A 44226-nucleotide genomic window follows, 5' to 3' on the forward strand; every position below is an offset into this window, starting at 1 on the left:
CTTCGAGCACGCCTTCGGCTACATGCAGAGCGTCGGCAATGCCTATCTGGATGCCTATGGCCCGATCGTCGAGCGTCGCCACGCGACCGAATACGGCGAGCGCGAGCGCCAGTTCCAGCTCTACCGGCGCGGGCGCTATGTCGAGTTCAACCTGGTCTACGACCGCGGTACCCTGTTCGGCCTGCAGTCGGGCGGGCGCACCGAGTCGATCCTGATGTCGCTGCCGCCGCTGGTGCGCTGGGAATACAACTACCAGCCGGAGGCCGGCACGCCCGAGGCCGAACTCTACGAGCGCTATCTGAAGCCGCGCGACTGGCTGGCCGAGTCCGCCGGCTGACCCACCAACAAGGACGACCCGCATGACCGCACCGATCGCCCCCTATCCCGCCGGCCGTCCGCGCCGCATGCGCCGCGACGCCTTCTCCCGCCGCCTGATGCGCGAGCATCACCTGTGCGCGGACGACCTGATCCTGCCAGTGTTCGTCACCGAGGGCGAGGGGGTGCGCGAGGCGGTGCCGTCGATGCCCGGCGTGGAACGCGTCACCATCGACCTGCTGCTGGAGGAGGCAGCCGCGGCCGTGCGCCTCGGCATCCCGGCGCTGGCCCTGTTCCCGGTGGTCCCGAGCGAGAAGAAGGGCCTGGATGCCGCCGAGGCCTGGAACCCCGAGGGCCTGGCCCAGCGCGCGGTTCGCGCACTGAAGCAGGCCCACCCCGAGCTGGGCGTAATCACTGACGTCGCCCTGGACCCGTTCACCACCCACGGCCAGGACGGCATCATCGACGACGACGGCTACGTGGTGAACGACATCACCGTCGAGGCCCTGGTGAAGCAGGCGCTGTCGCATGCCGCGGCCGGGGCCGACGTGGTCGCCCCCTCCGACATGATGGACGGGCGCATCGGCGCGATCCGCAGCGCACTGGAGGACGGCGGGCACGTACACACGCGCATCCTCGCCTACTCCGCCAAGTACGCCTCGGCCTTCTACGGGCCGTTCCGCGATGCGGTGGGCTCAGCCGGCAATCTGGGCAAGGGCGGCAAGGAGACCTACCAGATGGACCCGGCCAACGGCGACGAGGCCTTGCACGAGGTCGCGCTCGACCTGGCCGAGGGCGCCGACATGGTGATGGTCAAGCCGGGGATGCCGTATCTGGACGTGGTCCGCCGGATTCGCGACGAGTTCCAGCGCCCGACCTTCGTCTATCACGTCTCCGGCGAGTACGCGATGCTCAAGGCCGCCGCCGAACGCGGCTGGCTCGACGAACGCGCCTGCGTGCTGGAGGCCCTGACCGGCATGAAGCGCGCGGGGGCCGACGGCATCCTGACCTACTACGCCCGCACCGTGGCCGAATGGCTGGCGGAGGACGCGGCCCGATGAGCGAGCCGCGCCCGGATCGTTATGGCGTGGTCGGCAACCCGATCCGCCATTCGCTGTCGCCGCGCATCCATGCCCTGTTCGCCGAACAGACCGGCCAGCACCTGACCTACGAGGCCCTGCTGGGCACCCCGGGGCAGTTCGCCGAGGAGGTCTGGGCGTGGTTCTCCTCCGGGTTCCGCGGCCTGAACGTGACCGTCCCGTTCAAGGAAGAGGCCTTCGCCCTGGCCCGGGTGCTGACCGACCGTGCCCGGCGCGCCGGCGCCGTGAACACCCTCTGGCGCGACGAGGAGCGCCAGCTCCACGGCGACAACACCGACGGCATCGGCTTCTGCCGCGACCTCGACCGCCTGGGTGGCGAAGTGCCCGGCCGGCGCATCCTGATCCTCGGGGCCGGCGGCGCGACCCGCGGGCTGCTACAGCCCCTGCTGGAGCGCCACCCCGCACAGCTGGTGATCGCCAACCGCACTGCGGCGCGGGCCGAGGCGCTGGCCGAGGACTTCGCCGACCTGGCGATTGAGACCGAACTCTCCGCCTGCGGCCTCGAGGCCCTGCCCACTGGCCCGTTCGACCTGGTCGTCAACGCCACCGCCGCGGGTCTGTCCGACGAGGGCCTGAGCCTGCCCGCGACGCTGGTGCACCCGGACAGCCTGGCCTACGACCTGGTCTACGGCCCGGGTGCGGCCCGGTTCCTCGACTGGGCCCGGAATGCCGACTGTCGGCAGACGGCGGACGGCCTGGGCATGCTGGTCGAGCAGGCCGCCGAGGCCTTCGCGATCTGGCGCGGCGTCCACCCCGACACCACCCCCGTATTGCACCAACTGCGTCACGAAACCGACCCGGCCTGATCCGGCGGGCATTCCCCCAGTGCGTGTGGCACCCCCATCGGCTGATGCGGGTCCTGCTTACCGCGGCAGCAATATCCGGCCGGAGATGCCCGGCCGACCCAGCCTGCCTTCATCCGGCGCGCCGGGCTGGTAAGCTTGGCCGCCATGGACGCACGTGCACGCCTGTGGGAACTGGCCCGACTGGTCCGACTGGACCGGCCCGTCGGCATCTATCTGCTGCTGTGGCCGACCCTGTGGGCGCTGTGGGTCGCGGCCGAGGGCTGGCCGCCGGGTTCGCTGATCTTCATCTTCGCTGCCGGCGTCGTGCTGATGCGCTCGGCCGGCTGCGCGATCAACGACTACGCGGATCGCGACTTCGACGTCCATGTCGCCCGCACGCGCGACCGCCCGCTGGCGCTCGGCACGATCACCCCGAACGAGGCGCTCGTGACCTTCGCGGTTCTCGCTCTGACCGCCTTCATGCTGGTGCTGTTCACCAACCTGCTGACCATTCTCTATTCCCTGGTCGCAGTGGTGCTGGCCGCCACCTATCCCTTCGCCAAGCGCTTCCACCACTTTCCGCAGGTGCACCTGGGCGCGGCCTTCGCCTGGGCGGTGCCCATGGCCTTTACCGCGGTCACAGGGGACCACCCGCCCCCTCTCGCCTGGCTACTGTACGTGACCGTGCTGGCCTGGACCGTGGTGTATGACACCTTCTACGGCATGATCGACCGCGAGGACGACCTGAAAATCGGGGTGAAGTCCACCGCCATCGCGTTCGGCGAAATGGACCGGCTGATTACGGCGGGACTCCAGGTGCTCGTCTGGCTGGGGCTCTACCTGATTGGCCAGCATGCCGGGTTCGGCGGCTACTACACGGCGGGGCTGGTGATCGTGGCGATGCTGATGTTCTACCACCAGTTCCTGATCGCCGAACGCGAGCCGGCCGACTGCCTGCGGGCATTCAAGAACAACCACTACCTCGGCGCCGTGGTGATGCTCGCGATGATCGCAGACCATCATCTGGGGGGCTGACTCGGTTACGCGCGGGCGAGCGCCAGACCCTCAACCGACGCGGCCCCCGCCTTGAGCAGCGCACGGGCCAGCGCATCCAGGGTCGCCCCGGTCGTGACCACGTCATCCACCACCAGTACCCGTTCACCCGCAAGCGCCGCATTCACCCCGAACGCATCGCGCAGGTTCCGGCGGCGCTGCGGGCCGCTCAGCGTCTGTTGCGAAGGAGTAGCCCGTACGCGGCGTACGCATGCGGTATCCAGCGGGACCCCCAGGACCTCGGCGACGCACCGCGCCAGCGGCTCGCACTGATTGAACCCGCGCTCGCGCAGACGCGAGGGGTGAAGGGGAACCGGCACCACTCGGGTGGGTAACAACGCCGAAGCATCCCTGCGTTCGCGGGCCGTCTGTGCAGCCAGGTCCACGAGGATACGTTCGGCGCGGGCGTGGCCACTGCGTTTGTAGGCCAGCAGCACCCGGTCCAGTGGCCAGGCATAGGCCCATGGCGCCCGCAGGGCGTCTCCTGCCGGAGGGCGCCGCTGACAGACGGGGCAGGCCACTGTCGCCGGCAGGGGTGCCGCGCAACCCGGGCACGGCGCCTCCACCCGCACCAGATCCTCGCGGCAGCCGGGACAGACAGCCCCGCCCGCCGGCAACGGGGCCAGACACAATCCGCAGTGATCGGGGTACAGCGCCCGGGCCGCCCAGGCGCCCAGCGCGTACAGCGCTCCCGATCGCCGGCCAGTTCGCCGCGGAGTGGCTGAAGGGGTATGAGCCATGATGGTATGCTTCCGCTTTTGCACTCAGGGTAGTCCATGGCGACCAAGACCGTCTCCGGCCGCAAGTCCCGGCGCGCCGCCTCACTGTTCGATATCGGCAACCTGATCAGTGTCTCCATTGCCGGCATCCCGCTGTTCGTGGTCAGCAGCGACGAGGTCGGGGTCGGGTTCATCATTGCCGCGATCATGGGCATCGTGCCGCTTGTGCTGTGGTTCGGTGGCTCCATGCTGGTCTATGCCCTGAACAGGCACCACCCGGATCCGCGGGTCGGGTACCACACCCAGTGGGCCGCCTACCGCTATTACGCCCTGATGGGCGCGCTGATCGTGGTCGCCACCTTCTTCCCGCCGGATCTCGACTACTACCGTGCCTACTGGGCGATCGCCGCGGCGATCCTGCTGCCCTGGACGATCTACGCGCTGTACACCATCTACCGCGAGCCGTGGATGGACGTCGAGATTCCGGACGACTTCGACGAGGAACATCACCGATGAGCACGCCCCGCCACGACTGGAACATCGACGAGGTCGAGGCCCTGCTCGACCTGCCGCTGAACGACCTGATCTTTCGCGCGCAGACCGTGCACCGCGAGCACTTCGACCCGAACGCGGTGCAGGTGAGCACGCTGCTGTCGATCAAGACCGGGGCCTGCCCGGAGGACTGCGCCTACTGCCCGCAGAGCGCGCACCACGACGTGGAGCTGGAACGCGAACGCCTGCTGCCGCTGGAGGAAGTGCTCGAGGCCGCGCGCAACGCCCGCGCCCAGGGCGCTACCCGCTTCTGCATGGGCGCGGCCTGGCGCAATCCGACCGACAAGAACCTGGAACGCGTGATCGAGATGGTGCGCGCCGTCAAGGACGAGGGGCTGGAGACCTGCATGACCCTCGGCATGCTGAAGGCCGAGCAGGCGAAACGCCTGTCCGAGGCGGGGCTGGACTACTACAACCACAACCTCGACACCTCGCCGGAGTTCTACGGCCACATCATCTCCACGCGCACCTATGAGGACCGTCTGGAGACCCTGGAGCACGTGCGCGAGGCCGGCATGAACGTCTGCTGCGGCGGCATCCTCGGCATGGGCGAGTCGCGCCGCGACCGCGCGCGCCTGCTGCAGCAGATGGCCAACCTGCCGAAGCACCCGGAGTCGGTCCCGATCAACCAGCTGATCCAGGTCGAGGGCACCCCACTGCACGGGATCGAGGACCTCGACCCGCTGGAGTTCGTGCGCACCATCGCCGTGACCCGCATCCTGATGCCGGCCTCCTACGTGCGCCTATCCGCCGGGCGCACCGAGATGTCCGACGAGATGCAGGCCCTGTGCTTCCTGGCCGGCGCCAACTCGCTGTTCTACGGCGACACCCTGCTGACCACACCGAACCCCGGCGAGAACCACGACCTCGCGCTGTTCGAACGCCTGGGCCTGCGCCCGGAGACCGGGCCGGAAGCCCCCGCGGAATCGGACCGGCCCGCCTCCGCATCGGCCTGAGCCGACCGGGCCGGTGGCGGGCGACTTTCCCGATCATTTCTCGGCGGTGGCGGCGGCTTATGCCCGCCACCGCCCGGACTACCCCGCCGAGCTGTTTGACTGGCTGGCCGCGCACACCCCGCGCCACGCGCGCGCCTGGGACTGCGCCAGCGGCAATGGTCAGGCCGCGCAGGGCCTGAAGCCTCACTTCCAGCACGTCGTGGCGACCGATGCCGCCCCGGCCCTGCTGGCCACCCTGCCGGTGGCCACCGGGATCGACCGCGTGGCCTGCGTCGCCGAGGCCTGCGCACTGGCCGATACCTCAGTGGATCTCGCCTGCGTCGCCCAGGCCGCGCACTGGTTTCGCCACGCCGAATTCCATCACGAGGTCGCACGCGTCCTGCGCCCGGGCGGCCTGCTGGCGATCTGGGGCTACGGCATCCTGCGCGCCGAGGACCCAGCGCTGGACCGCCTGCTGGCCGACTTCCACGACACCACCCTGGCGCCCTGGTGGCCGGAAGAGCGCAACCATATCCGCAGCCACTACCGCGACCTGCCCTTCCCCTGGCCGGAGATCGAGACGCCCGAGTTTCGTATCGACCGCGAGTGGGACCGCGACACCCTGCTCGGCTATCTCGGCACCTGGTCCGCCATCCGCCGCGCGCAGGCCGCCGGGCAGGATCCGCTGGCCGCACTGGAGCCCGCCCTGCTCGCGCTGTGGCCGAACGCGGACATCACCGCCCGCGTGCACTGGCCGATCTTCCTGCGCGCCGGGCTGCGGCCGTGAGCGATCCAGCATGAGCCATTCACCGTGAGCAAGTCGCTGCAGGCCTTTCTGCAGGCCCGCCTCGACCGCGTGCGCACAGACGAACGCTGGCGCCGTCTGCGCACCCTGAACGGACCACAGCAGCCGGAGCAGGTCATCGACGGCCAGCCGGTTGTCGCCTTCTGCTCCAACGACTACCTGGGCCTGGCGGCCGATCCGGCCGTCGCCGCCGCTGCCCGCGAGGCCCTCGACCGGTACGGGGTCGGGGCCGGGGCCGCCCATCTGATCAACGGCCACACCCGCGCCCATGTGGAGCTGGAACAGGCGCTGGCGCGATTCACCGGACGCGAACGCGCGCTGCTGTTCTCCACCGGCTACATGGCCAACCTGGCGCTGGTACAGACGCTGGTCGGCCGTCACGACACGGTATTCGAGGACCGCTGGAACCATGCCTCGCTGATCGATGCGGTACGCCTGGCGGGCGCGCGCAGCCAGCGCTATCGCCATGCCGATCCCGGGCACCTGCGCGACCGCCTGGAGCAGGCGCCCGATAGCGGTCACCGCCTGATCGTGACCGACGGGGTGTTCTCCATGGATGGCGACATCGCCCCGCTGCCGGAGCTAGCCGCGCTGGCGTGCGAGTTCGACGCCTGGCTGATGGTGGATGACGCCCACGGCCTGTCGGTGCTGGGCGCGACCGGCGGCGGCAGCTGCCAGCACCACGGCCTCGGCGCGGACGAGGTGCCGATCCTGATGGGCACGCTGGGCAAGGGCTTCGGCACCGCCGGGGCCTTCGTCGCCGGCTCCGAGGCCCTGATCGAGAACCTGATCCAGACCGCGCGCCCCTACATCTACACCACCGCGATGCCGGCCGCCCTCGCCGCCGCAACACTGGCCTCCGTGCACATCGCCGAGGCCGCCACGGATCGGCGTGCACACCTGCAGGGCCTGCTGCAGCGCCTGGGGGCGGGCCTGGACCACCTCGGCCTGGAACACCCGCCCCCGTTGACCCCGATCCAGCCGGTCCACATCGGTGACGCCCGCCGCGCCAGCGCCGTGGCCGAGAGGCTGCTGGCCGCCGGCTTCCTGGTCCCGGCGATTCGCCCCCCCACGGTCCCCGAGGGCCAGGCACGGCTGCGCATCACCCTGTCCGCCGCCCACACCGATGCCCAGGTGGATGCCCTGCTCCGGGCGCTGGAGCAGGCCCTCGAACAGGCGACTCCGTGAACCCGTGCACAGCCCGGCATTGACGCCCTTCACGTTTCCAAAAACCGCCATTCCCCGTTAAAGAACCGTTCAGCGGCCCCGCGCGAGGCTGGAGCCGAACACGGTCGACAGGAGACGGAGCATGGCACGGAAACGCAACCACTCCCGACGCGGTGTACCCGCTCATCTGAAGGCACTGGCGGCCGTCGTGCTGTTCGGGTTCGCTGCCGACACCCTGGCCTCCCCGCCGCCCTGGGCACCGGCCCACGGCTGGCGCGCGCAAAACGACCCGGGGTATGCCGGCTATCACGGCTACAGTTACGACCACTGGGAACACGACTACGGCGTGATGGACGGCCGCTGCAACCGCGACGCGATCGGCGCAGCGATTGGCGGCGGTGCCGGCGCGGTCATCGGCCACCAGGTCGGCGACGGCGATCCGGTGGCCGTCCTGATCGGCGCGGCCGGTGGGGCGGCCCTGGGCGGCATGATCGGGCGCCAGATGGATCGCTCCGATCAGGCCTGCATGGGCCATGCCCTGGAACTGGCCGAGCCCGGACAGCCCGTGTACTGGGACAACGCCCAGGGCCAGCCGGTGCACATGACCCCGGGGCGCGTCCGCGACAGCGGCTGCCGCGAGTTCGAGATGATGATCGACGGCGAGCGCCACACCGGAGCGGCCTGCCCGGACGATCCCGGGCACTGGGAGATCCGCGGATAAACGACAAATGGCCCGGGGCCTTGAACGGCCCCGGGCACAATCGCCTATCCTGCAGGGCCAACCTGCCCTGACCCGGCCGGCCATGTCTTCCGTCCGGCTACCGAAGGGCCGCACAGCACGGAATGGCTCACTCCATGCCCCGGATCCTGCCCGCCAATACGTCCCCGTCCGCCCCGGAACGCGTGATCGTTCTGGATGTGCTGCGCGGGGTCGCGATCCTCGGCATCCTGGTGATGAACATCCAGTCGTTCGGACGCATCTCCAGCGAATACCTGAATCCGATGGCCCTGGGGCCCCTCCCGCTGGCGGACTGGATCGCCTGGATCGTGGTCCATGTGCTGGCCGACGAGAAGTTCATCAGCATGCTGACCCTGCTGTTCGGTGCCGGGATCGTACTGATGGCCTCGGGTTCACGTCAGCCGTCGGACACCTTCGAACAGCGCTTTCGCCGCCGCATGGGATGGTTGTTCCTGATCGGGCTGGCCCACGGGCTGATCCTGTGGCCCGGCGACATCCTCGCGGCGTACGCGGTGTGCGGGCTGGTGGCCATGCATTTTCGCGACCACCCGCCGATGACGCTGCTGGGCCTCGGGGTCGCGCTGATCGGAGGACTGACCGCGCTCTGGCTCGTGCTGAGCGCGGTCCTGATCTTCCTCGTCCCTGAACACTGGCTACAGACGCTCAACGATCGCTACTGGCAGCCCGGCGCCGATGTCGTCAGCGACGAGCTCAATCGGATGTCCCTGCACTGGTTGGCGGCGACCGGCGAGCGGGCGACCGGCGCCCTGACCGCGCAACTGTGGATGTTCTTCTCCGAGCGCCTGTGGCAGATGCTCGCGATGATGTTCATCGGCATGGCCCTGATGCGGCTCGGCTTCCTCCACGGGAGCTGGTCACTGGCCGGCTACCGGCGCGTCGTGCTGGCCGGACTGGGCATCGGCATCCCGCTGGTGCTGGCGGGGTTGTGGTTCAACACAGCCGTGGAATGGGATCTGCGCTACTCGATGTTCCTGGGCCGCATCGCGAATCTGTGGGGCAGTGTCGCGATCGCCCTGGCCTGGGTGGCCCTGGTGATCCTGCTGGCCCACCCCGACGGGCGCCGGCGGATCCTGCCGGGCGTCATCCGCGCGCTGGAGGCGGTCGGCCGCCTCGCGCTGACCAACTACATCGGCCAGTCGATCCTCGCCGCGATGATCTTCTACGGGATCGGGCTGGGCCTGTTCTCGCAATTCGGCCACCTCGAACTGCTCGGCATCGTGCTGGCGATCTGGGCCGTGCAGGTCGCCTTCTCCCTGCTGTGGCAGCGCTACGTCGGCGCGGGCCCGATCGAGACCCTGTGGCGGCGCCTGGCGCACTAATTCACCCGAGTCTCCCGAACGCTACAGGAGCCCTCGTTCGGCCATGGATATCGGACTATCGGCGATCACCACGTGATCGAGTATCCGCACATCCACCAGCCCCAGGGCCTCGCTCAAGCGCCGGGTGATCGCGATATCCGAGCGTGAGGGCTCCGCCACCCCGGACGGGTGGTTGTGGGCCAGGATCACCGCGGCCGCGTTGTGGTGCAGCACGCGGCGCACGACCTCGCGCGGGTGCACGGCGGCGCCGTCAATCGTGCCGCGGAACAATTCCTCGAAGGCGATCACCCGGTGGCGGTTGTCCAGGAACAGGACCGCGAAGACCTCGAAGGGATAGTCGCGCAGACGCGCCGCGAGGAACTGGCGGGTGGCGGTCGGCGAGGTCAGCGCATCGCCACGCTCCAGATCGGCGGCCAGATGCCGCCGCCCCATCTCCAGCACCGCCTGGAGCTGGGCGTACTTCGCATCGCCCAGCCCCGGCGCCGCGCAGAACCCCGCCTGATCGGCCTGCAGTAGCGGCCGCAGCCCGCCAAAGCGGCTGAGCAGATCGCGCGCGACATCGACCGCACTCTTGCCGGCCACGCCGGTGCGCAGAAAGATCGCCAGCAGCTCCGCATCCGAAAGCGCGGCCGCGCCCCGCTCGATCAGCTTCTCCCGCGGGCGCTCGGCCGCGGGCCAGTCGGTAATCGCCATAGCCACCTCCCTGTGGTTCGGTCGTTTGGTTCTAGCCACCTCGGTCATCCCGACTTTAGCGAAGAACCGTAGGATGCGCTGAGCAAAGCGAAACGCATCGATTCGGACACCAATGGCAAGCATGATGCGTTTCGCTGCCGCTCAACGCATCCTACGACCCTGCTGGCAGCCCTCGGTCAGTCCTCGAAGCGGGAGATGTCGCGCACCGCGCCGAACGCTGCGGAGGTCGTCATCAGGGCGTAGGCGCGCAGGGCCTGGGTGACCGGGCGGGTCCGCGACTCGGGCTTCCAGGCCTTCGCGCCGCGGGCCTCCATCGCCTCGCACCGCCCCAAAAATACGCAGCGGCGACCCCTCATGTCCCCATCAGGCCTGACACAGGCCTAAAGAACCGCTGTTTGCGACCGTTAAGGCTGGGGCAGGGACGGATCTCGCGCTCCAGACATCCAAGGGCTGGACGTGCACGACTGAGGAGAATTCCATGGACGCCCTCTTCCACCCAGCCACCTGGCTGATGAATCGCTTCCGGTATCCGATCAAGTTCGGGCTGATCTTCGTCGTCGTCTTGTTGCCACTGCTGATGCTCAGCGGCATCACCCTGGTCAACCTGAACGACAACATCCGATTCGTAAGCAACGAACGCCAGGGGTTGGCTTATATCGAGGCCGCGCGCGAACCAGTGGAATATATTCAGCAGCACCGCGGCATGATGGCGGCCCTGCTGGGCGGTGATGACGGCGCGCGTGCCCGGCTACGCGAGATCGGTCACCAGGTCGACCAGGCGCTGGAGGATCTTGCAGCCGTCGACCGGGACCTTGGCGCTACCCTGGGAACTCGGAGCCAGTTCGATCGGATTCGCCAGACCTGGGAAGGTCTCCAGGCGGACGGAGACTCGATGACACCCTCGGAGAGCCTGCAACGCCATACCGATCTGATCGCCGACCTGCTCGACCTGATCGGCAATGTCGCCGATGCCTCCGAGATCACCCTGGATCCATACCTCGACAGCTATTACCTGGGCGATGCCCTTGTGAACGGCCTGCCGAACCTGACCGAGACCATGGGACAGGCCCGGGCGGTGGGCTCCGGCGCCGCAGCGGCAGGCGAACTGGATGGGGATACCCGCGTCCGGCTTGCCGTGCTGTCCGCCAACATGGAATCCCTCACTGGAGACCTCGATTCGGGCCTGGAGGCCGCGTTCTCGGCCAACCCGGAACTTGCAGACCGACTCCGCGAGCATGTCGAGCGCAACGAAGCTGCGGTTGAAGAATTCTCCCTCATCGTGCAGGAGGAACTGCTGAACACCGACACGATCGAAATTGCCGCCAGCGAGGTGTTCGACGCCGCCACGCGCTCCATTGACACTACCTTTGCGCTTTACGACGCGACCGTCCCTGAACTGGACGCCATTTTCGCCGACCGGATTCGCAGCGACACGCTTGTGCGCAACCTGGCGATCGCCATTGTTGTGGGCGTACTCCTGCTGCTCGCGTATCTCTTCGTCGGGCTGTATCGCTCGATCAAGGACAGCGTAGAACAGTTCAATGACGCAACCCAGCGCATGGCGGGCGGGGATCTCACGACCCGGGTCGCCATCCAGACCCAGGACGAGATGCACGATGTCGGGGAACGCTTTAACAGCATGGCGACGCAGTTCGAGGGTCTGATCCAGCAGATCATCGGCGCCACCGCGCAGCTCGCCTCGGCCTCCGAAGAGCTGGCTACCGTGTCGCGGGACAGCGCCTCCAGCGTGGAACGCCAACGTCAGGAAACCGATCAGGTCGCCACCGCGATGAACGAGATGACGGCCACCGTGCAGGATGTCGCCGGCAATGCGGCCAGTGCCGCCGACACCACCCGCAACACCGACCGCGAGGCGAACAACGGCCTGGAGGTGGTCGCTGCAAACTCGAAATCCATCGCCCAACTGGCCCGCGAGCTCGAAAACGCCGCCGAGGTAATCAAGCGGGTTTCATCGGACAGCGAGACGATCGGCAGCGTGCTCGACGTGATCAAGGGCATCGCGGAGCAGACCAACCTGCTGGCCCTGAATGCCGCCATCGAGGCAGCGCGGGCTGGAGAGAGCGGGCGCGGCTTCGCGGTGGTCGCAGACGAAGTTCGCACCCTGGCCTCGCGCACCCAGGACTCGACCCAGGAGATCGAAGAGATGATCGAGCGCCTGCAAAGCGGCGCCCGCGAGGCGGTCAAGGTGATGGATCACAGTCGCGAACAGGCCCAGACCGGTGTCGACCAGGCCGACCAGGCCGCGAAGGCACTGCAGGCGATCACACAAGCGGTAGGCAACATCAGCGAGATGAACACCCAGATCGCCTCGGCCGCTGAACAACAAAGCGCCACGACCGAGGAGATGAACCGGAGCATCGTCAGCATCCGCGAAATCGCGGAGCAGACGGCCAGCGGTTCTGAACAGACGACCTCGGCCAGCGACGAACTGGCACGGCTGGCCGCAGACCTTCAGGCCCAGACCAGCTCGTTCACCATCTCGCAACGGGGATAACACCCCCGACGCTTGGGCAGGCCTGGATCGTCAGGTGGCGCCCCATGCACAGACGAGGTCCAACCCGAGTCACCGCCGGACGGGGCGCGGGATACCTCGCGCCTCGCGCCGTGCGACTACCCTTCCTCGAAGCGGGAGATGTCGCGCACCGCACCGAAGGCGGCGGAGGTCGTCATCAGGGCGTAGGCGCGCAGGGCCTGGGTGACCGGGCGTTCGCGCGACTCGGGCTTCCAGGCCTTCGCGCCGCGGGCCTCCATCGCCTCGCGACGGGCCGCCAGGGTGGCGTCGTCGACGTCGATGCGGATCTCGCGCCCGGGGATATCGATCACGATGGTGTCACCCTCCTCGATCAGACCAATCGCACCGCCCTGCGCGGCCTCCGGCGAGACATGGCCGATGGACAGCCCGGAGGTACCCCCGGAGAAGCGCCCGTCGGTGATCAGCGCGCATTCCTTGCCCAGCCCCTTGGACTTCAGATACGAGGTCGGGTAGAGCATCTCCTGCATGCCGGGGCCACCCTTCGGGCCCTCGTAGCGGATGATCACGACGTCACCCGCCTGGATCCGGTCGCCGAGGATCGCCTCGACGGCCGCGTCCTGGCTCTCGAACACCCGCGCGGGACCCGAGAACTTCAGGATGCTCTCGTCGACCCCCGCGGTCTTCACGATGCAGCCGTCCGGGGCCATGTTGCCGTAGAGCACGGCCAGGCCGCCGTCCTGCGAGTAGGCATGTTCGATGTCGCGGATGCAGCCGTTCTCGCGGTCGATGTCCAGGCTGTCCCAGGTCTTGTCCTGGCTGAACGCGACCTGGGTGGGCACGCCGCCCGGCGCGGCCTTGTACAGGGTCTCGGAGGCGGCGGCGTGGCGCATCACGTCCCACTGCTCCAGCGCCTGGCCCATGGTGTCGGCGTGGACCGTCGGGATATCACGATGGATCAGCCCACCACGGTCCAGCTCGGCGAGGATGCCGACCACGCCACCGGCGCGGTGCACGTCTTCCATGTGATAGAGCTGGGTGGCCGGGGCCACCTTGCACAGGTTCGGGACCTTGCGCGACAGACGGTCGATGTCCGCCATGGTGAAGTCCACCTCGCCCTCGCGCGCGGCCGCCAGCAGATGCAGCACGGTGTTGGTGGAGCCGCCCATCGCGATATCCAGACTCATCGCGTTCTCGAAGGCCTCGAAGGTAGCGATCGAACGCGGCAGCACGGATTCGTCGTCCTGCTCGTAGTAGCGCTTCGCGAGCTCGACCACGCGCCGACCGGCCTGTTCGAACAGCGACTTGCGCCCGGCATGGGTGGCCAGCAGCGAGCCGTTGCCCGGCAGCGACAGGCCCAGGGCCTCGGTCAGGCAGTTCATCGAATTGGCGGTGAACATGCCGGAGCAGGAGCCGCAGGTCGGGCAGGCGGAGCGCTCAATGGCCTCCACTTCCTCGTCGCTGGCGCTCGAGTCCGCGGCCTTGACCATCGCGTCCACCAGATCCAGGTGGATCACGTTGTCGCTGCCCGGCGCCTGCACCTTGCCGGCCTCCATCGGGCCGCCAGAGACGAACACCACCGGGATGTTCAAGCGCATCGCGGCCATCAGCATCCCCGGGGTGATCTTGTCGCAGTTGGAGATACACACCAGCGCATCCGCACAGTGGGCATTGACCATGTACTCGACGGAGTCAGCGATGATCTCGCGCGAGGGCAGCGAATAGAGCATCCCGCCGTGGCCCATCGCGATACCGTCGTCCACCGCGATGGTGTTGAACTCCTTGGCGACACCACCGGCTTTCTCCACCTCGCCGGCGACCAGCTGGCCCAGATCCTTCAGGTGCACGTGCCCGGGCACGAACTGGGTGAAGGAGTTGGCAATGGCGATGATCGGCTTGCCGAAGTCGCCATCCTTCATGCCGGTGGCGCGCCACAGGGCGCGGGCGCCGGCCATGTTGCGGCCGTGGGTGGTGGTGCGGGAACGATAGGCGGGCATGGTCGGATCTCGTGAACGTTTATGCAGATGCGGAATCGTACATAATGAGTCGTGCAAACCCCAGTTTCCGGAGGAACCGTTAATGAAAATCGAGGTCGAGAACATCAAGTGCGGTGGCTGCGCCAGCTCCATCCGCAAGGGCCTGATGCAGGTCGAAGGCGTCACTGAAGCCGAGGTCGACGTGGAAGGCGGCGCCGTGGAGGTCCAGGCCCCGGATAGCGCCCGTGAAGCGGTCGCCGCGAAGCTGGCCAGCATGGGCTACCCCGAGGTGGGCTCGGTCTCCGGTCTGCGTTCCGCCAGCGCCAAGGCCAAGTCCTTCGCCAGCTGCGCCGTGGGGCGCATGAGCGGCGACTAGCCGGCAACGGACGGCATGCGTGCAGTCTCGCGTATCGCGCCCGCCCTCGTGGCGGGCGCGGCTTTGCTGGGAGTCCTGCTGCTGTGGGGCGCGACCCAGGCCGAGTCCGGCCTGCCCGTCACCGAGCTCCAGGTGGGCGAACGCACGCTTAGCGTGGAGATCGCCGCCGACGAGCCCGCCCGCCGGAAGGGCCTGATGCACCGCGAGGAACTGGCCGACGACCAGGGGATGCTGTTCGTCTGGGAGCATCCGGCGCGCTACGCGATGTGGATGCGCAACACCTACATCCCGCTGGACGTCGCGTTTATCGACACCGATTACCGAATCACCAACATCGAGACCATGGAGCCACAGACCACCACCCTGCACGAAGCCAAACGCGACGTGCTCTATGCGCTGGAGGTCAACGCAGGCTGGTTCGAGGAAAACGACATCAGCGCCGGCGACCGGATCGACGACCTCCCGCACGCGCTGGGCAAGAAATAGCCCAGATCTCGCACTGATGCGCCCACCGCGTGCTTTCCCTACACTGTCCGACAAGCCCATCCGCGCGCGGACACGCCCGTGAACCCTCCCGCCACCGCCAATGCCACGCCCGGCGCGCCCAGCGAAACCCGGGCCGCCCCGCACCCCTCGGAACTCGACTGGTTCCGCGGGGCGGTGCCGTATATCGCCGCGCACCGGGGCCGGACGATGGTCATCGCGCTGGCCGGCGAGGCCGCGCTGGCACCGGAATTCCCGGAGCTGATGCGCGATATCGCCAAACTGCACGCGCTCGGTGTGCGGGTGGTGCTGGTCTATGGCGTGCGCCCCCAGATCGAGGCCCGACTGGCCGAGCGCGGCCTGACTCCGCAGTACGCGGAGGGCCTGCGGGTCACCGACGCTCCGGCGCTGGAGGCCGTGCTCGATGCGGTCGGCCGGCTGCGTCTGCAGATCGAGGGCCTGCTCTCGCGCAGTCTTGGCCAGCCGGGCACCGGCAATGCACGGCTACGCGTGGCCAGCGGCAATTTCGTCACCGCGCGCCCCCTCGGCGTGCGCGGCGGCGTGGACTTCCACTACACCGGCGAGGTGCGCGGGGTCGACACCGAGGCCCTCCGCCACCTGCTGGACCGGGAACAGGTGGCGCTGGTCTCGCCGCTGGGGTACTCGCCCACCGGCGAGGTGTTCAACCTCTCGGGCGAGGACGTGGCGACCCAGGTCGCGATCGCCCTGAACGCGGACAAGCTGATCTTCCTGACCGAGGCGGGGGTCCTGCGCGATCCTCAGAGCGGGGTCCTGGACCAGCTGACCGTGCCCGCCGCAGAACGGCTCCTGGCGGAGTCGGAGGATCTGCCGGAGGAACTGGCCAATCACCTCCAGAGCGCGATCGATGCCTGTCACCAGCGCGAGATGCGCGTCCACCTGGTGGATCGCCATGACGATGGCGGCCTGCTGATCGAGCTGTTCACCCGCCAGGGAATCGGCACGCTGGTCTCGCGCGAACCGCTGGAGCGGCTGCGCCAGGCGACGATCGACGATGTCGGCGGCATCCATGCCCTGCTGCAGCCGCTGGAGGCCGAGGGCATCCTGGTTCATCGCGCGCGCGAGCACCTGGAACTGGAGATCGAGCGCTTCCAGGTGCTGGATGCCGATGGCCTGATCATCGGCACGGCCGCGTTGTATCCGTTTGGCGAACAGGCGGCCGAGATCGCCTGCCTGGCCCTGCACAGCGACTATCGCGGAAGTGGCCGTGGTGACCGCCTGCTGGCGGCCATGGAGTCGCTGGCGCGCGAACAGGGCGCGCGGCAACTGTTCGTGCTGACGACCCGCACCGCACAGTGGTTCCAGGAACGCGGCTACACGCCCGGCCAGGTCAATGACCTCCCGTCGGAGCGGCAAGCGCACTACAACCAGGCGCGGAATTCCCGGGTCTACACGAAATCACTCCGGCCCTGACCCTTCCTCTGCCGTCCGGCGGAGTACTCGCCCTCAGGGTCGGCGGCGAGTGACCTCCTCCTTCGATTCCCCCTGGGTCTCGGGCCGGCGATTGATCGGATAGCTGTCGGCGGGTCCGACGAAGGGCTGGATCAGCATGCGATCGAGCCGCTCCCAGGCGGGATCGCGGAACTGGTTGAGCCCGATGGTCATCCCGTCATGCCCATCCTGTGGCTGCGCACGGTAGGTCCCCATGATCCGGTCCCAAAGCGACAGGTTGAAGCCGAAATTCGAGTTGGTCTCGTGCGGATACCAGGAGTGGTGAACCCGATGGAAGTCGGGCGTGACGACGAACCAGCGCAGCACCCGGTCCACCGGGGCCGGCATGCGCACGTTGGAGTGGTTGAACAGGGCCAGTGAGCTGAGGATGACCTCGAAGACCAGCACCGCCAGTGCCGGGGCTCCAATCGCCACCACCACCATGGCCTTGATACCGAACGACAGCAGGATCTCCAGGGGGTGGAAGCGCAGGCCGGTGGTCAGGTCGAAGTCGAGATCCGCATGGTGCATGCGGTGCAGCCGCCACAGCGACGGGATGGCATGAAACATCACGTGCTGGGCCCAGATCGCGAAATCGAGGACCACGACCGCAATCAGCACGACCAGCCAGAAGGGCAGGTCCAGCACCTGCAACAGTCCCCAGCCCTGGGTCTCGACGAACAGACCCAGGCCCACCAGCCCCGCCGGGAACAGGAGGCGGGTCAGCAGCGTGCCGGTAATCACCACGCCCCAGTTGTTCGACCAGCGATAGGCCTTGCCCACCGACAGGGGGCGCCGTGGCCCCAGGATCTCCCAGGTCGCCATGATCGCCAGAACGGACAGCAGGATGCCGATTCGAATAATCGGCTCCTGCGCCAGAAACCAGTCCGCCATGCGTTTGCCCTGCGTGTAGTTGCAGGCGCGGTCGCGGCCCCTACCTACTGACCGAAGCGCGCCTCGTTGCGTTCATGGGCCTCCTGGGCCGCCACGCTCAGAGTCGCGATCGGACGAGCCTCCAGGCGAGCGATACCGATCGGCTCGCCGGTCTCCTCGCAGTAGCCATACTCGCCCAGATCAATACGCGCCAGGGCCGCATCGATCTTGTTCAGCAGCTTGCGGTAGCGATCCCGCGTGCGCAGCTCCAGCCCGGCGTCGGCCTCGTGGGTCGCGCGGTCGTTGGGGTCCGGTTCCTGCCAACTCTCGGTGCGCAGGTGTTCGAGCGTCTGCTCGGACTCCTCGATCAGCTCCGCACGCCAGGCCTCGAGCTTGGCGCGAAAGTAGTCCAGCTGACGCGGATTCATGTAGGGTTCGTCCTCGGACGGACGATACCCGGACTCCAGGATGGTTTCGGCTTCTTGGCTCATATCGGCCCCTCGCCGGACCGTCTTCCGACCCCATGTCGGAACGGACCCGGCACGACGACAGGTACACCCGATCCAGTATAGGGCACTTCCCCGCGCGGACGGCAAACGGCGCGCAACAATCGCCGCACTTCACGGGAACCCATGCACACCATGAGAACCACGCAGCGCCTGATACAGATCAGTGACACCCACCTGGGCCGCGAGCCCGGGCCAATCCGGCCCGGCTATCCGGACAGCGATACCCAGCTGGAGCGAATCCTGGGCGCCCTGCCCCGGGAGCCGGCGGCGGATGCCCTGCTGCTGAGCGGCGATCTGGCCGAGGATCCGGATCCGGCGACGTATGCACGGCTGGCGCGACTGCTACGCAGCCGGCGCGAACCGATGCTCGCACTCGCCGGCAACCATGACGATTCCCGGACCCTGCGCGCGGCCCTGGAGCCCGAAACCTGTCAGGTCCATGGCGAGATGATACTGGGCCCCTGGAAGCTGATCGGCCTCGATTCCAGCACCCCCGGCGAGGCGGCGGGCCGTCTGGACACGGCACAGTGCGAGCGCCTGGAACAAAGCCTGTCGGCCCATCCGGATCACCCCACGATCGTCGCCCTGCATCATCCGCCAGTGGCCATCGGCAGCGCCTGGATGGATCGGCTGGGGCTGCTCGATCCGGACGCGCTGTTTGCGGTGCTCGACCGCCATTCGCAGGTGCGCGCCTGCCTGTTCGGACACATCCACCAGGGCTTCCGGGATCGGCGGGGTTCGATCGAGCTCCTCGGGAGCCCATCGACCTGCGTGCAGTTCACGCCAGGCTCCGAAGAGTTCGCCGTGGATGCGGCCCTGGACGCCGGCTACCGCATCCTGGATCTGTACCCGGATGGGCGATTCGAGACGCAGGTGGTCCGTGTACCCGGGACCCACACAGCCGCGGAGCCCTCGGCATGAATACGCCAGACGCCCGCACCCAGGCCCTGCAGCACTGGCTGGATACCCTGCCCGGGACGTTCGGGGATCTGCGCCTGCTGCGTGCGGATGCGAGCTTTCGCCGCTATTTCCGGGCCCGCCGGAACGGGGTATCGGTGGTAATCATGGACGCCCCGCCCGAACGCGAGGCGACCTGGCCCTTCGTACGGATTGCTCGGCTCCTGGAGGGTCTGGGGCTGCGACCGCCCCGAGTGCTCGAACACGACGCCGACTCGGGCTTTGTTCTTCTGGAGGATCTGGGGGACCGCACCTTCACCCAGGCCCTGGCCGAGGGGGCGGACGAATGGCCTCTGTACCAGCGCGGACTGGATACACTGGCCACGCTCCATCGGCGCTGGCCGGAACAAGGCCGTGCCGATGGCATCCCTCCCTACGACCGCGAGCGCCTGCTGGCAGAGACGACCCTCTATGCGGACTGGTACTGGCCGCGGCTGCAGGGTCAGACCATGCCGGATGCCATGCGCTCAGAGTTCGACACTGCCTGGCACCAGGTGCTGGATGCCCTGCCGGGCCTCCCGGACACCCTGGTGCTGCGCGATTTCCATGTCGACAACCTGATGCTGCCTCCCGGCGACGAGCAGGCCTGCGCGCTGCTGGACTTTCAGGATGCGGTGATTGGCAGCCCCGCCTATGACGTGGTCTCGCTGCTGGAAGATGCCCGTCGCGAGGTCTCGGCCGACACGGTCGCCCACGGGCTCGAACACTATCTGGCGAACGCGGACCTCCCCCGCGCGTCGTTCATGGCGCACTATCACGTGCTGGGCGTTCAGCGCACGGTGAAGATCCTGGGCATCTTCGTGCGCCTCGCGGAACGCGACGGCAAGCCCCGCTATCTGGAGCACCTGCCGCGCCTGCACCGGCTGCTGGAACAGGGCCTGCGTCACCCGGAGCTGGAGCCGGTCGCTCGCTGGTTTTCCGCCCACGCGGCCAGGGAGCACGCCTGATGCGCGCGATGATCCTGGCCGCCGGACGCGGCGAGCGCATGCGCCCGCTCACCGACCATTGCCCAAAGCCACTGCTGCCGGTCGCCGGGCGCCCGCTGATCGCCTACACCCTGGAGCGCCTGGCTCGGGCCGGCTACCGCACGGTGGTGATCAATACCGCACACCTGGGTGAACAGATCCGCGAGACCCTGGGGCGCAAATATGCAGGCATGCGGCTGTTGTACTCCGAGGAGCCGGAGGGTGCCCTGGAAACCGCGGGAGGTATCCGTCAGGCCCTGCCCCTGCTGGGCGACGAGCCGTTTCTGGTGGTCAATGGCGACGTCTGGTGCGAGCACCCGCTTCACCCGCCTGCGAAACGACTGCTCACGGAGAGTGGCCGGCTCGCGCACCTGGTGCTGGTGGACAACCCGGCGCACCACCCGCAGGGCGACTTTCGGCTCTCGGACGGACGGGTATCGCTGGGTCAGGGCACACCGCTGACCTTCAGCGGCATCGGCTGGTATCACCCCGCGCTGTTCGCGGACCTGCCCGAGGGTCGCCGCCCACTGGGCCCCTTATTGCGCGAGGTCATCGACGGTGGTCGCGTGAGCGGAGAGCACTACCAGGGGGACTGGCGCGACATCGGCACGCCCGAGCGCCTCGCGGCGCTGGAGGTGGACATCGACCAGCGCCGGGATCACGGCTTGATGTAGGTATACCCCGCGCGCTGCAACCGGGTCAGCTCGCCAATACCCGAAGGTACTCGGTCCTCGGGCTGGGCATCGTACAGATCGTCCAGCCCGATCCCCCGCTTGTCCAGCGTGTTGCCACAGACCAGAAAACGCACATCCTGCATCTTCAGGGTGTCCACCGTGGCGCGAAGGTCCGGTTCCTCGTTCGCATACTGCAACAGGCTGACTCCGCCACCGTGCATCACGACCTTGATCTCGAGGCGATCCATCCCACTCCCGTCGATATGGTTCTGCAGGTTGCGCAGGGCGTTCAGGTGCAGGGCCGGATCATCGGCGTTGATGTGGTAGACCACCTGCAGCGTGTCGTCGGCATCAGCGGCAGCGCCGTTTCGCTCGGGCCCGAACAAGGCCCAGCTGCCCCCCAGCGACAGGAGAAAAAGGGCCCCGGCCAAGAGCCAGCCCGGGCGCGCAAAGCGCGCAGAAAAAGGGAGGGGGTTCATCGCCACCCTGGGCCCACGGGACGCCCCGCGACGGGTGCGATCATACCTTGATGTAGATCCAGCCCTCGGCCTGGCGGCGGGCGGCCTCGGCCACGCCGGAATCGATTCGTTCCGCCTGCGGGAGAATGTCCACCGCGCCACCCTCCTCGCGCGCGAGACGTTCGAGGGTCTGGGCACAGGCAGTGAAACGCAGGCTCGAATACTCCTCGCTCAGTGCCGCGATACGTTCGGGATAGGGGGCCCGGTCCGTGCGCAGGAAGTCCATCGCATTGTTGTGCACCACGACCTGCACGTTCAGTTCGCGACCATCGGCCGCCGCATCGCGGTACATCGCTTCGATGTCGTCCAGCAGCTCGGACATGGATTTCGGATCAGCCTCGTTGACATGCAGCAGGATCTGGTCGGTCTCAGTCGCCGCGACGACCTGCGGGGCAGCATCGCCAGCCTGATCGCCACGGACCATCAGCGCCGTCTCCCCGGCATCGCCACCGATCTGGGCGGTGGGCTCACCGCTCGCCAGGAAGCCGGCATCGCGCGTGATCTCGTAGCCCGCCAGGGACCCCAGCACCAGCGCCACGACCCCGGCCGCCATCGACGGGAACCAGTGACTGCGGGAGGACCGGGAGATGCGACAGCGTCCGCCACCGGACTGGGCCGTGGGCAGATCCTCGTAGGCCATGCCCACCAGCTCCTTGAGCTGGTGCATATCGCAGACCTCGCGGCTCAGCCGCTCGCTGGAGGAGATTAGCTTCAGTGTATTGAGGCGGTCCTCGGGCGAGAATTCGCCATCGACGAACGCATTGAGGATCTCCTCGCTGGGGCGATCCTGCGCATTGAGACGGTGTTCAGCCATGCCGATTCCTCACTACCTGGAGATGGGGTCCATCGGCCGCTTGCCCCTGGTCGGCCCGCTGATCCAAAAGCACCTTTTTCAGTTGCGCCCGAGCCCGGCTCAGGCGACTCATCACGGTCCCGATCGGCACATCCAGCACCTCCGAGACCTCCGAGTACGCGAACCCCTCGAGGTCCACGAGCGACACCACCTGTCGGTGATCCGCGCTCAACTGCGCCATCGCGCGGTGGACATCTGCGACCATCCGGTTGCGTTCGGTCTGCATCTCCGGACAGTCCTCGCAAGGCAGCTCCATGCTGTCCACGTCCACCGTATCCTTTTGCCGCCGCCCCCAGTCCCGGTAGCAGTTGGTCATGATGCGGAACACCCAGGCCTTCAGGGCGCTCTCGTCCTGCAACGATTTCAGCCGGGTCAGGGCCTTCATCATCGCTTCCTGCACCAGGTCGTCGGCCAGGGCGGCATCGTGACACCAGGCAAAGGCCATGCGGTACATCTGCGGCCGAAGGTCACAGACCTTCTGGCGCAACCGCCTCTGCGCGAACCAGGTCGCCATGTTGTATTTCCTCCATCCGCAGGGCCGTACGTGCGGCCTTGCTTGTTCTTGTACCTTGTAGGACGCTACCCCACGCAGCGCTATTCCGGTCCAGGCCCTTCTCTTTGTGGCCCGCGTCCCGAATCCCCAGCCTCAGGATACCCAATGCCCTTCGATCCGCAACAACTGGAAGCCTCCTTTGCATTCGACCCGGAGACCACCCGTGACCTGCGCGAGCGCTGGTCGCGCCTGATCACGGATGCCGTCTGGGGCGACCTGAAGACCGGGACCATCGGGGCAGTGCCCCGCCTGCGCAAGCGCCTGCTCGAGCTGGGCGAGAACCTGCGGTCGCTGCTGTCCGACCGCGCCTGGATTCCGCACGAGCGCGAACGCGTGAAGGGGGCAATGGCGGCCGCGCTCAACCTGCGCGACAGCCTGCAGCAGACCGATCGTGCGGCGAAACTGCTGAACGGCGGCGAGGATTTCGCAGCCTTCGAGGCCGACTACCTGGCCTTTCGCAAGGCGCTGCTCACCTTCGTCGAACAGCACGAGCAGGTCTGGGGCGACCTCCTAGAGAGCCTCTACGACGACGCGTCGGACGAGGACTGACCTTGGGTCAGGAGATCGCCGACGAGCACTTCGGCGCCCAGGATTACGAGCGCTTTCGCGCCGCCCTGAGCCGCGAGACGGAACTGCTGCACGAATGGCTGGACCAGCAGGCGGATGGCCCGGTGGTCCCGCCACGACTCGGATTCGAGATCGAGGCCTGGCTTTGCGATACGGCCGGGCGTCCCCTGCCGATCAACCAGGCGGTCCTCGAGTCCATGGACAGCCCGCTGGCCACGCTGGAACTCGCCCAGTTCAACCTCGAACTCAACTCCTCGGTCTTTCAGGTGGGGCCCGGATGCTTCGCGGCGATCCTCGCGGAGTTGAAGGAGACCCTGCGCCAGGCGCGCCGCGCCGCACGCCACCACCAGGCCGAACTGCTGATGGCGGGCACGCTCCCGACCCTCCAGCCGGAGGACCTCGGGCTGCACCACATGTCCCCCCAGGCGCGTTATCGCGCGCTGAACACGGCGGTGCTGGAACAGCGCGCACAGCGCCCGCTCCAGCTCGACATCGTCGGGCACGAGCACCTGCAGCACACCCACCGCGACGTGATGCTGGAGGCCCTGGCCACCTCGTTCCAGGTCCACACGGAAACCCGCCCCGCGATTGCCCACCGCGCCTATAACGCAAGCTTGGTGGCCAGCGCCCCGGTACTGGCCGCGGCCGGCAATACCCCGTTCGTGTTTGGTCATGACCTGTGGTGCGAGAGCCGTATCCCGGTGTTCGAGCAATCGGTCGAGGTGGGCGGCTTCGCCGGCAGCGCACGCGGCCCGATCCGGCGCGTGACCTTCGGCACGGGATACCTGCATCAGTCGATTGGCGAGCTGTTCACCGAGAACCTGGAGCACTTTCCGGTCCTGCTGCCGGCAAGGTTCGATGCCCCGCCACAGGAGCTGCGTCACCTGGCCCTGCACAACGGGACGATCTGGCGCTGGAATCGGCCGATCGTGGGCATCGACGAATGCGGTCGACGCAACCTGCGACTGGAGTTCCGCTGCCTCCCGGCCGGGCCGACGCTGATCGACATGCTGGCGAACACAGCGTTCGCGATGGGGCTGACCGAACACCTGATTCACGAGTCACCCGACGGCACCCTGGGTACGCCCTTCTCGGAGGCACGCGACAACTTCTACAATGCCGCGCGCCACGGGCTGGATGCCCGGCTGCGCTGGGGACACGCATCACCGGAGCCGGCGCCCCGCCTGATCCGGCGACACCTGCTGCCCCGGGCCGCCGCGGGACTCGAACGCCTGGGCGTCGATCCAGCCGAGGCCAACAGCCTGCTCGGGATCATCGCGGCCCGCACCGCCACGCGGCAGACCGGGGCTCGGTGGCAGCGCGACTGGGTCGCGCGTCACGGGCGCGACTGGTCCGGTCTCGTGCGCGCCTATCGCGGCTGGCAGAACACCGGCTCGCCGATCCACACCTGGGGGCTCTGATTCGACCCATGACCAAGAACCTGCCCGAACTGCACGAACTGCCCGATGGCTTTCTCGACGCCACCCCGCAGAGCCTGCACGAATGCGTACCCGAGCCCACCCTGATCCACCTGGAGGGGCAGCGCAGCCCGGCGGTCGCGGTCGTCCTGCTGCTGCATGGCAACGAGCCCGTGGGCCTGCAGGCGGTCCAGCGGCTGCTGCGGCACTACACGGGGAAACCCCTGCCGCGGACACTGACGCTGGTCATCGGCAACCCCCGGGCCGCAGCCGTCAGCCAGCGCCATCTCGACGAGCAGCCGGACTTCAATCGCATCTGGCCCGGCACCGAACAGGCTGGATCTCCGGAGGCCGAGCGCTTCGCCGACGTCTGCCGTCGCCTCGAACAGCGCGGGCTGTTCGCCGCGGTCGACCTGCACAACAACACCGGGCGCAACCCGCATTACGCCTGCATCAACCGCCTGGACCCGGCGTTCATGAACCTGGCCGCGCTGTTCAGCCGCACCGTGGTCTACTTCACGCGCCCACGCGGCGTCGCCTCGATGGCGCTGGCGCGGATCGCCCCGTCCGTCACGCTGGAATGTGGCCCGCCGAATGACGAATCGGGCATCCAGCACGCCTTCGAGATGCTGGACGCAGTGCTGCACCTGGACCACTTTCCGGAACACCCGCCGCGGCCGGGCGACATCGAGATCTTCCACACCGTGGCCCAGGTACGCGTGCGACCCGGGCTGCAGGCCGGGCTGGACGCACAGCACGATGTCCGGCTCGAACCCGACCTGGACCGCCTGAACTTCCAGCTGCTCCCGGCCCGCTCGACACTGGTACGTATCCGCCCCGAGGTGGACAGCCCACTGGTCGCGATCGCCGAGGACGGGCGCGAAGTGACCGGTGAGTATCTGGAGACGCGTGGCGACGAGATCCGGCTCAAGCGCGCGGCGATGCCGTCGATGCTGACGCTGGATTCGAGGGTGATCGCGCAGGATTGCCTGTGCTACCTGATGGAGCCGCTGGCCCTGCCCTGAGGCGAGAGGTCCACCCCTGAGAGCTCAGGGGCAGCCCCACCCTACCTACTTCTTGCTGCTGGCCCGACGCTTGGTTGCGGTGGTACCGGTCTTGCCGTCGTTCAGGCTGATGATCTGCGTCTTGCTGGTGCGGTGGCGGTAGATCTCGCGCAGGTAGCGAATCGCCTGCTTGACGTTCTCGCGACTCAGGCGGATGTCGTTGATCGAGACGAAGCTTTTCTCGTCGCTGCACATCTCGCGATACTTCTTCTCGTACATCGGCTTGATCGCGTACCAGTTGGTATCGAGGATGCGCGTCGGGTTCTCGAATTCGTTGAGCATCTCGTCCACGCGCTGCTCGTCGAATTCCTCGGCCCGGATCAGGTCCAGCACCGCATGGTCGAGGGTATCGTCAAAGCGCGTCTTGTCATTGGCGAAGCAGCGCTTGATGTAGGCAACGAACAGGGTCAGGAAGTCGTCCGACAGGCAGGGACTCTTCACCACCAGGGTGGTCAGCGACAGGTTGGCCGAGGCCCCGATAACCAGGGCATAGCGCTTGAGCGTGGTGTTCGGGAACAGCCCGTTCAGGTGCGTCTTCAGCCGATTCAGGTCCATGTAGGACAGCTTGTAGTCCTTCGGCAGCGACAGGATCGTGACGATGGACGAGCAGTTCTTGAAGAAGTGCAGGTCGCGCAGGTGGACCGCATCCATGCTCGACTCCTTGTACTTCTTCAAGGCCTCGCGGTAGCGCGGGGCATCGATCGGCAGCAGGCTGATGCCCTCGATCGCCTCGGTCTGCTTGTTGAAGTGCGGCAGATCGATGGACCGATAAAACAGATCGTCGATATCCAGCGCGCCCTGCCCGACCGGGGCCTGTTCGCCAGCCGCCACCTCGGACTCCGCGTAGGCCACGGCGACCGGCCCCGCCAGGCTCATGAACAGGTCATTCGCATCCAGGCGGATCGTCTCGCCGATGTCGACCCCGGCGCGGCGGAAGTAGTCCTCGTCGTAGTCGGTGGTTACTGCCTGCGCGGTCAGGATGTTGAAGATCTGCTGGGAGATGTACTGGTTCGCGTACTTCTCCATGGCGTTCACGTCGACATTGCGAATATTGCCGTCGTCGGTCTCCTCCGCGTAGCGCATGATGTCGTTGGAGATCAGCATCATCGCGTTCCAGGGGCGGATGCGATGCATCATGTCCTCGTCGCGGGTCTCCTCGGCCTCGAAGTTGTAGGAGAAGTCCCATTCCTCCGCGAGATACTTGCACAGCAGGCGCCCGGCATTGATGTGCAGCGCCTCGGACATCTCCACCCGATTGTCCTGGATGTTCGGCAGGATGCAGATACCGGCGGCAAAGATCGGCTCGAACACGAACGAGTGGTCGCGGTTGGCCTTGTCGCGCTTTTCCAGCTTCGGGTCGAAGGTCTTGCGCATGTAGGAGTACTGCTGCGCCAGCCCGAACTCGGAGGCCATGCCGGAGCCCGTACCCCCGCCCGCGCTGAAGATGTAGAAGTACAGCCGCGACTGGTTGGCCTTGATGCCGCAGGAATCGATCAGATAGGAGTGGATGAATTTCCAGTCCTCGTTGGAAAACTGATCGGTGTCCTTGTTCAGGATGATGCGCGCAAGGTACTGACCCAGGATGGGCGCGTTACCGGCCCCGCCGGCATGCACCTCGGACAGATCCATGATCTTCATCTTGTTGTAGTTGTCGATGAAGTTGTCCTGCCCGGCACGGCTGGAGAAGCGAATGCGCCCCTCGATGTCCTTGTCCAGATCGCCCAGCATCACCATCGGCTCGATCAGGAACACCGGCTTCACCGCATTGGACGGCGGCAGGTTCAGGCTCTTGCGAATCCAGCGCAGCGGCCGCACCTCCTTCTCGCGACCACCATTTTCTTCATTGTCCAGCTCGCGCATGTATTCCGAGCGAGCGCTGTGGACCAGCGCCGCGACATCGAGGGCCACATTGGAGCCGCAGCGCCCGACGCCGATCAGACACACCGACGGGAAGCACTGCTGCTTGTGTTCGTCGGCGGCGCTCCCCTTGGTCAGTCGCGGGAATACCGTGCTGCGCAGATGATCGAGATTTTCGAGGATCCGGTCGAGGTCGCGCTCGGTAAAGTAGTGCGGTTCTGCGCGATCCTGGGTGGTGCGCATCGAGGCACGCCCGCCCCCGGCGGCCGGCACGGCCGCACGCGGCCGGTCAGGCGTTGCCGCGGGCGTTCCACGCACGGCATTGCCCGTATCCTCGGGAGGGTTCTCCGGCGCGCGATCGCTGGGCTCGGACGTGGACATGCCTGTACTCCTGTATGAATCGCTCGAAAATGAGCGCTGGTTCCTTGCGCCTCGCACTAAAGCATGGCAGGCGAAGGGTTTCAAGCAGACAGGAAGGACGGGGCAGGAACGCCTTCGGCGCAAGAAATTACAGGCAGGCAGGCGTCCGCTCAGCAGACGGCGCAATCAGACAAGAGACGGACGACGAAAGGAATACGTCGTCGTAGAAAACTCAGTCGTCCCGCTCCACGCGCTCGAGAACCTGCTGGATGTGGTCACCCTTGCGGTAGTTCGGGAGGTCCCGCTGCATGTCGGCCAGGGCCTTCTCGCGCGCCTGCTCGCTGTCATACCAGCGATAGGACTCCCAATCGGGCCCCAGCAGGTGCGGCATGGCCATGGTGCTGCCTTCCGGCAGGCGGATGCGGATTCCGTAACGTTTCATGGAGTTCGTCCGATGTTGGTCCCAATGAGCCGGGCCGGCCGGGGCGCAGTCTAGCCGAGCCCCGGAAGGCCAGCAACAAACCGGGACAGCCCTCGGAACGAACAAGGGGCTGCCGAAGCAGCCCCTTGCGGGAAGACGGTGGTGGCTACGCCCTGATTCGAACAGGGGACCCCATCATTATGAGTGATGTGCTCTAACCAGCTGAGCTACGTAGCCACGCGGGGTGCGAATTCTCCGGAGCCGCCCGCACAAAGTCAAGTCGATGCGCGAAGCGGGTCAGATCTGCAGGCGCTCGACGACCCGCCCGTTCTTCAGGTGTTCCTCGAGGATCTCGTCGATGTCGCGCTCGTCGTGGTAGGTGTACCAGACACCCTCTGGATAGACGACGGCGATCGGGCCCTCGTTGCAGCGGTCCAGGCAGCCGGCGGTATTGACCCGTACCTGCCCCTTGCCGTGGATCCCCATCGCCTTGGCGCGATCCTTCGCGTAGGCGCGCATTTCGGTGGCTCCGTGGTCCTCGCAGCAGTTGTCGTCTTCGCGGCAGTTGGTGCAGAAGAAGATGTGGCGTTCGTAGTAGCCCATCGTGTGCTCCGTCTTTCGATCAGCGCATGATAGCGCGGTACGCGGCCGATCCGGTTACTGGAAGCGATAGACCAGACTCACGTCGGTGATCGTGTCGGTCTTCTCGGTGCCCGGATCGACATCGGTGTTGTGCTTGACCGTGAAGCTCGTACGCAACGACAGCTGATTGGTCATGTCGGCGGTAAGCGCCAGGATGTTTTCGATCTCGGTATTGTCGGAACCGGCCAGGATCAGCAGCTCGTCGGTCAGGCGTGCATTCTCGGAGAAGTCCCAGCGGAAATTGCCGGCCAGACGGCCAACGGGCTCGCGTTCGGTAGTTCCCTCGGCGCGCTGCTTGTACTGACGCATACCGCCACCCGCTTCGGCATCCAGCTTGACCGTCTCGCGATCGACCAGGCGGCGGCCGTAACCACCGGTCAGCGAGCTCTGATAGACAAAACTGCTGAAGCGATCACGCTCGTAGCGGGCCGCACCGAACAGGTAGTCATGTTCAGCCAGCTTGCGGTCCAGCTGGTAGCTGCCCACATAGCGCTGTCCGGTCGTGTCGTCATCTTCCTCATGGTAGTGCCCATCCAGGCGTATGCGGTTCCGCCATTCTTCCGCCGTATGTTCCGAACGGAACCGGGTCTTGGCGGTGGTGGACTCGGTATTGCCGGTGGTCTTGGAGGCCCCCAGCTCGATACTGGTCTCCCAACCCTCCGCATCCCAGGCGATGGCCGGCAGGGCTGGTATGCTCACCAGCATGAACAGTGCAAGCGAGGAGCGAAGGGGTCGGGACGAACGCGGCATGGAAGATCTCCCGGAACAAGACAGTGGGGGCGAAACCCTAGCAAAGCCCTTGGGTACTTCGGACCAACCGCCCCGATTTCAGGGTCTTTCCGCGGCCGATCAATGCGTGCACTGCGGGCTATGCCTGCCGCACTGTCCCACGTACGGCTGGCATCAGGTCGAAGGGGACTCGCCGCGCGGGCGTCTGACCCTGATGCAGGGGCTGGCCCAGGGCCGGCTGGAGCCGCAATCATCCCGCCTGCGCGAGCACCTGGAGGGCTGCCTCGGCTGCCGCAGCTGCGAGGTCGTCTGTCCGGCGCGTGTCCCGTTCGGCGCATTGATGGATCGCGCACGCGAGATCCTCGAGGACCACCCACCGGAGCCCCGCCCCGGCAGTCTCAGATTGCGACAGTCCCTGCAGACCGCCGCCCTGCGCCATGGGTCGCTGCGTGCCCTCGGGGGCGTTACCGCCCGCGTCGCCCGCAAGACCGGGGTGCAACGCTGGCTGCGCCCCGGCCAGCCGCTGTGGCGCACCCTGGACCATACCCGTGCCTCGCTGGCACCGGCGCCGCAGCTGGCGGGCACCGTCGCCCCGGAGCACGCGGATGCCCTCCTGTTTAGCGGGTGCATGGATCGCTTCTTTACCGGACCGGACCTGGAGGCCGCGCTCGCCGTACTGCAACAGCTCGGATTCCGGATCGCGGTGCCGCGCGGACAGGTCTGTTGCGGGGCACTGGAGCAGCATGGCGGGCGGCCACAGGCGGCACGCACCCTGCAGCAGCGCAATCTGGAGATCCTGGACGGCGAGGCCCCGGTGATCACCCTGGACAGTGGGTGCGAGGCCACGCTGCGCGAGGTCCCCGAGGGCAGCCTGGGGGGGCGCAGCATGAGCCTGACCCGTTTCCTGAGCGAACACCTGAAGGCCGAGCCCGCGCCTCCGACCTGGCGCGACAGCCCGGTACGCGTCGCGCTGCACCTTCCTTGCACTCTGCGCAACGTGACACGCGAGACGCGCGACCTGACCGGGCTGTTGCAACAACTGCCAGGCGTCACCCTGACTGACGTATCCGGGGCCCCGAACTGCTGCGGTGCGGGTGGCACCGTGATGCTTGCGCTGCCGGAGATGTCCGACGGGCTGGGCACGGCCACCCTGGATGCGCTGACCGCCGCTGCGCCGGATCTGATCGTGAGCCCGAATGTCGGTTGCAGCGTCCACCTGCGTGCGCTGGCAGACGACCGCGGGGGACCGCCAATCCTTTCGCCAGCCCGCTTTCTCGCCAGTCGGCTCGGCTCCGGCCCCTCTCCGACCTGACGGCCGCAATCGCTTGCGTTACGCTAGGCTACCAACGCGAGCGTGTACATTAATCAGTGTTTCCCTAGAGCCATTCCCTGCGAAACGGGCATCACCATGCGCAAACTCAGCCCCCTGGATCACCTGATCGGCCAGGCCGATGCGTTCGTCAAGGTCGTGGCCGGCCAAGCCCGCTCCACCGGCCGTCCGTCGCCCGGGGGCGACGACTGGCCGCACCTGGAAGAGGACGACCGCAAGCTGTCGACCCGCCTGATGCGGGTCAACCATGCCGGCGAGGTCGCCGCCCAGGGGCTGTACCAGGGTCAGATGCTGACCGCGCGCAACCCGCAGATCCGCGAGCACCTGGACCAGGCCTCGCGGGAGGAAGGCGACCACCTGCACTGGTGCGCGCAGCGTGTGCACGAGCTGGGCGGCCACACGAGCCTGCTGGGGCCGTTCTGGTACATCGGGTCATTCGGGCTCGGCGCCGTGGCGGGACTGGCGGGGGATGCCTGGAGCCTGGGCTTTATCGACGAGACCGAGCGTCAGGTCGAGCGCCACCTGGACCGCCACCTGGAGCGCCTGCCGAAGAGCGACGAGACCTCCGCCCGTATCCTCGAGCAGATGAAGCAGGACGAGGTGGAACACGGGGCGCATGCGATGGCGCTGGGCGGCCGGCCGCCCCCCTGGCCGGTACGCAACGTGCTGATGCCGCTCACCTCCGGCGTGATGACGCGCACCGCCTACTGGATCTGACTCGGCTCGCCGGCACCACCGGCGTTATTCGTCGGCCGGGATGTCGCAGCGGTTGGGCAGATCGAAGTGCTCGATGCCCTCCAGGATGCCGCGCGCATAGGTCGCGTCGGCGAAGAAGATGCGCTGGAACCCGCGCAGCCCTTCCAGCTCCGGCTGGTGATTCCCGACCACGACCCCGAGCAGCCGCCCGCGCAGCATGTCCTCGTCGTTACCGGAGTCCCCGGCGACCAGCACATGTTCGAGCGGGATGCCCCACTTGTCGGACAGGTAGCGCACCGCGAGCCCCTTGGAGGCGCGCACCGGGAGCAGATCCAGATAGCGCTTGTGCGAGTAGATCACGCGCGCGTGCAGATCCTCGCGGTACAGGCGGGTCTCGACGCTCTCGGCATCCAGCTCCCCCGGAGGATCGACGAAGAAGCTCACCTTGAATGCCCGCTGGTCCTCCTGTGGCTGCAGCTCCAGCCCGGGCACCTTCAGCAGACACTCGCGCAGGCGATCGGGCTCCCAGCGATGACTGATATGCCGCGCCCAGCCACGATCCTCGGTCCGGTCCACCCCGTAATGGATCTCGCTGCCCACCGAGGTAATCCAGACATCCGGGGCGGGCACTCCGTGTTCTTCCAGCACGGCCGCGGCGGAGTCCACCCGGCGACCCGTGGCGACGCCGAACACCACCTGCTTGCGGTGACGCTTGAGCCAGGCCACAAAGGCCCGCGTGGCCCTGGCATCACCCAGCAGGGTGTTGTCGATGTCCGTGATCACGGCGCGATCGGCCTTGGCCAGCCGACCGGAGGTCGAGCGCTGCTCGCGCCGCGTCTGGCGCACCTCCTTGCTTAGCTCCTTGACCAGCTTCACGTACTTCTCGGCATGCCCGTCCCAGGAGTAGTGCTGGCGCACGCCCTTCAGGCCCGCGCGCGAATAGCGCTGCCAGCGCGGGCGGTCCGCGAGGATGCCCTGGATCGCATCGGCGATCCCTTCCGGGTCCAGCGGATCGACCAGCAACCCGTTGTGGCAGCGCGAGATGATCTCCTCGGGACCCCCGTCGTTGGTGGCGACGATCGGGGCGCCGCTGGCGGCGGCCTCGATCAGCGTGAGGCCGAACGGCTCGGTCAGCGCGGGGTTGACGAACACCCCCTTGCTGGATGCGACCAGGCGGTAGAGATCGGGCACGTCCTCCGAGCTGTGGTGCTTCGGATAGGCCACGCGGCCGTAGAGGTCGTGGCGGTCGATGCGCAGCAAGAGGTCCGTCAGTACGTCGCGCGCGCCCTTGTCGAGGTCGCGGATGTCGTCGCGATTACCGGCCACGATCACCAGGTTGGCGTTCTCCTGCAGCCACTCGTTGCCGGCATAGGCCTCGACCAGGGCACGGATGTTCTTGCGCTCGTCGGCCCGGGAAAGCGCCATGATCAGCGGGCGGTCGGGCTTTTGGAGGAACCGCCGGATCGCCGGCCAGATGGGCGGCCTGCGCTGGCCGCGCTTGGGCGGATGGAAGCGTTCGAGGTCGGTCCCCGGCGGGATCACCTCCATGCGCTCGGGCTGGTAGTTGTCGTACGCCGCATACTGCTCCCCGATCTCCTGGCGCGTGCTGGCGATCACCCGGTGGGCATGGGCCAGGGCCTCTTCCTCGGCGTGGATGCGGGTGGCGATGTTGTAGCGCGACTCGATGTCGTCGCCGGACATCCCGCCCTCGCGCAGGCGCTCGCGCTTGACCCGACCCAGGGAATGCCCGGTCTGGAGCATCGACGCGCCCAGCAGGTTGGACAGGCGCACCGCCACATGTCCGGCATCGGCATAGTGCCCGTGAATCACGTCCGGGCGCAGCCCGACCTCGCGGATATGCCCGAGGGCGTTGTCGGCGAAGCAGTCGAGATACGGCCAGAGCTTTTCCTTGCGCAGGTAGCGCCTGGGCCCGCAGTCCAGGCGCACGATGAAGGCGCCGTCGCCGAGCGACTCCTCGCGCCGGGCATAGTCGTCCGAGACGCGGTTATCGACAATGCGCCGTGTCAGCAGGTCGACCCGCCCCACCTGCGGGTGTCGCGCCAGCGCCCGTGCCAGCTCCACCACATAGAGCGTCTGTCCGCCGGTATCGGCGTCGCGTCCCAGCTCCAGATCCTGCCCCCGGATCAACCCGTGGACACTGATCAGGACGAGATACAGACCCTCGCCGTCACGGGCCTTGCTCTGGGTCTTTTTCATCGACGCACATCCTCATGGCAATTCCGGTTCCGGGCTGTCGAACAGGCTCATGGACTCGGGGTTGTCGAGCAGCGCCTGCGACACCAGCACGGCGGTGGCCGACCAGGTCTGCTGGTAGTTGGCGCGCCGGCCGATCAGCCGGCCGTGACGGCCGTCGTAGTACTCCGGCCAGTCGTCGCGGTGCAGGCGTTCCGCCGCCACCGCATGCACGCTGCGCGCGAGATCCGGGCGCCCGACCCGCAGCGCGGCGCCGGTAAACGCCCACAGCAGCGCCGGCCAGTTGCCGCCGTTGTGGTACGACCACGGGGTATTCTTGGGATCGGAGCCGGTTAGTAGGCGCCATTCCTCGCCGCTCATGGCCGGGTAGCAGATCTTGACCGGCATGGTCCCGATCAGGTCCTCGAAGCGCTGCTCGAAGGTCTGCATGATGGAGCGCGACTCGCGCTCGTCGGCCAGGCCGAACAGGACCGCCAGCAGATTGCCGAAGCTGAAGAAGCGAAAGTCCATCCGCCCAGGGCCGAGGTTGCCGACCAGGTACCCGCTCTCCGACGGCAGCCAGTCCACCAGCCAGTCAGGGATGCTCTCGGGGTAGATGTTCAGCGCGTTCTCCGACTCGTGGCCGAAGTGCTCGGTGCGATAGCGATGGATGTCGTTCAGCCGCTCCAGATCCAGCCAGTAGTAGTGGCGGATGTAGTCGGACAACTGCCGGGTACGGATCGCGGACTGCTCGCAGAGCTGCTCGGAGTCGGTATCACAGGGTTCGAGCATCGCCAGCGAGGCCTTCAGCATGCCGTAGAACAGTGCCTGGATCTCCAGCGGATGGCCGAACACGCCCATGCGCCGGTCGATCATGAAGCTGCCGTCCGGCACCAGCAGGGTCGGGAAGACCTCGAAGCGGTCCTGCAGACAGATACTGAGGATCAGCCGGATACCGCGCTGCACATCCTGGCTCTTGATGAAGTCGTGGTCTCCGGTGCGGTTCTGATAAGCACGCAGCAGCAGCACCCACCACATCATCGAGTCCACCGGGGCCACACGGCCAATCGCGCGGTCACCAAAGTCGGCCGCCAGCCCCTCGCGACCGTTCTCGTCGGTAAACACGCGAAAGCTCGCCGGCATCACCCGCGGCAGCCGGCGGTGACCCTCGATCTCCTCCTGGGTATCGCGGATCTGCAGGATCAGCGACAGAAAATCGCGCACGACCTCCGGTTCGTCGTTCAGCAGATAGACAAGCCCGGAGGGCACGAAATCGCGGATGAAGCAGTCGGCGTAGTTCTCCGCTGGCGCGCGCGTATCCAGGCTGGCGACGGTCCCCACCGTGCGCCCCTGATAGCGCACCTCGGCATCACGAAGCAGCTGGAAGGCGGACTCCAGCGTCGGGTTTCGGGCATCGAGCGGAAGCTGGTTCATGACTCCGAGTCTATGGAAACGCGTGCGCTTGTGCACGTACCTGGCGCCTTGTGGCAGCGCTATAAACTACATAGCGCTTGCATCATTAAAAGGAAAGTGATTAATTACTTGCATGAAACGAAAATCCGGCGAAGAACGACGCGAAGAAATCGTTCGGGCACTGCTCGACCTGACGGCCGAACACGGTGCCCGGGATGTCTCCACTCAGGACATTGCCGATCGGGTCGGGATCGCACAGCCCACGATCTTCCGGCACTTCCCGAACCGCGATGCGATCTTCCGCGCAGCACTGGACTCTATCGGCCGCAAGCTCCTGGACGTACTTACACCAATGTTCTCCGGACGGGGATCTGCAGATGTCCGCCTGCGCAAACTCTTGGCCCGGCAATTGCGATTCATCAGCCGCCGCAAGGGGCTGCCCCGCCTGATCTTCTCCGAACGACTGCATCGGGAAGATCCCGAATTGAAGGCCGTGGTCCGCGACATCATCGATCGCTACACCTCCCGGCTGGAAGAGTTGCTCCGGGAAGGGATCAGCCAGGGATGCTTTCGTCGGGATCTGCAACCGGCCGAAACCGCTCGTCTGATCGTGGCGATGATCCAGGGCCTGGTGATGCGCTGGTCGCTCTCCGACTTCGAGTTTCCACTAGACCAGCAGGGCGAGGTGCTTTGGCGCTTGCTGGAACCGGCATTGCGCACACCGGAGCCCCCGCCCCCACAAGGCTCGACCCGCACCTGAATACACCCGACCAACCCCGAGGAGTCTGGATATGTCCCATACCCGTGCTGCAACCCGTACCGCCCTGGTCGTCGCCGCCCTCGCCATGCCGCTGGCCAGCACTGCGTCGGCCGATACCTTTCAGTCCGTGATGCAGGGGCTCGCGAAAGACATGAACCGGGTACAGTCCGCGCTGTTCATCGAGGACTTCGCTACCGCCACCGAGGCAGCCGAGGCGATCGCAGACCACCCGAAACCCTCCTTGGGCGAGCGACGGCGTGTCCTGTCGGCCGTTGGCAACCGGGTCAGCGAGTTCCGCGGGATGGATCAGCAGGTGCACGACACCGCCGAACAGCTCGCCGATGCAGCACGGGAGCAGGACCTGGACAGGGCCATCCGCTACCACGGCAGACTGGTGACCGAATGCATCGCTTGCCACAGCGCATTCCGCGACAAGGTGAGCAGCGACCTGTCACGCCTGTCGCCGGATAACGCCCCGGAACGCTGAGCGGGACATGAAGGCCTCCCGCACGGTATGCCGTCGCCGCGCTCTGCGGCGGACCCTGGGCCTCCTCGCGCTGGGCGGGGTGGCAATCGTGACCGTCTGGAGCGCGACGGACCGGCTGTCGGAACGGTTCTCTCCCGAGGCTGCGCGCGCGGCGCCACCCCCGGCCGTGACCACAATCTCCGCAGAACCCACGGGAGCCACACTCTACAGCGCTGCCTATCGGGGCAGCATCGAGACTCGCGACGAGACCACCGTCTCGGCAAGAGTCGCCGCTAGGGTGCTTGAAAGCCCCCTGCACGCCGGGGACCGGGTCGAGGAGGATGAAGTCCTGGTGCGCATGGACACCGACGAGACGCGCCTGGAGGTCCAGCAGCGCGAGGCCGCCGAACAGCGCCTGGACGGAGAACGCGCCACCGCCCAGCGCAACCTCGATCGCCAGCAGGACCTCTTTTCCCGGGATCTGATTCCGGAAAGTGAAATCGACGACGCTCGCCAGCGCGTTGCCACACTGGAGGCCCAACTCCGCGAAAACCGGTCAGCACTGGAACTGGCCCGCAAACGCCTGGAGTACACGACCGAGCGGGCCCCCTTCACCGCCCAGGTTCGGCGCACGCATGTCCGCCCAGGCGATCTCGCGACTTCGGGACAGCCCCTGATCGAACTGGTGGGCCTCGCGGATCTGCATGCGGTTCTGCGCGTGCCGGAGCGTGACACATTGCTACTCAAACCCGGTCTGGACGTCGAGTTGACCATCCCCGCGCTGGATCATACCGTCACGTCCCGGCTTGATCGGGTCTACCCCACGCTGGACACCAGCCGGCGTAGCGGGAGCTTTGAGACGAGGCTAACCGAACCACCGGAGGCCCTGCGCCCCGGCATGGCCGTACAGGCACGGGTCGTCCTGGAACATCTGGACCACGCCATCCGGGTACCGGCCCATGCCATCTGGAGCGACGCCAAGAGCCAATGGGTCTATCGGCTGGAAGACGGACGCGCCTACCACACGGAAGTGGTGTCACGGTCCTTGCCGAATGGAGAACGGGCGATTCTCGAGGGCATCGAGCCCGGTGACCGCATCATCGTGACCCCGGATCGCCGGATCCGGGACGGGATGCCCGTGCACGCCGTGGACGACAGCCCCCGATGACCTGGGTCGAAGGCCTCCTGCGGTACCGGCACACGGTGCTGGCCCTTCTGGCTGCCGCTCTGATCCTGGGCTTGCAGGCGCGCTTCGACTTGCCCGTCCAGCTCTTTCCCGACACCGACCCGCCGACCGTCACGGTCATCACGGAATACCCCGGCATGGCGGCCCTGGATGTCGATCGCGAACTCACACGCCTGCTGGAGGAGGAGTTTGCCAGCCTCGACGGCGTCACCCGGATCAGCTCCTCCAGCCAGACCGGCCTGTCCGTGGCACGGGTGGAATTCGACTACGGCATCACCAGCGCCCTTGCCGCCGTGGACGTCCAGAACGCCGTCGGACGGTTGCGCCCGGACCTGCCCGCCACCATCGAAGAACCGCAGATCCTGGAGTTCTCCACCGCCGACAAGCCGATTATCACCATCGCCCTGACCAGTGACACCCTGGCGCTCGACGCGATCCGCGAGCAGGCCGACAACGCGATACGGGAACGGCTCGAATGGATCCCCGGCGTCGCCGCGATCGACGTGGTCGGCGGGCACAAGAGGGAACTGCATGTTGCGCTCGATCCCGAGCGCACCGAGGCCCTCGGGATCGACATGCCCCAGGTACTGGAGGCCCTCGACGACTGGAATCTCATGGCGCCGGGCGGTCGTGTCCGCATCGGTGAACTCGAGAGTGTGGTGCGGTTCGATGCGCCGCTGCGAAGCGAGGCCGATGCACGCGAGATCATCCTCGTCGCGGACGGCGATACGCGTGTGCGCCTGGGCGATATCGCCCGAGTCCGCCTGGAGCCCGGCGAGCCCCGCGCGGCCTACCGTCATGACGGCCAGGCAGCGATCGCCGTGCAGGTGCTGCGGCGGGACGATGCCAACACGGTGGAGGTGGCCGCACGGGTGCGCGAGGCGCTGGAACCCCTGCGCGATGCCGCGCCCGAGCTGAATATCGTCGTCGCCGACGATGATTCGGTGTTCACCGAGAAAGTGATCGCCGACATGACCCAAACCGTGATGATCGCCATCGCCCTGACGATGGTGATCGTCCTGCTGTTTCTCGCCGATCTGCGTCAGGCCGGGATCATCGCCCTCTCCATACCGGCGGCGTTCCTGGCGACCTTCGGCCTGATGCAACTGGCCAGCCTGGATCTGAACATGGTCACCATGTCGGCGCTGATCCTGGCGATCGGCCTGCTGGTCGATGACGGCATCGTGATCCTCGAGAACATCCACCGTCACCTGGACGAAGAGGGCCAGCCCCCGCGCCAGGCCGCCATCGAAGGGGTGGGTGAGGTGTTCGGCGCCAAACTGGGCGGCACCCTGACCACCCTCGGCGTACTGCTTCCCCTGGCATTCATGGGTGGCTTTATAGGAGAGCTGTTCCGGCCCCTCGCGCTGACCCTGGCGTTCGCCTTGAGCGCCTCGTTCGTGATGGCCGTCACCCTGATCCCTCTGCTGGCCACCTACTGGCTGCGACCCGCCACCTCGACCGCCACCCCGCGCTGGCGGGAGACCCTGGAGGCACCGGCGCGCGGCGTCCGTCACCTCTATCTGGACGTGCTGGCCCTGGCGCTAAAGCGTCCGCTGGCGACGCTGGTGGTGGCCGTCATGCTGCTGGCCCTCAGCCTGGGCATGCTCCGCATGACCGGGAGCGAGATGCTGCCGCGGTTCGACTCGGGCGGTTTCCAGGTTCTGGTCGACATGGCGCCGGGCACCCGGCTCGACACCACCCTGGCAACCCTGGAACCCGTCGAGCGGTATCTGGCCGAACACGAATACGTCGTGGATGTCAGCAGCCAGTTCGGCCACGAAACCGGCGCCCGCTCGATGGGCGACCGCGGCGCCATGGGCGTCAATCAGGCCGAGATCACGGTAACGCTGGTGCCGCGGACGCAACGCTCTCTCACACAGTGGGAGATCATGGACGACGTGCGCCAACGCCTGGAGACCACCCCGGGGGTCACCCTGGCCGTCCCCCGGGAACTTGGCGGCACCGCACGCTCGTCAACCGCCGCCCCGATCATCGCCCGGATCAGTGGCGAGCAGGCGCAAACCCTGGACCACACGGCGAGCGACCTGCTGAACCACCTTTCAGGCATCCCCGGCATCACCGACCTGTACAAGGACTGGGCCCTCGACACCCCCGAGGTGCGGGTCCGGGTCGACCATGACCGGGCAGCCGAACTCGGTCTTACCGGGGCCGGGCTCGCCCGTGCGGTTCACCAGGCCATGGACGGCGCCGTGGCCACACGCTTCCGCCAGCCACCAAAGCGGGACCTGGACGTAGTCGTGCGCTACCAGGCCTCGGACCGCCGCTATCCGGAGGACCTGGAGGGGATCCTGCTGCCCACCCGCGAGGGCCCGGTCGCCCTCGGCGAGGTCGCAAGCCTTGAACATACCCTCGGCCCGCGCATTGTCACGCGGGAAAACGGCCAGCGGACCCTGGACATCCTCGGCTTCCACCTGGGACGCCCGCTATCCGAGGTGGTGGCCGACGTGCAGCAGCGCCTGGACACGTTCGCCGCCCCGGATGGCTATCCGGCGACACTGGCCGGCGAGCAGGCGGACTTCGACGAGGCCCGTGACCACATGATGCGCGCGCTGTTGCTGGCCGCCCTGGCCGTCTATCTACTGCTGGTCGTGCAGTTCCGCAGCTTTGCCCACCCGGTCATCATCATGACCGCCATTCCGTTGCAGTTCATCGGAGTGGTCGCGGCACTGCTGATCGCCGGGAAGTACGTATCCATGCCGGCGCTGCTCGGGATCATCCTGCTGATCGGCATCGTGGTGAACAACAGCATCATCCTGCTCGACCTGGCCCGGCGCCGACTGGCCGAGGGCCTGGACGTATACGCCGCCGTCACCGAGGCGGTGGAAACGCGCATGCGCCCCATCATGATGACCGCCCTGTCCACCATCGCCGGCATGCTGCCGCTGGCCCTGGAGATGGCCGTCGGGGCCGAACGTTTCTCGCCGATTGCCACGGTCATCATCGGCGGTATCCTGGCCGCGACCGTTCTGACGCTGGTGGTGATCCCGGCCCTGTTCGTGCTGTTACATCGGCTTGTGCCGGCACTCCACACAGCCAGGGGGTAGAAGCACGCCAGCGCTATGGGAACTCCGGGTGCTGCGGCAGGGGTGGCTCGGCGGCCGGGCGGGCGAACAGGTAGCCCTGGCAGTAGTCGACCCGGTCCTTCAGCCACTGCCACTCCCCCGGGGTCTCGATGCCCTCGGCGATGATCTGTACGTCGAGTTCACGCGCGAGCTCGACGACCTTGTCGAGGATTTTCTGCTGATAGGGATCGCCATCGATACCGCTGACCAGTTCGCGGTCGATCTTCACGAAATCCGGGCGCAACTGAGACAGCATGTTCAGCGAGGCATAGCCTGCGCCGAGATCATCCAGCGCAACCTGGAACCCGGCCCGGCGATACCGGTCGACGATCCCGGCCAGATGATCCAGCTCCTTGACCTGATCACTCTCGATGACTTCGAACACGAAACCGCTCGGACCATCCCCCTCCGGGCGCGACAGGATCTCGCGCACGGTCGTTTCCAGACAGAAGGCGGGGTCGTAGATCGCGGTCGGATTGAAATTGATGAACAGGTGGCTACCGATACCCCGCTCGGCCGCCCGCCGGATGGCATTGATACGCGCGGAGCGGTCCAGATGGAACAGCAGTTCGGCGTTGCGCGCGGTGCGAAACAGCTCGTTCGGGGGGATGATCCCGCCGTCCGGCGCACTGGCCCGAACCAGGGCCTCGTAGGCGAAGACCTCGGTGGGACGTGCCGCATGCACGATCGGCTGAAAGTGAAAGTCCAGCGCGTCGTTCGCCAGGATGACCGACAGATCACGGGCATTGTGACGCGCGATCAGCGTGGACAGCAGATGGGTGTCCTGCAGATGTCCGAGACCGAACTGCTCGCCCTCCGGCACAAAGGTCGCGCGGCAGCCAGCCTGCTCGGATCCGCTCAGCACCTGATCCAGCCGAGCCAGCGCATCCCCCAGCCCGCCCGCGCCGGATACCGGCATCGCCAGGATACCGGAGGTCGGCTCGCTGCAGGGGATCTGTTCCTCGACCATCCGGCGCCGCAGAGCGCTGCGGGTGTGCGCCAGCACCGGCGCCAGAAAAAGGGTGCCGGCCTCCGCCGGCAACAGGTGGATCCGTTCACAATCCGGGCAACTCACGACCACCTCCAGCGGTCTCGCCTGGCCACGCCATGTCCGGGCTGCCAGTGGTAGGATCAGGCGGGCGGCACAACGTGACAGCACGCATGTGTCATGACCATATCACCCCTGCGGAGGCTGCATGAAAGATTCCGGATTTTCCGACGACGACCTGCGCCGCCGACTGACCCCCGAGCAGTACCGCATCGCCCGCGAAGGCGCCACCGAGCCGCCATTTACCGGCGCCTACAACAACCACAAGGACGATGGCATCTACCACTGCGCGGTCTGCGGGGCCGCCCTGTTCGACTCCGCGACAAAGTTCGATTCCGGCTCGGGCTGGCCCAGCTACACGGCACCGGCGGCACCCGACGCGGTCACCGAGCATCGTGACCGTTCGCTAGGCATGGAGCGCACCGAGGTCCGCTGCGCGGATTGCGACTCGCATCTGGGGCATGTCTTTCCCGACGGCCCGGCCCCGACTGGTCTGCGCTACTGCATCAACTCCGCCGTGCTCGATTTTCGCCCGCGCGACTGAACAGGTTGCCAACCGACTGGAAAGGAATCCCGTGCCCTCTTCGACCACGCCGCGCGAACGCGTGAACGTCCTGCTGCTGGCCACGGCACAGGCGCTGTTCCTGATCGCCGCAGTCACCGTGATGACGCTGAGCGGCGTGGTCGGCGAACGCCTCGCGGCCGATCCCGCCCTGGCCACCCTGCCGGTCGCCGCGATGATGGTCGGCACCCTGGTTACTACCCTGCCGGCCTCCCTGTTCATGAAGCGCTTCGGACGGCGCACCGGCTTCCTGCTGGGCACCAGCGTGGGCGGGGCCGGTGGCGCCGCGCTGGCTGCGGCCGGGGTCTTCGCCGAGGCCTTCTGGCTGTTCGTGCTGGGCAATCTGCTCCTGGGGGCCTACCAGGCCTTCGCGATGTACTACCGCTTTGCCGCCGCCGACGTGGCCAGCCCCGCCTTTCGCCCGCGCGCGATCTCGCTGGTCATGGCCGGTGGCGTCGTGGCCGCCTTCCTCGGCCCCTGGAACGCCCACCATGCCCAGGCCCTGCTGCCGGGCACGCCGGAGGCTGGCCCCTACCTGGTCCTCGGCGCCCTGGCCCTGCTGGCGATGGCACTGCTGGCCTGGCTGCGCGTGCCGGCGCCACCGCCGGAGGAACGCGGCCCGGCCCGGCCGATGCGCGAGATCCTGCCGCAAGGGCGCTTCCTCGTGGCACTGACCGCGGCCGCGCTGGGCTATGCGGTCATGGTGCTGCTGATGACGGCGACGCCACTGGCCATGCGCCAGGCGGGGTTCGACATGGGCCAGATCGCACTGGTGATGCAGTGGCACGTGCTGGGGATGTTCGCGCCCTCGTTCGTAACCGGCCACCTGATCACCCGCCTCGGGATCACGCGCATCCTGGCACTCGGCAATGTACTGGTGCTGTTCAGCGTGGCGATCGCCGCGCACGGGGAGACGCTGGGGCATTTCTGGCTGGCGCTGTTCCTGCTGGGGGTCGGCTGGAACTTCCTGTTCATTGGCGGCAGTACGTTGCTGACGACCACGCATACCGCCACCGAGAAGGGCAAGGTCCAGGGCGTGAACGACCTGACCATCTTCACGCTGGTCACGGCCGGCTCGCTGCTGGCCGGGGCGCTGCTGCGGCCACTGGGCTGGGACGGTCTGAACCTGGCCATGCTGTCGGTGATCGCGCTGCTGACCATCGCCATCGCCTGGCTCTGGTTCGACGACACCCGCGCCCCGGCGCGCGCCTGACACACGCCGAACCCTGATCTACCGTTGCCGGGCCGCCTGCCTAGTTGAGGCTGGCCCTGGTTCGGCATCCGGTGTTTACGTGCCTTCGGTCCGCATACTGCCGTGCGCTGTCTCGGCAGCGCACCCCGAGCTACTTCTTTGCTCGTGCAAAGAAGTAACCAAGAAACACGCCCGGGATTCGCCCGGGAACCTTGCTCCGGCCGCGCCAGGCCGGCGGCGCTGAAACTCGCTGCGCCTTCGGCTTCGCTCAGACAGTCAGCGCCTTCTCCCGGCCTGTCACGCCCTCCACAAGGGGCTCATATCGGGAGGGTAGG

At 67.2% G+C, this 44226-nt stretch carries 43 protein-coding genes, 1 tRNA gene and 1 pseudogene (1 of these 45 running past the window's edge); 28 read left to right on the forward strand and 17 right to left on the reverse strand.

The features are described from left to right. The 4 genes from hemF to ubiA form a co-directional block, all read left to right on the forward strand. Positions 1-337 carry the 3' portion of an oxygen-dependent coproporphyrinogen oxidase gene (gene hemF, locus G372_RS0109810; protein ID WP_018864620.1) on the forward strand. 593 nt of this gene lie to the left of the window's left edge, so 337 of the gene's 930 nt are visible here — the last part of the coding sequence; the start codon falls outside the window, past its left edge; its stop codon occupies positions 335-337. 22 nt (positions 338-359) lie between these two features. Beyond that, positions 360-1376 (forward strand): porphobilinogen synthase, encoded by a 1017-nt coding sequence (gene hemB, locus G372_RS0109815; RefSeq protein ID WP_019624064.1) that lies wholly within the window; start codon positions 360-362, stop codon positions 1374-1376. Beyond that, the gene (aroE, locus tag G372_RS0109820; protein ID WP_019624063.1) at positions 1373-2221 is read left to right on the forward strand and encodes a shikimate dehydrogenase; all 849 of its coding nucleotides are present in this window, start codon (positions 1373-1375) and stop codon (positions 2219-2221) included. Before hemB ends, aroE begins: the two co-directional genes overlap by 4 nt. A 144-nt stretch (positions 2222-2365) precedes the next feature. Next, positions 2366-3235 (forward strand): 4-hydroxybenzoate octaprenyltransferase, encoded by an 870-nt coding sequence (gene ubiA, locus G372_RS0109825; RefSeq protein ID WP_019624062.1) that lies wholly within the window; start codon positions 2366-2368, stop codon positions 3233-3235. 5 nt (positions 3236-3240) lie between these two features. Here the strand turns inward: ubiA and G372_RS14520 are convergent, their stop codons facing one another. Then, on the reverse strand, positions 3241-3993 hold the full coding sequence (locus G372_RS14520; RefSeq protein ID WP_279625235.1) for a ComF family protein: 753 nt from the start codon (positions 3991-3993) through the stop codon (positions 3241-3243). A gap of 36 nt (positions 3994-4029) precedes the next feature. On the opposite strand from G372_RS14520, the gene G372_RS0109835 reads away from it, so the two are divergent. The 6 genes from G372_RS0109835 to G372_RS0109860 all read left to right on the forward strand — a co-directional run bounded on the left by G372_RS0109835 (position 4030) and on the right by G372_RS0109860 (position 9510). Beyond that, positions 4030-4488 carry a hypothetical protein gene (locus tag G372_RS0109835; RefSeq protein ID WP_018864615.1) on the forward strand — a complete coding sequence of 153 codons (459 nt, stop codon included), beginning with the start codon at positions 4030-4032 and terminating at the stop codon, positions 4486-4488. Beyond that, positions 4485-5480, forward strand: coding sequence for a biotin synthase BioB (gene bioB, locus G372_RS0109840; protein WP_019624060.1), 996 nt, complete (start codon positions 4485-4487; stop codon positions 5478-5480). The genes G372_RS0109835 and bioB overlap by 4 nt, the downstream gene beginning before the upstream one ends. A gap of 13 nt (positions 5481-5493) precedes the next feature. Then, positions 5494-6246, forward strand: a complete 753-nt coding sequence (locus G372_RS0109845) for a class I SAM-dependent methyltransferase (protein ID WP_019624059.1) — start codon at positions 5494-5496, stop codon at positions 6244-6246. A 24-nt stretch (positions 6247-6270) separates the two neighbouring features. Further along, positions 6271-7452 carry an 8-amino-7-oxononanoate synthase gene (bioF, locus tag G372_RS0109850; RefSeq protein WP_019624058.1) on the forward strand — a complete coding sequence of 394 codons (1182 nt, stop codon included), beginning with the start codon at positions 6271-6273 and terminating at the stop codon, positions 7450-7452. Between the two features lie 121 nt (positions 7453-7573). Further along, positions 7574-8152, forward strand: coding sequence for a YMGG-like glycine zipper-containing protein (locus tag G372_RS0109855; protein WP_019624057.1), 579 nt, complete (start codon positions 7574-7576; stop codon positions 8150-8152). 134 nt (positions 8153-8286) lie between these two features. Beyond that, entirely contained in the window at positions 8287-9510 is a 1224-nt protein-coding gene (locus G372_RS0109860; protein ID WP_019624056.1) for a DUF418 domain-containing protein, read from the forward strand. A gap of 21 nt (positions 9511-9531) precedes the next feature. On the opposite strand, the gene radC is transcribed toward G372_RS0109860, so the two are convergent. Both radC and G372_RS14225 read right to left on the reverse strand, forming a co-directional pair. Beyond that, positions 9532-10203 carry a RadC family protein gene (gene radC, locus G372_RS0109865; protein ID WP_019624055.1) on the reverse strand — a complete coding sequence of 224 codons (672 nt, stop codon included), beginning with the start codon at positions 10201-10203 and terminating at the stop codon, positions 9532-9534. A 176-nt stretch (positions 10204-10379) separates the two neighbouring features. After that, positions 10380-10517 (reverse strand): annotated as a pseudogene (locus G372_RS14225) (hypothetical protein); the annotation flags it as partial. 164 nt (positions 10518-10681) lie between these two features. On the opposite strand from G372_RS14225, the gene G372_RS0109875 reads away from it, so the two are divergent. After that, positions 10682-12718 carry a methyl-accepting chemotaxis protein gene (locus tag G372_RS0109875; RefSeq protein WP_019624053.1) on the forward strand — a complete coding sequence of 679 codons (2037 nt, stop codon included), beginning with the start codon at positions 10682-10684 and terminating at the stop codon, positions 12716-12718. A 116-nt stretch (positions 12719-12834) separates the two neighbouring features. Here G372_RS0109875 and ilvD read toward each other — a convergent pair whose 3' ends face one another. Beyond that, positions 12835-14691, reverse strand: coding sequence for a dihydroxy-acid dehydratase (ilvD, locus tag G372_RS0109880; protein ID WP_018864606.1), 1857 nt, complete (start codon positions 14689-14691; stop codon positions 12835-12837). 82 nt (positions 14692-14773) lie between these two features. On the opposite strand from ilvD, the gene G372_RS0109885 reads away from it, so the two are divergent. The 3 genes from G372_RS0109885 to argA all read left to right on the forward strand — a co-directional run bounded on the left by G372_RS0109885 (position 14774) and on the right by argA (position 16981). Continuing rightward, positions 14774-15046, forward strand: a complete 273-nt coding sequence (locus G372_RS0109885) for a heavy-metal-associated domain-containing protein (protein ID WP_018174900.1) — start codon at positions 14774-14776, stop codon at positions 15044-15046. A gap of 15 nt (positions 15047-15061) precedes the next feature. After that, positions 15062-15532, forward strand: a complete 471-nt coding sequence (locus G372_RS0109890; RefSeq protein ID WP_018864605.1) for a DUF192 domain-containing protein — start codon at positions 15062-15064, stop codon at positions 15530-15532. A 78-nt stretch (positions 15533-15610) separates the two neighbouring features. Then, positions 15611-16981: an amino-acid N-acetyltransferase gene (gene argA, locus G372_RS0109895; RefSeq protein WP_081621269.1), complete on the forward strand. Its 1371-nt coding sequence runs from the start codon at positions 15611-15613 to the stop codon at positions 16979-16981. A 33-nt stretch (positions 16982-17014) separates the two neighbouring features. On the opposite strand, the gene G372_RS0109900 is transcribed toward argA, so the two are convergent. Together G372_RS0109900 and dksA are read right to left on the reverse strand one after the other, a co-directional pair. Then, the gene (locus tag G372_RS0109900; RefSeq protein WP_019624052.1) at positions 17015-17893 is read right to left on the reverse strand and encodes a sterol desaturase family protein; all 879 of its coding nucleotides are present in this window, start codon (positions 17891-17893) and stop codon (positions 17015-17017) included. A 44-nt stretch (positions 17894-17937) separates the two neighbouring features. Beyond that, positions 17938-18363, reverse strand: a complete 426-nt coding sequence (dksA, locus tag G372_RS0109905) for an RNA polymerase-binding protein DksA (RefSeq protein ID WP_012983659.1) — start codon at positions 18361-18363, stop codon at positions 17938-17940. Between the two features lie 141 nt (positions 18364-18504). On the opposite strand from dksA, the gene G372_RS0109910 reads away from it, so the two are divergent. Genes G372_RS0109910 through murU form a run of 3 tightly spaced genes read left to right on the forward strand, consistent with a single transcriptional unit; the run spans position 18505 to position 20977 of the window. After that, the gene (locus G372_RS0109910) at positions 18505-19302 is read left to right on the forward strand and encodes a metallophosphoesterase (RefSeq protein ID WP_019624051.1); all 798 of its coding nucleotides are present in this window, start codon (positions 18505-18507) and stop codon (positions 19300-19302) included. Next, a complete protein-coding gene (locus G372_RS0109915; RefSeq protein WP_019624050.1) occupies positions 19299-20285 on the forward strand; it encodes an aminoglycoside phosphotransferase family protein in 987 nt (328 codons plus the stop codon). Before G372_RS0109910 ends, G372_RS0109915 begins: the two co-directional genes overlap by 4 nt. Then, on the forward strand, positions 20285-20977 hold the full coding sequence (murU, locus tag G372_RS0109920; RefSeq protein ID WP_018864600.1) for an N-acetylmuramate alpha-1-phosphate uridylyltransferase MurU: 693 nt from the start codon (positions 20285-20287) through the stop codon (positions 20975-20977). The genes G372_RS0109915 and murU overlap by 1 nt, the downstream gene beginning before the upstream one ends. Here murU and G372_RS0109925 read toward each other — a convergent pair. Genes G372_RS0109925 through G372_RS0109935 form a run of 3 tightly spaced genes read right to left on the reverse strand, consistent with a single transcriptional unit; the run spans position 20962 to position 22862 of the window. Further along, the gene (locus tag G372_RS0109925) at positions 20962-21456 is read right to left on the reverse strand and encodes a DsrE family protein (RefSeq protein WP_019624049.1); all 495 of its coding nucleotides are present in this window, start codon (positions 21454-21456) and stop codon (positions 20962-20964) included. The genes murU and G372_RS0109925 overlap by 16 nt on opposite strands. 40 nt (positions 21457-21496) lie before the next feature. After that, positions 21497-22309: a DsrE family protein gene (locus G372_RS0109930; RefSeq protein WP_018864598.1), complete on the reverse strand. Its 813-nt coding sequence runs from the start codon at positions 22307-22309 to the stop codon at positions 21497-21499. After that, positions 22302-22862 (reverse strand): RNA polymerase sigma factor, encoded by a 561-nt coding sequence (locus tag G372_RS0109935; RefSeq protein WP_018864597.1) that lies wholly within the window; start codon positions 22860-22862, stop codon positions 22302-22304. The genes G372_RS0109930 and G372_RS0109935 overlap by 8 nt, the downstream gene beginning before the upstream one ends. 144 nt (positions 22863-23006) lie before the next feature. Between G372_RS0109935 and G372_RS0109940 the strand changes: the two genes are divergently transcribed. The 3 genes from G372_RS0109940 to G372_RS0109950 are packed head-to-tail and all read left to right on the forward strand — an operon-like array spanning position 23007 to position 25911. Then, entirely contained in the window at positions 23007-23450 is a 444-nt protein-coding gene (locus G372_RS0109940) for a hypothetical protein (RefSeq protein WP_018864596.1), read from the forward strand. A 2-nt stretch (positions 23451-23452) separates the two neighbouring features. Next, complete coding sequence (locus tag G372_RS0109945) at positions 23453-24889, forward strand: glutamate-cysteine ligase family protein (RefSeq protein ID WP_019624048.1); 1437 nt, start codon at positions 23453-23455, stop codon at positions 24887-24889. Positions 24890-24897: 8 nt separating this feature from the next. Beyond that, a complete protein-coding gene (locus G372_RS0109950; protein WP_019624047.1) occupies positions 24898-25911 on the forward strand; it encodes a M14 family metallopeptidase in 1014 nt (337 codons plus the stop codon). 45 nt (positions 25912-25956) lie between these two features. Here the strand turns inward: G372_RS0109950 and G372_RS0109955 are convergent, their stop codons facing one another. The 5 genes from G372_RS0109955 to G372_RS0109975 all read right to left on the reverse strand — a co-directional run bounded on the left by G372_RS0109955 (position 25957) and on the right by G372_RS0109975 (position 29980). After that, positions 25957-28188, reverse strand: coding sequence for a hypothetical protein (locus tag G372_RS0109955; RefSeq protein ID WP_019624046.1), 2232 nt, complete (start codon positions 28186-28188; stop codon positions 25957-25959). Between the two features lie 211 nt (positions 28189-28399). Next, a complete protein-coding gene (locus G372_RS0109960; protein WP_018864592.1) occupies positions 28400-28609 on the reverse strand; it encodes a hypothetical protein in 210 nt (69 codons plus the stop codon). 139 nt (positions 28610-28748) lie between these two features. Further along, positions 28749-28825 (reverse strand) — tRNA-Met (locus G372_RS0109965). 60 nt (positions 28826-28885) lie between these two features. Continuing rightward, positions 28886-29191, reverse strand: coding sequence for a (2Fe-2S) ferredoxin domain-containing protein (locus G372_RS0109970; RefSeq protein WP_018864591.1), 306 nt, complete (start codon positions 29189-29191; stop codon positions 28886-28888). Between the two features lie 54 nt (positions 29192-29245). Beyond that, positions 29246-29980: a DUF481 domain-containing protein gene (locus G372_RS0109975; RefSeq protein ID WP_018864590.1), complete on the reverse strand. Its 735-nt coding sequence runs from the start codon at positions 29978-29980 to the stop codon at positions 29246-29248. 106 nt (positions 29981-30086) lie between these two features. Between G372_RS0109975 and G372_RS0109980 the strand changes: the two genes are divergently transcribed. Further along, positions 30087-31271: a (Fe-S)-binding protein gene (locus tag G372_RS0109980; RefSeq protein WP_081621268.1), complete on the forward strand. Its 1185-nt coding sequence runs from the start codon at positions 30087-30089 to the stop codon at positions 31269-31271. Between the two features lie 96 nt (positions 31272-31367). After that, complete coding sequence (gene coq7, locus G372_RS0109985; protein WP_018862698.1) at positions 31368-32006, forward strand: 2-polyprenyl-3-methyl-6-methoxy-1,4-benzoquinone monooxygenase; 639 nt, start codon at positions 31368-31370, stop codon at positions 32004-32006. 24 nt (positions 32007-32030) lie between these two features. Here coq7 and G372_RS0109990 read toward each other — a convergent pair whose 3' ends face one another. Both G372_RS0109990 and G372_RS0109995 read right to left on the reverse strand, forming a co-directional pair. Beyond that, a complete protein-coding gene (locus tag G372_RS0109990) occupies positions 32031-34202 on the reverse strand; it encodes an HAD-IIB family hydrolase (RefSeq protein WP_019624044.1) in 2172 nt (723 codons plus the stop codon). 12 nt (positions 34203-34214) lie between these two features. After that, a complete protein-coding gene (locus G372_RS0109995; protein WP_019624043.1) occupies positions 34215-35612 on the reverse strand; it encodes a glycoside hydrolase 100 family protein in 1398 nt (465 codons plus the stop codon). A 112-nt stretch (positions 35613-35724) separates the two neighbouring features. On the opposite strand from G372_RS0109995, the gene G372_RS0110000 reads away from it, so the two are divergent. Genes G372_RS0110000 through G372_RS0110015 form a run of 4 tightly spaced genes read left to right on the forward strand, consistent with a single transcriptional unit; the run spans position 35725 to position 41071 of the window. Further along, positions 35725-36351, forward strand: coding sequence for a TetR/AcrR family transcriptional regulator (locus tag G372_RS0110000; RefSeq protein ID WP_019624042.1), 627 nt, complete (start codon positions 35725-35727; stop codon positions 36349-36351). A 31-nt stretch (positions 36352-36382) separates the two neighbouring features. After that, positions 36383-36838, forward strand: coding sequence for a cytochrome c (locus tag G372_RS0110005; protein WP_019624041.1), 456 nt, complete (start codon positions 36383-36385; stop codon positions 36836-36838). A 7-nt stretch (positions 36839-36845) separates the two neighbouring features. After that, the gene (locus G372_RS0110010) at positions 36846-37985 is read left to right on the forward strand and encodes an efflux RND transporter periplasmic adaptor subunit (RefSeq protein ID WP_026340359.1); all 1140 of its coding nucleotides are present in this window, start codon (positions 36846-36848) and stop codon (positions 37983-37985) included. Beyond that, positions 37982-41071, forward strand: coding sequence for an efflux RND transporter permease subunit (locus tag G372_RS0110015; RefSeq protein ID WP_019624039.1), 3090 nt, complete (start codon positions 37982-37984; stop codon positions 41069-41071). The genes G372_RS0110010 and G372_RS0110015 overlap by 4 nt, the downstream gene beginning before the upstream one ends. Before the next feature lie 13 nt (positions 41072-41084). Here the strand turns inward: G372_RS0110015 and G372_RS0110020 are convergent, their stop codons facing one another. Beyond that, positions 41085-42164, reverse strand: coding sequence for an EAL domain-containing protein (locus G372_RS0110020; RefSeq protein ID WP_026278784.1), 1080 nt, complete (start codon positions 42162-42164; stop codon positions 41085-41087). 121 nt (positions 42165-42285) lie between these two features. Between G372_RS0110020 and msrB the strand changes: the two genes are divergently transcribed. Together msrB and G372_RS0110030 are read left to right on the forward strand one after the other, a co-directional pair. After that, a complete protein-coding gene (msrB, locus tag G372_RS0110025) occupies positions 42286-42681 on the forward strand; it encodes a peptide-methionine (R)-S-oxide reductase MsrB (protein ID WP_018862690.1) in 396 nt (131 codons plus the stop codon). A 31-nt stretch (positions 42682-42712) separates the two neighbouring features. Beyond that, positions 42713-43912, forward strand: a complete 1200-nt coding sequence (locus G372_RS0110030; protein WP_019624038.1) for an MFS transporter — start codon at positions 42713-42715, stop codon at positions 43910-43912. The last annotated feature ends 314 nt before the right edge of the window (positions 43913-44226 follow it).

The organism is Thioalkalivibrio thiocyanoxidans ARh2, assembly GCF_000385215.1.
Lineage (GTDB): Bacteria > Pseudomonadota > Gammaproteobacteria > Ectothiorhodospirales > Ectothiorhodospiraceae > Thioalkalivibrio > Thioalkalivibrio thiocyanoxidans.

Bases quoted from the DNA above. Each gene is read 5' to 3' on its own strand.
- G372_RS0109995 (WP_019624043.1), bottom strand. From the start codon at position 35,612: ATGAACCAGCTTCCGCTCGATGCCCGAAACCCGACGCTGGAGTCCGCC.
- coq7 (WP_018862698.1), top strand. From the start codon at position 31,368: ATGCGCAAACTCAGCCCCCTGGATCACCTGATCGGCCAGGCCGATGCG.
- murU (WP_018864600.1), top strand. From the start codon at position 20,285: ATGCGCGCGATGATCCTGGCCGCCGGACGCGGCGAGCGCATGCGCCCG.
- G372_RS0110000 (WP_019624042.1), top strand. From the start codon at position 35,725: ATGAAACGAAAATCCGGCGAAGAACGACGCGAAGAAATCGTTCGGGCA.
- G372_RS0109990 (WP_019624044.1), bottom strand. From the start codon at position 34,202: ATGAAAAAGACCCAGAGCAAGGCCCGTGACGGCGAGGGTCTGTATCTC.
- G372_RS0109950 (WP_019624047.1), top strand. From the start codon at position 24,898: ATGACCAAGAACCTGCCCGAACTGCACGAACTGCCCGATGGCTTTCTC.
- G372_RS0109960 (WP_018864592.1), bottom strand. From the start codon at position 28,609: ATGAAACGTTACGGAATCCGCATCCGCCTGCCGGAAGGCAGCACCATG.
- G372_RS0109885 (WP_018174900.1), top strand. From the start codon at position 14,774: ATGAAAATCGAGGTCGAGAACATCAAGTGCGGTGGCTGCGCCAGCTCC.
- G372_RS0109835 (WP_018864615.1), top strand. From the start codon at position 4,030: ATGGCGACCAAGACCGTCTCCGGCCGCAAGTCCCGGCGCGCCGCCTCA.
- radC (WP_019624055.1), bottom strand. From the start codon at position 10,203: ATGGCGATTACCGACTGGCCCGCGGCCGAGCGCCCGCGGGAGAAGCTG.
- G372_RS0109855 (WP_019624057.1), top strand. From the start codon at position 7,574: ATGGCACGGAAACGCAACCACTCCCGACGCGGTGTACCCGCTCATCTG.
- G372_RS0109890 (WP_018864605.1), top strand. From the start codon at position 15,062: ATGCGTGCAGTCTCGCGTATCGCGCCCGCCCTCGTGGCGGGCGCGGCT.
- G372_RS0109925 (WP_019624049.1), bottom strand. From the start codon at position 21,456: ATGAACCCCCTCCCTTTTTCTGCGCGCTTTGCGCGCCCGGGCTGGCTC.
- G372_RS0109860 (WP_019624056.1), top strand. From the start codon at position 8,287: ATGCCCCGGATCCTGCCCGCCAATACGTCCCCGTCCGCCCCGGAACGC.
- G372_RS0109970 (WP_018864591.1), bottom strand. From the start codon at position 29,191: ATGGGCTACTACGAACGCCACATCTTCTTCTGCACCAACTGCCGCGAA.
- G372_RS0109915 (WP_019624050.1), top strand. From the start codon at position 19,299: ATGAATACGCCAGACGCCCGCACCCAGGCCCTGCAGCACTGGCTGGAT.
- G372_RS14520 (WP_279625235.1), bottom strand. From the start codon at position 3,993: ATGGCTCATACCCCTTCAGCCACTCCGCGGCGAACTGGCCGGCGATCG.
- G372_RS0109900 (WP_019624052.1), bottom strand. From the start codon at position 17,893: ATGGCGGACTGGTTTCTGGCGCAGGAGCCGATTATTCGAATCGGCATC.
- G372_RS0109875 (WP_019624053.1), top strand. From the start codon at position 10,682: ATGGACGCCCTCTTCCACCCAGCCACCTGGCTGATGAATCGCTTCCGG.
- G372_RS0109955 (WP_019624046.1), bottom strand. From the start codon at position 28,188: ATGTCCACGTCCGAGCCCAGCGATCGCGCGCCGGAGAACCCTCCCGAG.
- G372_RS0110005 (WP_019624041.1), top strand. From the start codon at position 36,383: ATGTCCCATACCCGTGCTGCAACCCGTACCGCCCTGGTCGTCGCCGCC.
- G372_RS0109940 (WP_018864596.1), top strand. From the start codon at position 23,007: ATGCCCTTCGATCCGCAACAACTGGAAGCCTCCTTTGCATTCGACCCG.
- dksA (WP_012983659.1), bottom strand. From the start codon at position 18,363: ATGAGCCAAGAAGCCGAAACCATCCTGGAGTCCGGGTATCGTCCGTCC.
- G372_RS0109975 (WP_018864590.1), bottom strand. From the start codon at position 29,980: ATGCCGCGTTCGTCCCGACCCCTTCGCTCCTCGCTTGCACTGTTCATG.
- G372_RS0110010 (WP_026340359.1), top strand. From the start codon at position 36,846: ATGAAGGCCTCCCGCACGGTATGCCGTCGCCGCGCTCTGCGGCGGACC.
- ilvD (WP_018864606.1), bottom strand. From the start codon at position 14,691: ATGCCCGCCTATCGTTCCCGCACCACCACCCACGGCCGCAACATGGCC.
- msrB (WP_018862690.1), top strand. From the start codon at position 42,286: ATGAAAGATTCCGGATTTTCCGACGACGACCTGCGCCGCCGACTGACC.
- bioB (WP_019624060.1), top strand. From the start codon at position 4,485: ATGAGCACGCCCCGCCACGACTGGAACATCGACGAGGTCGAGGCCCTG.
- hemB (WP_019624064.1), top strand. From the start codon at position 360: ATGACCGCACCGATCGCCCCCTATCCCGCCGGCCGTCCGCGCCGCATG.
- G372_RS0109930 (WP_018864598.1), bottom strand. From the start codon at position 22,309: ATGGCTGAACACCGTCTCAATGCGCAGGATCGCCCCAGCGAGGAGATC.
- G372_RS0109910 (WP_019624051.1), top strand. From the start codon at position 18,505: ATGCACACCATGAGAACCACGCAGCGCCTGATACAGATCAGTGACACC.
- aroE (WP_019624063.1), top strand. From the start codon at position 1,373: ATGAGCGAGCCGCGCCCGGATCGTTATGGCGTGGTCGGCAACCCGATC.
- G372_RS0109935 (WP_018864597.1), bottom strand. From the start codon at position 22,862: ATGGCGACCTGGTTCGCGCAGAGGCGGTTGCGCCAGAAGGTCTGTGAC.
- G372_RS0110015 (WP_019624039.1), top strand. From the start codon at position 37,982: ATGACCTGGGTCGAAGGCCTCCTGCGGTACCGGCACACGGTGCTGGCC.
- ubiA (WP_019624062.1), top strand. From the start codon at position 2,366: ATGGACGCACGTGCACGCCTGTGGGAACTGGCCCGACTGGTCCGACTG.